54 protein-coding genes and 1 pseudogene (1 of these 55 cut by a window edge) are annotated in these 56,962 nt (G+C 61.3%); 30 read left to right on the plus strand and 25 right to left on the minus strand.

Annotation, left to right across the window (positions count from 1 at the left end):
- From LFT47_RS08840 to LFT47_RS08850, 3 genes are all read left to right on the plus strand, one after another.
- Nucleotides 1–922, plus strand: the 3' portion of a protein-coding gene (locus LFT47_RS08840; protein WP_236817268.1) for an amidohydrolase family protein. It extends 110 nt beyond the left edge of the window; the window shows 922 of its 1,032 coding nt (coding positions 111–1,032); its start codon lies beyond the left edge, outside the window; its stop codon occupies nt 920–922.
- Nucleotides 923–969: 47 nt separating this feature from the next.
- Nucleotides 970–1,593, plus strand: coding sequence for a nuclear transport factor 2 family protein (locus LFT47_RS08845; protein WP_236817275.1), 624 nt, complete (start codon nt 970–972; stop codon nt 1,591–1,593).
- 117 nt (nt 1,594–1,710) lie between these two features.
- Nucleotides 1,711–2,478 carry an SDR family NAD(P)-dependent oxidoreductase gene (locus tag LFT47_RS08850; protein ID WP_236817277.1) on the plus strand — a complete coding sequence of 256 codons (768 nt, stop codon included), beginning with the start codon at nt 1,711–1,713 and terminating at the stop codon, nt 2,476–2,478.
- A gap of 241 nt (nt 2,479–2,719) precedes the next feature.
- Here LFT47_RS08850 and LFT47_RS21475 read toward each other — a convergent pair whose 3' ends face one another.
- The 4 genes from LFT47_RS21475 to LFT47_RS08860 all read right to left on the minus strand — a co-directional run bounded on the left by LFT47_RS21475 (nt 2,720) and on the right by LFT47_RS08860 (nt 5,285).
- Complete coding sequence (locus tag LFT47_RS21475) at nt 2,720–2,971, minus strand: DUF4192 family protein (protein WP_442863462.1); 252 nt, start codon at nt 2,969–2,971, stop codon at nt 2,720–2,722.
- Nucleotides 2,899–3,702 carry a DUF4192 family protein gene (locus LFT47_RS08855; protein ID WP_272909625.1) on the minus strand — a complete coding sequence of 268 codons (804 nt, stop codon included), beginning with the start codon at nt 3,700–3,702 and terminating at the stop codon, nt 2,899–2,901. The genes LFT47_RS21475 and LFT47_RS08855 overlap by 73 nt, the downstream gene beginning before the upstream one ends.
- On the minus strand, nt 3,627–4,478 hold the full coding sequence (locus tag LFT47_RS21360) for a DUF6545 domain-containing protein (protein ID WP_272909620.1): 852 nt from the start codon (nt 4,476–4,478) through the stop codon (nt 3,627–3,629). The genes LFT47_RS08855 and LFT47_RS21360 overlap by 76 nt, the downstream gene beginning before the upstream one ends.
- 321 nt (nt 4,479–4,799) lie before the next feature.
- Complete coding sequence (locus LFT47_RS08860) at nt 4,800–5,285, minus strand: hypothetical protein (RefSeq protein WP_236817281.1); 486 nt, start codon at nt 5,283–5,285, stop codon at nt 4,800–4,802.
- A gap of 410 nt (nt 5,286–5,695) precedes the next feature.
- Here LFT47_RS08860 and LFT47_RS08865 point away from each other — a divergent pair, with 410 nt between their 5' ends.
- Nucleotides 5,696–7,183 (plus strand): APC family permease, encoded by a 1,488-nt coding sequence (locus tag LFT47_RS08865; protein WP_236817283.1) that lies wholly within the window; start codon nt 5,696–5,698, stop codon nt 7,181–7,183.
- Nucleotides 7,184–7,469: 286 nt separating this feature from the next.
- Nucleotides 7,470–7,817, plus strand: coding sequence for a DUF4286 family protein (locus tag LFT47_RS08870; RefSeq protein WP_236817286.1), 348 nt, complete (start codon nt 7,470–7,472; stop codon nt 7,815–7,817).
- Nucleotides 7,818–8,084: 267 nt separating this feature from the next.
- On the opposite strand, the gene LFT47_RS08875 is transcribed toward LFT47_RS08870, so the two are convergent.
- From LFT47_RS08875 to LFT47_RS08885, 3 genes are all read right to left on the minus strand, one after another.
- The gene (locus tag LFT47_RS08875) at nt 8,085–8,888 is read right to left on the minus strand and encodes a FadR/GntR family transcriptional regulator (protein WP_236817288.1); all 804 of its coding nucleotides are present in this window, start codon (nt 8,886–8,888) and stop codon (nt 8,085–8,087) included.
- Nucleotides 8,885–9,700: a FadR/GntR family transcriptional regulator gene (locus LFT47_RS08880; protein WP_236817290.1), complete on the minus strand. Its 816-nt coding sequence runs from the start codon at nt 9,698–9,700 to the stop codon at nt 8,885–8,887. Before LFT47_RS08880 ends, LFT47_RS08875 begins: the two co-directional genes overlap by 4 nt.
- 346 nt (nt 9,701–10,046) lie before the next feature.
- Entirely contained in the window at nt 10,047–10,814 is a 768-nt protein-coding gene (locus LFT47_RS08885; RefSeq protein ID WP_236817291.1) for an IclR family transcriptional regulator, read from the minus strand.
- Between the two features lie 148 nt (nt 10,815–10,962).
- On the opposite strand from LFT47_RS08885, the gene LFT47_RS08890 reads away from it, so the two are divergent.
- Genes LFT47_RS08890 through LFT47_RS08900 form a run of 3 tightly spaced genes read left to right on the plus strand, consistent with a single transcriptional unit; the run spans nt 10,963 to nt 13,556 of the window.
- Nucleotides 10,963–11,670 carry a CoA transferase subunit A gene (locus LFT47_RS08890; protein ID WP_236817293.1) on the plus strand — a complete coding sequence of 236 codons (708 nt, stop codon included), beginning with the start codon at nt 10,963–10,965 and terminating at the stop codon, nt 11,668–11,670.
- Nucleotides 11,671–12,390, plus strand: a complete 720-nt coding sequence (locus LFT47_RS08895; protein WP_272909626.1) for a CoA transferase subunit B — start codon at nt 11,671–11,673, stop codon at nt 12,388–12,390.
- Nucleotides 12,387–13,556 (plus strand): acetyl-CoA C-acyltransferase, encoded by a 1,170-nt coding sequence (locus LFT47_RS08900; protein ID WP_236817297.1) that lies wholly within the window; start codon nt 12,387–12,389, stop codon nt 13,554–13,556. Before LFT47_RS08895 ends, LFT47_RS08900 begins: the two co-directional genes overlap by 4 nt.
- A 337-nt stretch (nt 13,557–13,893) precedes the next feature.
- Here the strand turns inward: LFT47_RS08900 and LFT47_RS08905 are convergent, their stop codons facing one another.
- From LFT47_RS08905 to LFT47_RS08950, 10 genes are all read right to left on the minus strand, one after another.
- On the minus strand, nt 13,894–14,292 hold the full coding sequence (locus LFT47_RS08905; RefSeq protein ID WP_236817305.1) for a (R)-mandelonitrile lyase: 399 nt from the start codon (nt 14,290–14,292) through the stop codon (nt 13,894–13,896).
- Nucleotides 14,293–14,402: 110 nt separating this feature from the next.
- Nucleotides 14,403–15,281, minus strand: a complete 879-nt coding sequence (locus tag LFT47_RS08910) for an aldo/keto reductase (protein WP_236817312.1) — start codon at nt 15,279–15,281, stop codon at nt 14,403–14,405.
- Nucleotides 15,282–15,307: 26 nt separating this feature from the next.
- Nucleotides 15,308–15,634: a carboxymuconolactone decarboxylase family protein gene (locus tag LFT47_RS08915; RefSeq protein WP_236817314.1), complete on the minus strand. Its 327-nt coding sequence runs from the start codon at nt 15,632–15,634 to the stop codon at nt 15,308–15,310.
- A gap of 57 nt (nt 15,635–15,691) precedes the next feature.
- Nucleotides 15,692–16,534: an SDR family oxidoreductase gene (locus LFT47_RS08920; protein WP_236817316.1), complete on the minus strand. Its 843-nt coding sequence runs from the start codon at nt 16,532–16,534 to the stop codon at nt 15,692–15,694.
- A gap of 442 nt (nt 16,535–16,976) precedes the next feature.
- Nucleotides 16,977–18,563: a Na+/H+ antiporter gene (locus LFT47_RS08925; RefSeq protein ID WP_236817318.1), complete on the minus strand. Its 1,587-nt coding sequence runs from the start codon at nt 18,561–18,563 to the stop codon at nt 16,977–16,979.
- 162 nt (nt 18,564–18,725) lie between these two features.
- Nucleotides 18,726–19,928, minus strand: a complete 1,203-nt coding sequence (locus LFT47_RS08930) for an MFS transporter (RefSeq protein WP_236817320.1) — start codon at nt 19,926–19,928, stop codon at nt 18,726–18,728.
- Between the two features lie 63 nt (nt 19,929–19,991).
- Nucleotides 19,992–21,143 (minus strand): FAD-dependent monooxygenase, encoded by a 1,152-nt coding sequence (locus LFT47_RS08935; protein ID WP_236817328.1) that lies wholly within the window; start codon nt 21,141–21,143, stop codon nt 19,992–19,994.
- 52 nt (nt 21,144–21,195) lie between these two features.
- Nucleotides 21,196–21,975, minus strand: a complete 780-nt coding sequence (locus LFT47_RS08940) for an SDR family NAD(P)-dependent oxidoreductase (RefSeq protein WP_236817334.1) — start codon at nt 21,973–21,975, stop codon at nt 21,196–21,198.
- Nucleotides 21,976–21,994: 19 nt separating this feature from the next.
- On the minus strand, nt 21,995–22,762 hold the full coding sequence (locus LFT47_RS08945; protein ID WP_236817343.1) for an SDR family NAD(P)-dependent oxidoreductase: 768 nt from the start codon (nt 22,760–22,762) through the stop codon (nt 21,995–21,997).
- A gap of 112 nt (nt 22,763–22,874) precedes the next feature.
- Nucleotides 22,875–24,113, minus strand: a complete 1,239-nt coding sequence (locus tag LFT47_RS08950; RefSeq protein ID WP_236817349.1) for an MFS transporter — start codon at nt 24,111–24,113, stop codon at nt 22,875–22,877.
- A gap of 154 nt (nt 24,114–24,267) precedes the next feature.
- Here LFT47_RS08950 and LFT47_RS08955 point away from each other — a divergent pair, with 154 nt between their 5' ends.
- Nucleotides 24,268–25,149 (plus strand): helix-turn-helix transcriptional regulator, encoded by an 882-nt coding sequence (locus tag LFT47_RS08955; RefSeq protein WP_236817351.1) that lies wholly within the window; start codon nt 24,268–24,270, stop codon nt 25,147–25,149.
- A 100-nt stretch (nt 25,150–25,249) separates the two neighbouring features.
- Entirely contained in the window at nt 25,250–26,278 is a 1,029-nt protein-coding gene (locus tag LFT47_RS08960; RefSeq protein WP_236817353.1) for an aldo/keto reductase, read from the plus strand.
- A 61-nt stretch (nt 26,279–26,339) separates the two neighbouring features.
- Here LFT47_RS08960 and panB read toward each other — a convergent pair whose 3' ends face one another.
- The 4 genes from panB to LFT47_RS08980 all read right to left on the minus strand — a co-directional run bounded on the left by panB (nt 26,340) and on the right by LFT47_RS08980 (nt 30,817).
- Nucleotides 26,340–27,251, minus strand: coding sequence for a 3-methyl-2-oxobutanoate hydroxymethyltransferase (gene panB, locus LFT47_RS08965; protein WP_236817355.1), 912 nt, complete (start codon nt 27,249–27,251; stop codon nt 26,340–26,342).
- A gap of 2 nt (nt 27,252–27,253) precedes the next feature.
- Nucleotides 27,254–27,682: an aspartate 1-decarboxylase gene (panD, locus tag LFT47_RS08970; protein WP_236817357.1), complete on the minus strand. Its 429-nt coding sequence runs from the start codon at nt 27,680–27,682 to the stop codon at nt 27,254–27,256.
- Between the two features lie 140 nt (nt 27,683–27,822).
- Nucleotides 27,823–29,190: an MFS transporter gene (locus LFT47_RS08975; protein ID WP_236817364.1), complete on the minus strand. Its 1,368-nt coding sequence runs from the start codon at nt 29,188–29,190 to the stop codon at nt 27,823–27,825.
- Between the two features lie 871 nt (nt 29,191–30,061).
- Nucleotides 30,062–30,817: a FadR/GntR family transcriptional regulator gene (locus tag LFT47_RS08980; RefSeq protein WP_236817366.1), complete on the minus strand. Its 756-nt coding sequence runs from the start codon at nt 30,815–30,817 to the stop codon at nt 30,062–30,064.
- 388 nt (nt 30,818–31,205) lie between these two features.
- On the opposite strand from LFT47_RS08980, the gene LFT47_RS08985 reads away from it, so the two are divergent.
- From LFT47_RS08985 to LFT47_RS09040, 12 genes are all read left to right on the plus strand, one after another.
- Entirely contained in the window at nt 31,206–32,351 is a 1,146-nt protein-coding gene (locus tag LFT47_RS08985; protein ID WP_236817368.1) for an acyl-CoA dehydrogenase family protein, read from the plus strand.
- The gene (locus tag LFT47_RS08990; protein WP_236817369.1) at nt 32,348–33,115 is read left to right on the plus strand and encodes an SDR family NAD(P)-dependent oxidoreductase; all 768 of its coding nucleotides are present in this window, start codon (nt 32,348–32,350) and stop codon (nt 33,113–33,115) included. Before LFT47_RS08985 ends, LFT47_RS08990 begins: the two co-directional genes overlap by 4 nt.
- Nucleotides 33,112–33,945: an SDR family NAD(P)-dependent oxidoreductase gene (locus LFT47_RS08995; RefSeq protein ID WP_236817371.1), complete on the plus strand. Its 834-nt coding sequence runs from the start codon at nt 33,112–33,114 to the stop codon at nt 33,943–33,945. The genes LFT47_RS08990 and LFT47_RS08995 overlap by 4 nt, the downstream gene beginning before the upstream one ends.
- Nucleotides 33,942–34,844: a CoA transferase subunit A gene (locus LFT47_RS09000; protein ID WP_236817373.1), complete on the plus strand. Its 903-nt coding sequence runs from the start codon at nt 33,942–33,944 to the stop codon at nt 34,842–34,844. Before LFT47_RS08995 ends, LFT47_RS09000 begins: the two co-directional genes overlap by 4 nt.
- A 7-nt stretch (nt 34,845–34,851) precedes the next feature.
- The gene (locus LFT47_RS09005; RefSeq protein ID WP_236817374.1) at nt 34,852–35,640 is read left to right on the plus strand and encodes a CoA-transferase; all 789 of its coding nucleotides are present in this window, start codon (nt 34,852–34,854) and stop codon (nt 35,638–35,640) included.
- A gap of 38 nt (nt 35,641–35,678) precedes the next feature.
- Nucleotides 35,679–37,208 (plus strand): AMP-binding protein, encoded by a 1,530-nt coding sequence (locus LFT47_RS09010; protein ID WP_236817376.1) that lies wholly within the window; start codon nt 35,679–35,681, stop codon nt 37,206–37,208.
- A gap of 1 nt (nt 37,209) precedes the next feature.
- A complete protein-coding gene (locus LFT47_RS09015; protein WP_236817378.1) occupies nt 37,210–37,998 on the plus strand; it encodes a citryl-CoA lyase in 789 nt (262 codons plus the stop codon).
- Nucleotide 37,999: 1 nt separating this feature from the next.
- Nucleotides 38,000–39,037, plus strand: a complete 1,038-nt coding sequence (locus tag LFT47_RS09020; RefSeq protein ID WP_236817380.1) for a 3-keto-5-aminohexanoate cleavage protein — start codon at nt 38,000–38,002, stop codon at nt 39,035–39,037.
- Nucleotides 39,038–39,094: 57 nt separating this feature from the next.
- A complete protein-coding gene (locus tag LFT47_RS09025; RefSeq protein WP_236817381.1) occupies nt 39,095–39,613 on the plus strand; it encodes a thioesterase family protein in 519 nt (172 codons plus the stop codon).
- Nucleotides 39,610–40,386, plus strand: coding sequence for an electron transfer flavoprotein subunit beta/FixA family protein (locus tag LFT47_RS09030; protein ID WP_236817383.1), 777 nt, complete (start codon nt 39,610–39,612; stop codon nt 40,384–40,386). Before LFT47_RS09025 ends, LFT47_RS09030 begins: the two co-directional genes overlap by 4 nt.
- Before the next feature lie 13 nt (nt 40,387–40,399).
- Entirely contained in the window at nt 40,400–41,368 is a 969-nt protein-coding gene (locus tag LFT47_RS09035; RefSeq protein ID WP_236817385.1) for an electron transfer flavoprotein subunit alpha/FixB family protein, read from the plus strand.
- A 141-nt stretch (nt 41,369–41,509) separates the two neighbouring features.
- Nucleotides 41,510–42,724, plus strand: a complete 1,215-nt coding sequence (locus LFT47_RS09040) for a cytochrome b/b6 domain-containing protein (RefSeq protein WP_236817387.1) — start codon at nt 41,510–41,512, stop codon at nt 42,722–42,724.
- Nucleotides 42,725–42,847: 123 nt separating this feature from the next.
- Here the strand turns inward: LFT47_RS09040 and LFT47_RS09045 are convergent, their stop codons facing one another.
- Nucleotides 42,848–43,636: a FadR/GntR family transcriptional regulator gene (locus LFT47_RS09045; RefSeq protein WP_236817389.1), complete on the minus strand. Its 789-nt coding sequence runs from the start codon at nt 43,634–43,636 to the stop codon at nt 42,848–42,850.
- A gap of 413 nt (nt 43,637–44,049) precedes the next feature.
- Here LFT47_RS09045 and LFT47_RS09050 point away from each other — a divergent pair, with 413 nt between their 5' ends.
- On the plus strand, nt 44,050–44,979 hold the full coding sequence (locus tag LFT47_RS09050) for an MBL fold metallo-hydrolase (protein ID WP_236817396.1): 930 nt from the start codon (nt 44,050–44,052) through the stop codon (nt 44,977–44,979).
- A 587-nt stretch (nt 44,980–45,566) separates the two neighbouring features.
- On the opposite strand, the pseudogene LFT47_RS09055 reads toward LFT47_RS09050, so the two are convergent.
- The 3 genes and pseudogenes from LFT47_RS09055 to LFT47_RS09065 form a co-directional block, all read right to left on the minus strand.
- Nucleotides 45,567–46,414, minus strand: a pseudogene (locus tag LFT47_RS09055) (aldo/keto reductase); the annotation flags it as partial.
- 756 nt (nt 46,415–47,170) lie between these two features.
- The gene (locus LFT47_RS09060; RefSeq protein ID WP_236817399.1) at nt 47,171–48,379 is read right to left on the minus strand and encodes a flavin reductase; all 1,209 of its coding nucleotides are present in this window, start codon (nt 48,377–48,379) and stop codon (nt 47,171–47,173) included.
- A 241-nt stretch (nt 48,380–48,620) separates the two neighbouring features.
- Nucleotides 48,621–48,881 carry a carboxymuconolactone decarboxylase family protein gene (locus LFT47_RS09065; protein ID WP_236817401.1) on the minus strand — a complete coding sequence of 87 codons (261 nt, stop codon included), beginning with the start codon at nt 48,879–48,881 and terminating at the stop codon, nt 48,621–48,623.
- A 173-nt stretch (nt 48,882–49,054) separates the two neighbouring features.
- Between LFT47_RS09065 and LFT47_RS09070 the strand changes: the two genes are divergently transcribed.
- The 7 genes from LFT47_RS09070 (at nt 49,055) to LFT47_RS09100 (ending at nt 56,653) form a co-directional block, all read left to right on the plus strand.
- Nucleotides 49,055–50,350 (plus strand): LLM class flavin-dependent oxidoreductase, encoded by a 1,296-nt coding sequence (locus tag LFT47_RS09070; RefSeq protein ID WP_236817403.1) that lies wholly within the window; start codon nt 49,055–49,057, stop codon nt 50,348–50,350.
- 2 nt (nt 50,351–50,352) lie between these two features.
- Nucleotides 50,353–51,435, plus strand: a complete 1,083-nt coding sequence (locus LFT47_RS09075) for an LLM class flavin-dependent oxidoreductase (RefSeq protein ID WP_236817405.1) — start codon at nt 50,353–50,355, stop codon at nt 51,433–51,435.
- Between the two features lie 621 nt (nt 51,436–52,056).
- Nucleotides 52,057–53,043: an ABC transporter permease gene (locus LFT47_RS09080; RefSeq protein WP_236817407.1), complete on the plus strand. Its 987-nt coding sequence runs from the start codon at nt 52,057–52,059 to the stop codon at nt 53,041–53,043.
- A 69-nt stretch (nt 53,044–53,112) separates the two neighbouring features.
- Complete coding sequence (locus tag LFT47_RS09085) at nt 53,113–54,012, plus strand: ABC transporter permease (protein WP_236817409.1); 900 nt, start codon at nt 53,113–53,115, stop codon at nt 54,010–54,012.
- 8 nt (nt 54,013–54,020) lie between these two features.
- Nucleotides 54,021–54,905, plus strand: coding sequence for an ABC transporter ATP-binding protein (locus LFT47_RS09090; protein ID WP_236817411.1), 885 nt, complete (start codon nt 54,021–54,023; stop codon nt 54,903–54,905).
- Nucleotides 54,906–54,919: 14 nt separating this feature from the next.
- On the plus strand, nt 54,920–55,750 hold the full coding sequence (locus LFT47_RS09095) for an ABC transporter ATP-binding protein (protein ID WP_236818485.1): 831 nt from the start codon (nt 54,920–54,922) through the stop codon (nt 55,748–55,750).
- A gap of 120 nt (nt 55,751–55,870) precedes the next feature.
- Nucleotides 55,871–56,653, plus strand: coding sequence for an SDR family NAD(P)-dependent oxidoreductase (locus tag LFT47_RS09100; RefSeq protein ID WP_236817413.1), 783 nt, complete (start codon nt 55,871–55,873; stop codon nt 56,651–56,653).
- The last annotated feature ends 309 nt before the right edge of the window (nt 56,654–56,962 follow it).

Below are 56,962 nucleotides of genomic sequence, written 5' to 3' on the forward strand. Positions count from 1 at the left end.
GGACTATCTGACCGACGTCTCAACGGGGCACAACATTGTGGCGAGTGTGTACGTGGAGACGCAGGCTATGGCCCGGGCCTTCGGCCCCGAGGACATGCGCCCACTCGGCGAGGTCGAGTTTGCCAACGGGGTGGCGGCGATGAGTGCAAGCGGCATCTACGGCCACACCCGCGTCGCCGCCGGGATCGTAGGCTTCGCCGACTTGACCATGGGGGACCAGATTGGCGAGCTCCTGGATCGTTCTATGGAAGTGGCAAGGGACCGTTTTCGCGGCATCCGGCAAATCACGATCGAACACTCGACGGAAACCCCTTACAAGTACATGACTCACAGGCCGCCGCGAGGCCTGATGGACCACCCTGGATTTCGTCGCGGCTTTCAGCAACTGGAGCTCCGGGGGCTGACTTTCGACGCAGCCGTTCTGCACCACCAGCTGCCGAAAATCGGTGAACTCGCGGACCAGTTTCCAGAGACGACAATTGTCTTGAACCACTTGGGGATGGCAGTCGCCATGCCCGAAGATGGTGTGAAGCCGGAAGACTCCTTCGATGCCTGGCTCGCCAATCTCACGGACCTTGCCGCGCGCCCGAACGTTGTTTGCAAGGTCGGCGGTCTGGGAATGCCTTTTTGGGGCTTCGGGTTTGATGAGAGGCCCGCTCGCCCCTCTTACCTGGACCTCGCAGCCGCTTGGGGTCCCTATATTGAGGCTGGAATCGAGCTTTTCAGTCCAGATCGATGCATGATGCAGAGCAATTTTCCGGTCGACAGCCGCACCTGCGACTACCCCGTGCTTTGGAACACCATGAAGCACATCGTCAGGAACTACTCGCCAGCCGAGAAGGCCAAGCTTTTCCACGGCACCGCCAAAAGAGTCTACCGGCTGGATCTTCCCGACGAGAACGACTCCGCCAGCGGTGCATAGCTGCCACCACCCGCGCCCCGTCCTCACTTCCTCGAAGGAGTAACCGAATGATCAGCTCGAGCAGTCAAACCAGCGTTTCCGACATCGAACGCCTGCTAATTGAGAATCAAATCCGCACGGTACTTACCGCCTATTGCCATGGACTCGACCGGAAAGACTGGGACCTCGTTCGGCGCTGTTATCACGAGAATGCCCACGACTCGCACGGTACTTTCAGCGGCTCGGTGGATGAGATGCTCACCTGGATGCACGGCAACCACGAGCACGTCACGTCCTCGCTTCACGTGCTGACCAATGTCTCCGTCTGGCTCGCGGACGACGGCAAATCTGCCCGGTCAGAGAGCTACTGCTTAAGCATGAAACGGGTCGAATCCGCCAAACGAGATGCCTTCATGGGGAGCGCCGCCAGCGACGAGCCAGTCCACCGAACCGTTGCCTGCCGCTACATCGATGACTTCGATAACCTCGACGGCAACGGGTGGCGGATCAGAAACCGTGTTGTCGCCATCGAATGGACCCGCAGGGACGATTCTCAGTCTTTCCTGCCCCTGGATGAATCGTGGGTTGTCTCAAGACGCGATCGGAAAGACGTCGTCTATGCCACGCTGGCATCTAGCGCAGCAGATTCTGCTCTTTCCCCCATAGGGGAGAGCGACATCCAGTTTTCTTGACTTTGCCACGCTTCCGCCAATCGCGTGGAGATCTCACCGCAGCGGTTCGCATAGACGCGGAAAGGTCAGGAGAGGAGACGCAAACATCAACACAAACATCAGACGAGGGATACACACATGGGACGACTAATCGGGAAGACTGCGATCATTTCGGGTGCCGCTACGGGCATCGGAGCAGAGACAGCGCGGCGTTTCGTCGCTGAGGGTGCGAGCGTCGCAATCCTGGACGTGAATGTCGACCAAGGACAGGCGCTCGCCGAAGAACTCGCCGGAGACAACGGCGCGGCCCGTTTCTTCGCCTGCGATGTGTCGGACCCGGCCGCGGTCCGAACGGCGGTGGACGCGGCGGCAGAAGCTTTCGGCGGGCTCAATATTGTCTTCGCCAACGCCGGGATCGGCACTCTTCACATCGGGGGTACCGTCGAATCGATCGAGACCGAGCGCTGGGACCTCGCCTTCGACGTGAATACGCGTGGCGTCTATGCACTGGCCGGCGCCGCAGTGCCGCACCTGCGCGAGCAGGGCGGTGGCTCCATCATCCTGACCGCCTCGATCTACGCGTTCGTCGGAACGAGCGGTCGTCCAACCCACGCTTACGCGGCGACTAAAGGCGCAGTGGTAGCGTTGGCGCGCGCGATGGCGGCAACGTACGGCCCGGAAGGGATCAGGGTCAACGCGATAGCCCCCGGAGCGATTCGCACCCATCTCAACGACGACGTAGCGTCAAACCCAGAACTATTGGCTCAGTGGGTCGAAGGTATTCCGCTACGTCGGTTGGGTACGACCAAAGAACTCGCTTCCAGCGCGCTCTTCCTCGCCAGTGACGACTCGAGCTTCGTCACTGGCTCGGTTCTCGTGGTCGACGGGGGCCAGATCGCGGTGTGACGTGAGCCCGCCAGCTTCGGCCGCGAAGGCATTAGCCGAAGAGGGCGGGCACTGGATTTGGGCAAGGCGTCACATTTCGGCCGCGAGGCCGCAGTGAAGCTACCGTCATCTGGCGGCTATTTTCGATTTCTACGACTTCCATGCCCGCGCCGATGTCCGGCTGGCTGGGACCGGTATGCTGAGCTACGGAAATCCGGGCATCAACGACATCCAGCGGATACCGACGAAAGAAGCGCCGCTACTAATCTGACGTTCCAAGCCCCCGCGGCCGGTACGCGGTGTCCTTGTCCATGTTCCAGCCGGCGAGCATTCCGTAGCCGAGGAGTTGGTCGCTGAGTTTGGCGAGTCGGTAGCCGGGGTCCGCTTCGAGAGCGAGCTGGAGGAACTGGTGGGCTTTGCTGCCCCGCCCTTCCCACGAGTTTATATATGCGATGGCCGTGAGGAGTGGCGCCGAGTGGTCGGTGCTGCTGTGCGTGTAGGCGTGGAGCAGTATTTGCTGGGCCCATTCGAGGCGGGTCCACTCCGGCTTGCCTGGGGTTTGGGCCAGCAAGATCTGTTCCATCGGCCTTCGACGACTGGGATGTCTGCCTTCAGCTGGTCACGGATGGCTGGGAACTGGAAGTTCGCAATCAGCGCGGTGACTTGGTCATCGGTGGGGTAGGTTTTGGCTTTGAGGATGCCTGCCCATAGAGTGCGTGCCTGTTCGAGGACCCGGTGGTCGTTGGATCGTTGGATCGATGCGATGTGGGCCTCAACGGCATCAAACGTTGTTTCTTTAGTTGAGGCGGGAAGCACTATTCGCCCCGTTGGCGCGATAGCGCTACCGCGATAAACAAGTTCGGCGTTGATTTCGCCGGAGTCGACCGTCGATAGTGGGAGGGCGCAACTGAGGCTCTGGTCGCCGTCATAGTCATAGGGAGAAACGGTGTCGTCGCCGACCAGGAGGCCGTCCCTGATGGTGATGTGTCGTTCGGCGAGTGCCCCGGTCAGTGCGGCAATGACTGCTGCGTATGGCCGGTCATGTCCCGCTGTTGGGGTAACCGACGTGTAGACGGGAATCAGGGCGCTCGTGGCCTTGGGGTCGTTGGCGAGGTAGCCGGCGACTGTTCGGGCATAGGCGAGTTCGGCGCCGTCGTGGTTGGGAAGGCCTACTCGGAGTGTCGCGCCGATTCGGTTGGTGTCGATGCTGATACAGACAAGGCTTTCGTGGGGCCAGAATCCCAAGGTGTGGCCGATGAAGCTAAGGACATCGGCAGGTGTTTTGATGGTAAGCGTTTCCACGGTCTTTCTCCTCGTGTGGCGGCCGTGTTTGTCAGTTGTAGCGTCGTTCGGGCGACGGAGCGCTTTTCGAGGGCTAGTTCTGCGCGTTCGACGACGGCTTTGTCGTGGGGGTCGAGGCGCCCTGTTATCGAGGGGCTGGCCATCTCGCAGTCGCGTATTTCGACGAGCCGTCGGTGCAGCTGTGTTTCGGCGTGCCCGCTGAGGACCATGAATCGGCTAGTGCGTCGCTTCTCGAGGATGAGCTGGTGATGGCTGGAGACGACGCGGTTCCAGATGGGCTCGATTTCTAGGAGCAGCAGCCTTGCACGGAGTCCGAAGGCTCCCTGTTCGAGGTGCCCCGCCACCCGGGGGAGAAGCAGTCCGAGGCTGACCAATAGGACTGCGAAGGTTTCGCCGGCCCAATAGAAGACGGTTAGGGCAGTGGCTGTCGCGTTGGCAACACCCGCATTCCTGATCACGGCGCCGTAGAGGAGCCGGTCGATCAGCACCAAGGAGAACAGGATGCATCCGATGGCGATGAGCATGAAGGCTGAGCGGAAGGCCGGGGCGTGCATGTGCGGAACGTTGTTGTGGCACACGCGTGCGATATCGAGGCAGATCCACATGATGAACACGGAGCCGGTCCAGAGGAATACTGCCATTCCGGGCTGATCACCGTACGTGAGGGGCAGATCCGGATGAGTGACGTCAACGCGGCTGGTGAGAAATCCGGTCGTCACTGCTGTGCAGGCTATGCCCGCAGCCCAGCGTCCAAAGGCCAGGTGCCGGCGTCGTACTTCAGCGTCGGCCACGGCGGCCAGCAGTATGGCGGTTCGGAATTGCCAGAATCCGAGGAGCAGAGACAAGAGGGTTGCTAGACCGACACGGTTTCGAACCACCGAGTACGGGATCCGCGGCGAAGTAGACAGCCGGCACGTAGAGAGTGCATGCGATTGCGGCAAGGATGGTTGCGCGGAAGACGCTTCCGCGGTGCGGATCCAGAGCGGCAGGGAACCGGAAGATGGTCAGTACCCAGAGGGTGGCCGCTGGGACATATTCCATCAGCCGAAGACCTTACGAAAAGAGAGTGGTTCGGGGACGGTGCCCGCCGCGCTGTTGAGGATCCGTGTAGCGAGCTGGTCGGCAAGAGTTTCGGCGGTGAGTTCTGCGTCGTCGGTGTAGCCGCCGCGGGCGAGCGCTCGGAGTACCTGTTCGCCGTCCAAGTCAGGCGGGAGGCTGTTGACCGCCTGGCCGCTCTGGGTTTCTCGGTCGTGGCCGAGGATCAGGTGGCTGAATTCGTGGAGGATGATCTGTTGCCGGTGCCAGAGCGATTTTGCCGGAGCATGGAGAACGACGTCCCGGTCGGCGCAGATGAGCCAGAGGCCATACAGTTCCGTTCCTGACAGGCCTGGAATTTCAGCGACAGTGATGGTCCTGCCTCGTTGAGCTTCCAGTTTTGCGTGTATGACATCAAGTGTGGCGTCATGGGGCAGGCCGAAGGCATGCTCGGCTTTCCGGGCTATTTGCAGGGCTTCACGGTAGTTCATTGCGGGTCGAGGCAGGGGAAGCGGTACGTTGACTGGGCCGATCTGGTCCAGAGAAAACCCGGTTGGGTAGAGGGCAGAGCGTGCGTGACCTGGCATGAAATGTGGTTTGTTGCCCTCCTCGCAGGTGTCGATCCCCTCGATCGAAGCTCGAACACCCCGTGCCAAGGGAACCCTTCGAGAATGGCGAGACGAATGATTGACAATCAATCATCTTTAATCTATTTATAGTTGTCATAGAATAAGCGATTATCGCTTTCAGGCAAGCGCCTAGGAGGGATCCATGCGGCGCTCGCCACAGCTCCGACTTGGAACCACGCAGTTTTGCTCGCCAACGACGGCAGCGCTTTACCAACCGCAGGTCCCGACTTCCCATTTCGACAGCAATGGGCCAAACCGCAAGGACATGAGAAATGACCGATATGAAAAAGTCGACGTCGTCCCAAGGCATTGAACCTCTACACGAGGTCAAAGGCCTTGACCGGGGTCACCTTAGTAGACCGAAGCTGGTGGCCCTGGCGCTCACGGCAATGACCCCGGGAATGGGGATGGTATTGGTGCCGGTTCTGGTCTTCACCTATTCCGGCATGGCGAGTTGGACGTCACTCCTCATCGCGATGGTCGCTGCGATGTGTATCGGAGCGGCTGTCACGACCTTCGCGCGACGATACGTCGTGACGGGATCCTTGTATTCGTATGTAAGCCATGCCCTCGGCGGGTGGGCACGTTGCATCACGGGCGCATCGCTGTTTCTTGGATTCATCCTGATGCTCGCGTCGATAGTCGCGGCCTGCGGTCTGTTCATCGGCAGCTTCCTCACGTCCATCGGAATTGCTAATGCGAACGAGGTCGGAATCCAGGCCGTAATCTATCTGATTGTTCTGGCTATTTCTGCCGCCATTGTCATTCGCGGATTAGACGCGTCCGTGCGTACGTCGGTCATCCTGAGTGCCATTGCGATTCCTCCGATTGTGATCATCACGATCGCGAGCGCCATCCACACCGGACTCCATCTGTCGTCCCAGTTCGACTTGGGCAAGCTAACCTTCAACCAAACGTTCCAGGGTGTCGTTGGGGCGCTGGCTTTCATGATTGGCTTTGAAAGCTGCGCCGCTCTCGCTACAGAGACCCGCGACCCGAAACGAACATTGCCGTGGGCACTCATAGGCGTTCCCGCGGTCCTCGCCGTTCTTTGGATCGTCCCTACGATTGCTCAAGTACCCGGGCTTGCCGAGGCCTCCGATCAAATCGCAGCCGGCGCCTCGCCGTCGGCGGTTCTATCGATACAAGCTGGCCTTGGAGAAACATTCGCGAAGGCGACTGATTTGATCTTCGCGATCGAAGCGTTTGTCGCACTCGTTGGCTTTCTCAACTACGGTTCGCGGGTGTTCGCGACGTTGGGGATAGACCGACTATTGCCGCCGAGGCTTGCTGCTGTGCATCCCCGGCTCCGCACTCCCGTCGTCGCGATCGTGGTGTCGTCCGTACTCGGTTTGCTCGCCATGATTTCCATGGTGTTTGCCGTCGGCGACATCACCAAGGGATTCACCGCGATAGCCACCCTGCTTGCCTACGCTTGGGCTCCGTCTTACCTGCTGATCGCCGTTGGAGCGATCGTCGTAACGCTGCGGGAGAGGGGCGTCCGACTCGGTGTTATCGTCGCAAGCATCTTTGTGATCGTCACGATGGTCGGCATTTACGTCAACGGCTTCGTCAACCCGCCGTCAGCACCTTACGACGCTATGGTCTGGATCGCCTTCGTTGCCTTGGCCGTAATTGTATTTGCATTTCTCATCCTTCAGCGGGTGGGTGCCCGCCAAGAATCCAGGGCGCGCGAGTCCGACCGGACGCCGGACATGATGGCCGACCGGCCGGTTTCCGCGCAGAGCGTGCCGGATTAGTTGTCCTGACTGATCTTTACCCAGCAGTCCACGGCGGTTCCGGTCAGAGTGGGGGCGCGGTGAACGGCCACGTCCGCTTGGATGAGGCCGGGTGCGTGCTTGTGTTGATCCGGGGTCTGGCGGACCGCGACCGGGTTTCGCAAAGGACCCGGCCTGGAGGTGGTCCGGCCGCTGGGCCCATATGAGAGTGCCGTATCCATTGTTGGGCAGAAATAGACATATAAAAATAGATACTAAATCAATTGAAGTAGTGGGTTGTCCGCTACTCCCTGCGTTAGGAGATGTTATGCCGCAAGCGCTTCTCGCTGTCTTCAGCAACCCGACATCGGCTGAAAGCGAGGTCGAGTACAACGATTGGTATGACCATGTCCACCTGAAGGACGTCGTGGCGGTGCCGGGAATCATTGCGGCACAACGTTTTCGCCTTGTAGACGTAGAAGTAGAAGGCGGCATTCCCTGGCCGGCACATCGTTACCTCGCGATTTATGAGGTCGACACCGACGATCTCGACGCGCTTTCCGAAGAAATCAGCAGACGAGACGGGACAGAAGCGATGCCCATTTCGCCGGCAATCGACATGTCGTATAGCGCTTTCTACTGGAAGCCGATCGGCTCGCGCGTCGTGCAGTCATAAACCTGATTCCTCCCGGGACCTTGTCGGCGGCGTTGCAAAGAACGTACGTCGTGCCGTTCGGCCGGGACGGCGCCGACAGGCCGGGTAATGACCTCAAAAGAACGCTTCAGGGCGGCGTGATCAACCCATTGCTGCTTGTTTGTGCGTGTGGAAATGGCGCAGCGCGCGTTTGGTGATCGCACGCGGGACCGGATGGGTCTGGGGTGCCGTCCGGGCCGGGTTGTTGCAAAGCGCCAGACAGGCTGCGGACGCGGGGGCGCCGCTGTGTCATGCCTCCGCCCGCGGCAACCTGCCTGCGACCGCGATCAGGAGGTCCCGGACGCCGCGCACGTGGCTGCACGCGGCGGCGCGGGCGGCTTCCGGGTTGCGCTCGCCCAGGGCTTTGCTGATCTCCCCGTGCTCGGTGTCCGAGGTGCGCGTCACGGCAGTCAACTGCATCTCGGGGAGCAACTCGATCAGGGCGTTGAACGCGGCTCCGAGCTCGACCTGGATCTTCGCCTCGGCCTCGGCCAGGCGCGTGGACCCCGACGCGGAGGCGATTGCCATGTGGAACGCGGCATCTAGTTCCCGATACCGGTGGAACTCGACGGTATCGCGCATCTCCGATGCCAGCGCTGCGATGTACTCCAGTTCGCGCGCACCGGCGCGGGCCGCTGCAAGAGCGCTCGCCTCGGACTCGATTGCGGTGCGGAATTCCGTGAAATCAGTGACGATCTCCGGGGCGAAGACGGAGATCGCACGACGGGCCTCGTCCTTGGATGGCGGTGTGGGAGCACGGTCCACGAAAGTCCCTCCGCCCTTGCCCCGCACGGTCTTCACATGACCGGTCTCGCGGAGAATCGACAGGGCCTCTCGCACCACGACCAGAGACACACCCAGCGACTGGGCAAGCTGGCTCTCCGTGGGCAACCGGTCGCCCGGGCGCATGACTCCGAGGCCGATCCCTTCGGCGAGGCTGCGGACAACGTGCTGTGCGAGCGGATCACCGCCGAGCGGGGCGAAGACGACCTGCCGCACGGCGAGTCCCCGCGAGTCCATCTTGACATCCGGCACGGTTCTCTCGCCGCTCATGCGTCCGCTCCTCCACTCGTTTTTCCATCGTTCTCCGACGGATCCGTAGTATGGCCGTGGCCCAGGCAAAGTTCGATCAAGGCCTCGCAGCCGCGGTTGATGTGTGCCGCAGTAACCGCTCGGGCACGGACCGGGTCGCGATCGCGGATGGCCTGCACGAGGGCATCATGGTCCATCATCAGATCCGGGTGAAAGCGGCTCGGTTGCGCGGCCGCGGCCAGCGTGATCCCGCCGGTCTCCATCTCGACCCTGATCTGCTCCCGCCACAATCGGGTCGCTCCCGAGGACGCTGCGATGGCGATGTGGAATTGCGCATCGAGCTGCAGGTACTCGACGAAGGTCTCGGCCGCCCGGATCCGCACCACCTGACGCTCGAGCCCGAGGATTTCGGTCTCCGTGGCGCGTTCTGACGCGAGTGCAGCCGCCTGCACGCTGATCGCCCGACGATAGTCCGAGAGATCACGAAGGAAGCCGGCGTCGATGCTCTCCAGACGCTGCCTCGCAGCTTCCTTCGAGGGTGTCGATATCTGCGCGATGAACGTCCCGCCCGTCCGCCCGCGAACCGTCTCGAGATAACCGGCCCGGCGCATAACGGCCAGCGCCTCTCGAAGCGTCATGGGAGCAATGTCAAGCAGCTCGGCCAGCTCCGGTTCGGCCGGCAACCGCTCACGGCCCTGAAGTAGCCCGATCCCGATCGCCTCGGTCAGCCGGCGGATCGTCTGTTGCACCAGGGATCCGTCCACCACCGGCGTCAGGAACAGCGCACGCAGGTCAAAGGGGGTGTCCGTCGCGAGAATCTTATCCTTTGTCATTAGAACATTGATTTTACTAGACAGCGACGACGTTCAACAGCAACCAGTAAGCAACCGACGGAACGAGTCGGTCGACCGGCAGAGTGAGGTCCAGCGATGGAGTCCAGCGCGAGACACGCTCGGCTTTCCTGCGCGGACGACCGTTGGCGGGCGAATCTGATCGGTACTCGTCTTGCCATCTCACTGAGAAGCCAAGGAACCTAAGGAAGTTTATGAGATAGAGGAAACGACGACGGTGCTCTGCGCCCTGGCTGCACATGACTCCAGGTCCGGAATATGTTCATGCTTCATGAGCTCCAACTCTGGTGGACCATCGCCGAGCATCGCATCCAGCTCGACGGGTGAGTCACCGCTTGAGCTTTTCGGATAAGGCGTGGGCGTGACGCAGCAGCAAGCGTCCAAGAATGGGGCGCCGTTCAGGCGAGAATCGGGACTCTATGCCGGTGATGCTAAGAGCCCAGGCCGGTTGCCCGGCAGCGTCGAAAACGGCGGAGCCCATGCCCCAACTGCCTTGGACCAAGAGCCCGGGATTGGTTGCGTATCCCGCTGAGCGGGTGGCTTCGATCCGCTCTCGGATCCGGTCGGGGGCATGCTCTGGGCCGTAGTGTTCCTTAAGGTCTGCGTGGGCAAGGTAACGTTCGGCGGCGTCCCGCGGCAGGAAGGAGAGGATGACCAAGCCCGCTGATGCGACGCCGAGCGGGAACCGCTTGCCCTCGTAAAGGACGAAGGACCGGATTGGGAAGCTGCCGTCTTGGCGCAGTACGCAGACCGTTTCATCGCCGCGTCGGGCCGATAGGAAGGCGCTCTCTCCGGTCTCCTCGGCGAGGGCGCGGACGTGGTCTCGGGCTATTTCAGTAATGTCGTAGCGCTCGGCGGCCACGGAACCCATGAGGTACAGCTCAGGCCCTAGGTGCCAGCGGGCGGCCTTGGAGTCATGGTCCAGGAATCCCTCGGCCGCCAAGGATGAGAGCAGGCGGTGGGCGGTTGGGCGCGCCAGTCCTGTGGCGCGAGCGACTTCTGTTGTGCCGATACCGCGCGGCATGGCGCCGCTGACAGCTCGAAGAACTTGGCCGATGCGGCCCACGACTTGGGCGCCGGGGAGAGATTCGCTCATGTCTATATTATGGACGCTAATCCTCGCCGTGACCATCATGCGATCAATATTGAGCCCCAGTCTCCATTCCGTTGACCATCCAACTCATAGAAGGCTACGGTTCAGATGGAGGCTCACATAGGCCACATAGTGGACGGACGGAATCAAAATGGCATCAAAACTTTGGGGCAGCGCCGCAGAGGCACTGGCCGGGACCATTCGGGACGGAATGATCCTCGCCGTCGGCGGCTTCGGCCTTAGCGGCATCCCACGGGACCTCATCGAAGGGGTACGCGACAGCGGCGCGCGGAACCTGACAGTCGTGTCCAACAACATGGGCGTCGACGGCAAGGGCCTCGGCCTCTTGCTGGAAAACCAGCAGGTTAGCAAAGTTCTGGCTTCTTACGTCGGGGAGAACAAGCTCTTTGCAGAGCAGTACCTGGCAGGCACGCTCGACGTTGAGTTCGTTCCCCAGGGCACTCTGGCGGAGCGCCTGCGTGCCGGCGGTGCCGGAATCCCCGCGTTCTACACTGCCACCGGCGTTGGTACGCCAATCGCAGAGGGCAAGCCTGAGGCCGAGTTCGATGGTAGGCGCTGCATTCTGGAACGCGGCATCGTCGCCGATGTCGCGTTGGTGCGCGCCCACCAGGCGGACAGCGATGGCAATCTCCGTTACAGGATGACGGCCCGCAACTTTAACCCGCTCGTCGCTACAGCCGGTCGGATGACTATCGCGGAAGCGGAAGAGGTGATCGACGGCTATCTGGACCCCGAAGACGTCGTGACACCGGGCGTCTTCGTCCAGCGAGTGGTGCGCGTAGCCAACCAAACCAAAGACATCGAGCAGCGGACCGTGCGCGTCCGCGCGGAGGTATGAATCATGTGGACTCGTGATGAGATGGCGGCCATCGCCGCCAGTGAACTCGAAGACGGCCAGTATGTGAACCTGGGCATAGGAATACCGACCCTGGTCGCCAACCATTTGCCCGAAGGCGTCCGGGTGACGCTGCAGAGCGAGAACGGACTGCTTGGCATGGGTCCCTTCCCGTACGAAGGTGAAGAGGACGCGGATCTGATCAACGCTGGCAAGCAGACCGTGACGGTGCTGCCGGGTGGTAGCTTCTTCGACTCCGCCGTCTCCTTCGGCATGATCCGTGGCGGACATGTGCAGACCGCCATTCTGGGCGCCCTGCAGGTCTCCGGTGCGGGAGACTTGGCCAACTGGACTATTCCCGGCAAGCTCGTCAAGGGCATGGGCGGTGCTATGGACCTGGTTGCCGGCACACCGCGCGTGATCGTAGTCACCGACCACGTGGCGAAGGACGGTACCCCGAAGATCGTGCCCGAGTGCGACCTTCCGCTCACCGGCGTGGGTGTCGTGGACCGTATTATCAGCGATCGAGCAGTATTCGATGTATTGAACGGGGGCCTGGTCTTGCGCCAGATCGCCCCAGGGCACAGTATCGCGGAACTTCGCGCGCTGACCGGGGCGCCATTCACGGTTGGTCCAGAGCTAGACGCCATAGGGGATCCGGAAATATATCGGCAGTCCAGCCGCCCGCAGACCGCATCACAGGCCGTAGGGGCAGGCGCATGAGCGCGCTGATTGCCGGCTATGCTCGCAGCCCTTTCTGTCGGTTCAACGGACTCTTCGCCTCTATCCCCGCCACAACCCTCGGCTCTCACGCGATCACCGCTGCACTTCGCCGTGCTGGCGTAAATCCGCAAGATGTCCAAAGAGTGATCGCCGGGCACGTCCTGCAGGGCGGAGCCGGCCAAAACCCAGCTCGGCAGTCCGCCGTGGCCGCGGGCATTCCCCTGAGCGCCCCGGCGCTGACGCTGAACGCAGTCTGTCTTTCCGGCATAGAAGCCGTGGTTGCTGCTGCACGCCTGATCGACAGCGGTGAGGCAGACATCGTCGTAGCAGTGGGCCAAGAGTCCATGTCTTTGGCCCCTCACGTCTTCAATGCGAGAGCTGGACAAAAGTACGGAGTCCTTCAAGCAGTAGACACACTGGAGATCGACGGCCTTACTGACGCCTTCGAACGCCGATCGATGGGCATCTCGACCGAAGGCGGCAATACCGACTACGGTCTGGACCGGGCCAGCCAAGATGCATGGGCGGCCTCTTCCCACCAGCGCGCTGAGGCGCACGCCGCCTTCCATGCCCAAGAGATTGCCCCCTACACTATTGCTTCTCGCAGCGGGGACACTGTGGTTACCGGTGACGACGGTGTGCGGAACGGGACGACCATCGAATCACTAGCCGGCCTGCGCCCGGCCTTCAGCAAGGATGGCACCATTACCGCCGGCAACTCCTCGCAGATCACCGACGGGGCCGCGGCATTGGTCCTGGTGAGCCACTCAGCTGCCGAGCGGCTGGGCCTTTCTCCCTTCGCTGTGGTGGAATCCTACGCACTTGTGGCAGGTCCGGACGTGCGGCTGCACGACCAGCCTGCCAACGCGATCCTCGCCGCACTCAAAAACATTAACGCCGGAGTGGAGGAACTGGCCGCCGTCGAGATCAACGAAGCATTCGCCGCAGTCGCTGTTCAATCGGTACGCACGCTTGGGGTTAGCCCGGATATCGTCAATACGCGCGGCGGCGCGATCGCCCTTGGACACCCCATCGGAGCCTCAGGCGCGCGCATTGTCGGAACGTTGGCACGGCAACTCGCCGAGGGGGGACCGGGTCGGCTGGGTGCCGCGGGAATTTGCGGTGGAGGCGGACAAGGCTCCTCGGTCGTTCTCAGGTCGCTCTGAGAGATGAATCCGATGCCCAGTCGGGCTTACGGAGAAAGTCGTAGTGAACTGGTGCGAGCTCACACCAAATGATACTGCCCTGCTTGTCGGCCCCGCGGCTGAGCCGACGGGGCAGAGGTCACCGTCAAGCTCGCCCTGGCGAATGGTTTCCGGCACATTGCCGTCCAAGTGACGGGCCCCTGGTGCTCCGGTGAGGTGATCTACGCCATCGACGGAGTCGGGTACCTTGAAGCCGTAGGTCTCTAGGATCAGCGAGGGGGCGATTTGCTGGGGAACTTGAAGACCGAAGGTCCCGAAGCAATTGTGCTTCGGGACCTTCGTCTTGGCGGTCAGGGGGTTAACGTGCGTTGTATTCCACATCGGTGACGTGGTCCAGCCAGACGGTTTCGGTGTTGTCTTCGACCCCTTCGACAAGGGCGAGGTGGGTCATGAAGTTATCCGGTGTGGCGCCGTGCCAGTGTTCTTCGTTCGGCGGGCAGTAGACAATCTCGCCGGGGTGGATCTCGTAGATTTTTCCGCCGCGCGACTGGACCAGGCCGATTCCATCCTCAACGAGGAGGGTCTGTCCGACTTTGTGGGAGTGCCAGGCAGTGCGGGCTCCCGGTGTGAAACGGACACGCGAGCCGTAGAACCGGGACGGTTCTGGCTTCCGGGAGATGATGGCGTCAATGTATACGTCGCCGGTGAATTTTTCAGACGGCCCCTTGGCGGTGGGTTTTCTGAGTTCGATTTCCAATTGTCTGTCCTTCTAGATTGGCGGGTCGGAATCGATCGGTCGGCGCGCAATTTGTGACTGGGCGAGGGGTGTGATTGTGTGGCGCGGCACCCCTCGCCCCGGTGGCGCTGTTATTCGGGGATCACGAAGCCGTGCGAGGCGAGGTTGAGCGAGTCGGGGTCGGGGCCGCCGCGCACACCGGTGTCGAGGGCGTCGATTTCCGCAATCTCCCCGGTGGTCAGGGCGAAGTCGAACACGTCGAAGTTCTCTGCGATGCGGTGGGCCTTGACGGACTTCGGGATCGCGGAGAATCCGTGCTCGAGGTGCCAGCGCAGGATGACCTGTGCCGGGGTCTTGGAGTACTTGTCTGCGATAGCGGTGATCACGGAATCCTCGAGGGGGTTCTTTTTGAAATCGCGATAAACGTACGCCCCGCCGATCGGCGACCAGCACTGGGTCAGGATGCCGTGACGGTCGTTGGCTGCCCTCCACTGCGGCTGCGTGTAGTAGGGGTGGACCTGGATCTGGTTCACGGCAGGCACCACGCCGGTGCGGGAGATCAGCTCGTCCAACTCCGCGGGTGTCTGGTTGGAGACGCCGATCGCGCGCACCCGTCCGTCGGTCAGGAGCGTCTCGATCGCCTGGTACGCGGCAATGGTCTTCCCGAAGTCGGATGCAAGAGGCTGGTGCAGCAGCAGCAGGTCGACCTGGTCGACGCCGAGCTTGCGCACGCTCTTCTCGAAGCCGTGAAGCGCCTCGTCATAGCCGTAGTCGCTCATCCATAGCTTGGTTTCGACGAAGATCTCGGAGCGGTCGATGCCGGACCGGCGGATGCCCTCGCCGACCTCGCGTTCATTGAAGTACGCCGCGGCGGTATCGATCAGCCGGTAGCCGGTCTGCAGCGCGGTCACGACCGCGCCGGTGGTCTCTTCGGGCGCGGACTGGAAGACGCCCAGGCCCAGGGCGGGCATCTTCACGCCGTTGTTCAGGGTGACGTGTGTTTGAGTCATGATGTGGTTCCTTTGGTTCGTGGCTGCTATTCGCCGAAAACCCGCTTGGCGACGTTCATCGCGGACACGGCTTTGGGCCAACCGGCGTAGAACGCCATGTGGATGATGACCTCTTTGAGTTCCGTCTCGCTCAGCCCGTTCGTGATGCCGTAGGGCAGGTGCCATCCGAGCTGCTCGCTGTTGCCGCCGGCGATCAACCCGGCCACGGTGATCAGGCTGCGGTCCCGGGGGCTCAGTTCGGGACGCTCCCAGATGTCTGCGAAGAGGAGGTCGTCGGTGAGCGAAACGAGCTTCGGGGCGAATTCACCGAACAGTTTCTGCATGTCGGTCTGGTCGTTCGTGCTGTCAGTCATTGAAATGTCCTTTGTGTCAGATTTTTAAGTGTTCTATCGCCAGGCGGGCAGAGGCTGTCAGTCGTCGTAGGCGAGTGAGGTGGAGAGGTCCCGATGGGCATCGATCTGCTCGAGTAGGTCGTGGGCTTTCTGCTCGATCGCAGCGACGGCATCGGCTCCGGCGACCCAGCGCAGCGGCGGCCGGTCCTGGCCGGCAATTGTCACGAGACCAGAGGCGAGCTTGGCCGGGTCTCCGGCCTGCTGGCCATTCATGCGCCGCCATTCCGGCAAGGCCGCAGCCGTGCGGTGGGCATAATCATCAATCGACAGTTCGGGCCACACGGTAGAGGCCTCTTCGACCAGCAGCTCTGTTCGGAAGAAGCCCGGCTCGACGATGGTGGTGCGGATTCCGTAAGGCTCCACGTCGTAGCGCAGCGACTCCATCCAGCCTTCGAGGCCGAATTTGCTCGTGGCATATGCCGCGATGAACTCCAAGCCGACCACCCCAGCGAGGGAGGAGATCGTGATGACGTGCCCGGAGCGCTGTTTCCGCATAGCGGGCAGGACCGCCCGTGTGACGTTCATTGGACCGAAAAGGTTCGTCTCGAGCTGGGCTCGGATCTGGGCTGGGCTGGTCTCTTCGAAGAATCCGGCATAGAAGTTGGCCGCATTGTTGACCAGCACGTCAATCCGCCCGAACCGGTCGATCGCTGCGGCAGTGGCGTCTTGGGCGTCTTGGGGTTTCGTCAGGTCCAGGGGAAGGATCAACAGGTCCTCGGACTCCCCGAGTGCCTTGGTAACAGTTTCGGTGCGTCGGCCGGTTGCGACGACCTGATGACCGGCGGCGAGGGCTGCCTTCGCGATGTTGATGCCCATGCCGCGGCCGGCTCCCGTGACGAACCATACTTTTTTCTTAGTCATAGTGTTCCTTTGTTGAGGGTGAATTTGTTGGCTCCTCGCTCTGGTGGGCTGCGCCGTCCAGCCAACGCAACGCCTGCCAACCAGAGCGCGACCCGAAGCACGACGAACTGCAGCGCGGGCTTCTCAGTTCGGGAGGACATATGGGTAAAAACCTTCACCTGAGGCCGGGAGTGAGATGGGCGGTTGGATTGTCGTCCTTATCTACAAGACCACGGATCGAACTACGCGAAACAGACACAGCGAAGCCGTGTACTGGCAGGGCATGGCTACCGGCCACTGCCCGTCGTATGACGTTGACGTCGTGAATGCTTGAAACGATCCCCGGAATTCCTGATCTCCTGTGGGCCACTCGACCTAAGTCCGACTGGGTCGGCTATTAGTCGTGTGGCCGGCGCCTGGGCGTCCGGCCTCGCGCAGGCCCGACGAGAAAGCGCTTCGGTTCCTATTCGAAAGATGTGGGACCCGTGAGGTGGACTTCCTCTAGATCGAGTGCTTGTTGGATGGCTCTGAGAACGATGTCGTCGATTTCTCCGGTGTCGCGGAGCTGCAGTATTGTCGCGCGTTTTGAATTGAGAAGGGCGAGCCGGAGCGCGGTTGCCTGCTCATGCTTTTCCAAGGTGATTCCGCCGTCGGGTTCGGTTGCATCGGCTTTGGCGATCCGGAGGCGGGTTTCATATTCGAGTCGGACGCGGTCTGTTACGTAGGCGTCTGCGCCTAGCCCTGCGGCGAGAACGGGCAGCACCTCAAGTGCGGTCTCTAGCGAGCGTGTTTCGGCAAGGCTACGTTCCTGCTCGACGGATTCGTCGGGGGGAAGATTGGCCCAGCGCACGACGGCAGGAAGGAGCAGCCCGGGTAGTACCAGCGTGATGACAATAACCCCGGCGGTGACAAAGATGATCATGTCTCTGTCGGCCAAGGGGTCTCCGGATGCGACGGTTTCAGGGACAGCGAGGGCGGCAGCAAGTGAGACCGCTCCCCGAAATCCTGAGAGCCCGCTGATGACCCTTTCACGGTGGCTGACACGGCGAAGTTTTTGCTCGGGTCTTCGGTCGAATAGTCGGATTGCATATGTCACGATGAACAGGAATGCAAAGCGCACTCCGCTGACGATCACGGAGACGATGCCCACGGCGGCGAGTCCAATCCACAAATCGGGCCCGGCAAGCCCGCGAACCGCCGACGGCAATTCTAGGCCGACCAAAACGAACAGCGAGGCGTTCAAAAGGAATGTCGATAAAGTCCAGAACGCCTCCGTTTGTTGTCGTCCCTCTGCCCGCCCGACGCGAGGCCCAAGACGGCTGACTACGAGTCCGGCCACTACGACAGCTAAGACACCGGAAGCATGGATGAGTTCCGCCACTAGAAAAGCAGCCAAAGGGGTCAGGATTTGTGCGATGTTTTGCAGTAGCGCGTCGTTCAAATGCCTTATGACGAAGACGGCGAAGCAGGCGATGAGCGCGCCGGTGGCGGCCCCGCCCACGTAAGACAGTAGGAAGGACCACGTGATGTACGCAGCGTCCACTTTGACCTCACCGACGGTAACTGCAACAGCGATCGAATAAAGAACCAGGGCAGTTCCATCGTTAATCAGGCTCTCGGCCCGCAGAAGGGTTACGTTGCGCCGCGGCAGGGATCGCGTGAGCGTTCCAACTGCGGTCGCGTCGGTAGGCGCGACCGCAGCTCCCAGAATCCAAGCCGGCCCCCAGGGGAGCCCAAGTAGATGCGCTGCGGCCGCCACGGCTCCCGCGGTAGCGGCGACGAGCAAGGTGCTCATGAGGAGGATGCCACGCAGATTTGACCGAATTTCGCGGAGCGACGTTGTGAGGCTCTCCCAATACAGCAACGCGGGAAGGAACAGGAGCAGTACGGTTTCCGGAGGGAGGTGAACGTCGCGAAGCGCTGGGAAGAGGGCCAGCAGAGCGCCGCCGACAAGGAAAAGCACAGGAGGTGCGACCCCGAGACGACGTGCCACGACCGTACAGAGGAGGACGGCTGCCGTGAGGATCACCATGACTTCGAGCGCCAACATATCAATCCCTCTCAAAGAGTTTGCGGCCTCTAGGCGAGTCAACCATGTGCAGCCGCCCGGGAAAAGACATGCACCGGCGCCAGCGTACTTTGTGCCTTCAAGGCGTGCCGAGTGCACGCTTTGCGCTAGCACGCGGCCGGGGCGTAAAGACGATCCTGAAGACTATGCCTGCATAAAGCCACTCCGGCGATTTACAAGCCAAATCGTGAGTGCAATCAGGATCAGGGCAATTCCTCCAAGCGTCAGTGCGGTCCATCCGCCGAGTCCCCATAGAAGGCCGGCAAGGGCCGATCCGACAGCGCCGCCGATGAAGTTGCTCGTCACGAATGCCGTATTCAGTCGGCTCCGGGCGGCTGGATCAATGGAGAGTAGGCGCGTTTGGTTGAGCACGTTGACCGCCTGGATCGCCACGTCCAGCAGCAGGACGCCCAGAAGCACTGTGATTATGTTCGTCGAGCCCATCGAGGCGATTGCCAGTGAAACGAGTGCGAGGCCGAGGGCTGCTCCGGTCGCCGCAACGGAATGTCCACGGTCATGCAGCCGTCCTGCCCGTTGCGCGGCGAGTGCGCCGGCGAGGCCCACTAGGCCGACGAGACCGATCTGAGTGACGGAATATGAGAAGGCCGGAGAACTCAGCAGGAAAGTGAGACCGGTCCAGAACATGGTGAATACCGAGAATGCCGTGGCGCCGATTAGCAGAGTTACCCTTACGGGTCGATGGGCGAGGACTGTAGAGAAGACGGAAGACAGCAACCGGCTGTAAGGTACAGCTGCGCGGCGCGGTGTCGCCGGGAGGACGACCGCGAGGACGAAGGCGAGGACAAGGATCAGCGCGGCTGCGGCAAAGTAGATCGCGCGCCATCCGAAGGCGTTCGCTACAAGTCCGCTGATGGTACGGGATAGAAGAATGCCCGTAAGCAGTCCGGAGGCGATTGTCCCGACGACTCGGCCGCGTTCGTCATCGCGGGCGAGGTCGCTGGCGAGAGGTGTGAGCAGCTGAGCTCCGACGGTCGTCAGGCCCACGAGAGAAAGTGCTATGAGTAGGCCGGCGAAATTCGATGCGAGGGCGCTTCCGGCCAGGGCAAGAGCGGATCCGACCATGATCGAGGGAATCAGGCGGCGCCGGTTGAGCGTGTCGCCAAGCGGGACGATGAGGAAGATTCCGACGGCGTACCCGACCTGTGTCAGTGTGACGAGCAATCCGGCTGAGGTCGCTGGGACATCGAGTGAGTCGGCAATTTCTTTTAGAAGAGGCTGGGCCCAGTAGAGGTTGCCGACGGCGGCGCCTCCGGCAACCGCGAAGAGGAGTGTGAGCTTGCGGGTCATGCGCGTGGACTGGACGTTCGTTACTGAAGAGTTCGCCAAAGTGGCTCCTTTCGTACTGCTATTGGGTTGGCACGCAGCCCGGCGTCATGGTCCGGGCAATTTTTATGCGTCGCGACCGGAGAAGGAACGGCTGAAATCCTGCCCGGACAGGACTAGGTTTCGGGCGCTGAGGAGCCGGTCATGCTCGTAGGTGAGGAGAGCCTCGACGGCGACGGATCCGTCTGGGTCGGCGCCAACAGCTGCGGCGAGTGCTTCGGCGTCGTGCAGCGACGCACTGAATCCGCTCCCGGTCATAGGGGTGGGGACATGAGCCGCGTCGCCTACAAGTGCAACGCGTCCTTTGACGAGCCTGTCCGGGACGTATTCGGCGATCGGGGTGCCGATAACGGCCCGCCGGTCGATGCAATCGATGATGGCGTCGCGCCATGGCGCAGGGAATTTCTGACGTGCTTCGCGAGCCAGCTCCTGGAACGTTGCTTCGGGAATGTCGGCCGGCATGAGTGAATGACGAACGACGGAGTCAACCACGCTTCCCGTTTTTCGGAGGAGGCCGTTTCTGCTTGCGTCGTACCAAGCCCATCCGAGTCGGCGCGATCCCTGCGCCTTGGAACCGTCGGTCCCTGGAAGGGGATAGCCCAGGAGGTGGTCGTCGCGGCCGCCTAGGAATTCTACGTCTCGCGGCCAGCGGTGATGGGCCTCTATTGCGTACTCGTCAGCGATGCCGATCCATATGACGTAGCCCGCGAAAGCAGCGTTCGGCCTTTCTGGAGCGACGTGGCGCCGAACGACACTGCGGTGACCGTCTGCGCCGATCACGATATCACCGCGTACGATCCCACGGTCGGCGGTGACTGCCCAAGCTGAGCTGGCATCCTGGTCGACACTGCGTACCGTGGTGTGCGGGTGCAGCTGGATGCCGGGGTCGGCCTCGACAGCCATACGCAGAGCGCCATGAACGGCGAACCAGGTCTGCACCCCCGGAGCGAGCGGACGCGGTGCCTGCAGGTCCCCCTGTCCAGTGATGCGCTCTAGCAGACCTTCGCCGACATGTATGGCGGCTCCGGTCCTGCCGGTGTCGTTAGAGCGCTCGAGCATGGTGACGTCGACGCCGGCACGGGAGAGAGTCAGAGCCGCCATCAGTCCCGATAGGGACGCCCCGACAATGACGGCCGACCGTTGCGGTGCGGACCGGTCAGTGAAATGGTTGTCGTGGCGCGCTTGGGTGGGCACGGTGCTCTCCAATCTTGTTTTCATGCGGTCGTTTGTGACGGCGCCAGTCTGGCCGCGCGTTGCTGCTGGTGTTTTCCTAGGCGGTTCCGGCGTAGACCTGTGTCATGCCGCCGTCGACGGCGAGGTCGATTCCGGTGATGTAGCTACTGGAGTCGGAGGCAAGGAAGACGACCGCGTCGCCGATGTCTTCGGCGGTCCCAACGCGGCCGGCCGGGACCTCAGGAGTAACCCGGTCGATGTACTCCTGTACCTGGGTTTCGGTCATGCCCAGCTCGGTCGTGTAGGCCTCGGTGGGCACAACCCCCGGGCTGACGCCGTTGACGCGGATACGGCGGTTCTTTAGATCCGTTGTCCAGCTCTTGGCGAAGGACCGTACGGCGGCCTTCGTCGCGGCGTAGATGCTGAAGTCTGCGAGCCCCATGTCGGCGGTGATTGAGGTGTTGATGATGATGGAGCTTCCGTCGTGCAGTACCGGCAGCATGGTCTGAACGGTGAACAGGACGCCCTTGACGTTGACTCCGAATTGGCGGTCGAAGTCTTCCGCGGTGATCTGTTCAAGGGGGATCGGGTGGCCCCCTCCGGCGTTGGCGAAGATGATGTCGAGCCCGCCGTGCTCTCGGCGGATTAGGTCCGCGAGTTGCTCCATGTCTGCCTTGATCGTGACGTCTGCCCGGACCGCTCGGGCACGATCGCCAATGTCGCCGGCAACTTTCTCGAGAGGTTCGAGGTTCCGGCCCGTGACGTACACGAACGCGCCTTCCTCGGCGAGACGGCGCGCCGTTCCGCGGCCGATTCCCGTGCCTGCACCCGTGACGAGTGCGATTTTGCCTTCCAGCTGCATGGTGTGTCCCTTCATGGTCTGTTCGTTGTGTAATTCAGAAAAGCGTGGTGCCGGTCAGTTCGGCGAGTTTGTCGGTGAGTCTGTCTTGGAAGCCGATGTCGGTGACTTCCGGGGCTGGTTTCTGTTGCCGGCGGTGGTGCCAGTACTGACCGGAGACCAGGGCGGCGGGTTCGTCGCTGACAGCGAGCCAGGCCTGGGTATCCTGGCCCATGGCAAGGTCGTCTGGGGCACCGGTGCCGCCCATCTTGGTTGGCACCCAGCCAGGGTCCACTGAGTTGCTGAAAACGTCTGGCCAGCGGCGGGCGACTGACGCAGAGAGCGCGGAAACATGGAGCTTACTCTCGGAGTAGGCACCGCTGGCATTCCAGTGCCGTTGGGTCCAGTCGATGTCCTGGAGATCAGCGCTGGCTCCGAGGTGCATTCCGCTGCTGATGTAGATCAGGCGGCTCGGCCGTTCGATCAGCGCGGTGAGCAGGTAGGGGGCGAGCACGTTGACGGCAAGGGTGCGGGAGTGTCCTTCCGGCGTCGGGATGCGCCCCGAGGAAAGGTAGACGCCAGCATTGTGGATAATGGCGTCCATTCGTCCGTGGGCGTTGACTTGCTCGGCCAAGTCCCGGGTTTCGACGGCGTTGCTGAGGTCGCCGACAACGATGCCGGCCGCTTGCGGTGCGAGTACAGCGAGGGCGGCCGCGCGTTCTGTGGAGCGGGCGTGCAGAAGGACGTCGTGGCCTTCGCTCAAAAGCGTTCGGGCGCTGGCGAGGCCGAGTCCGTCGGTCGAGCCGGTAATGAAAATGCGGGCCATACGGATGGTCCTTCTCTTGATTCGGGGGGTGGTGCCAGGGCGGGGCGGTCAAACGGCCCCGCCCTGGCCGTCAATCAGGACCTGGGAGGCCTCGGGGTCTGACAGGTCGTGTTCAGACGAGAAGGTCGCGCTCAAGCGTCGTCATGTCGGCTGTGTGCTCGACCGCGCCGGATACGGGGTTCCGGGTGGCGCGAATGAGGGCGAGGACGATCAGGGGGATAAGTCCCAGGATTGCCATCGCTGCACCGACCACTGACGGGCCGGTGGTGCCGAGTGCCGAGTCGAGTGCCACGCCGGCGAGCCAGGTAGCGGCGGCGATGCCCACGTTGAACGCCGAGACGGTGAGCGCTGCGGCGAGCGAGGGGCCGGCGTGTCCGAAGCGGACGGCCAGCGGGGTCGCGATCGCGGTGACGCCCATGCCTGTGAAGCCGAGGAGGACGACAAGCACGATGGTCGGCACGACGAAGGTGGAGAGCGGAATCAGCAGGAGGATCACCAGTGCCGAGCCGGCCGCGATGGCGAAGTAGGTGGCCAGTGGCTTGCGGTCGCCGGTGCGTCCGGCGACGACGGTGCCGAGGAGGGAGCCGATCCCGAAGCCGACTAGCAGCAGCGGCACAGCTGCTTCGGAGATGCCGGTGCGTTCGGTGAGGAGCGGGGAGATATAACTGTACGCGGCGAGGAACCCGCCCGAGACCAGTGCGGTGGCCGCGAGTACCAGCCACAGCTTGCCCTGGCGCAGCACGCCGAGCTGGGACCGGATGGAGACGGCTTCCTGGTGCTTTTCGGCGGGGGCGAGCCGGCCGATGACTACTGCTGCAATGACCGCCAGTAGCGCGAGTGCCCAGAAGATGCCGCGCCAGCCGATGGCCTGACCGATGAAGGAGCCCAGCGGCACGCCGGCCACGATGGCCAGGCCCATGCCACTCATCATTGCCCCCATGGCGCGGGAGGCGTTTTCGGGCCCGGCGGCCGACGTAGCGACGACGGCGGCGACTGACAGGTAGGCCCCGGTCGCCACGGCCGTGATTACTCGGGCAATAAGCACGATCTCGAAGGCCGGGCTCACTGCGGCAATGATGTGGCCGAACGCGAAAAGAATCAGGGAGAGCACGAGAGTCAGGCGTTTGGGTAGCCGCATGGTGGCCACCGAAATGGTGGGGGCACCGACGATCATTCCGATCGCGAATGCAGTGATCAATAGGCCTGCCTGGGAGACGCCGACACCGAGATCCGATGCCATATCGGGTAGGAGGCCTGCTATGACGAACTCCGTGGTGCTCATCAGGAAGGTACCGATCGCCAGAAGCAGCACAATGAGCGGCAACTTGGCTTTCTTTGGGGTGGAAGGCATGTGGGTGAACCTTTGGTTGATTGAAGGTGGGGCCGGCGGTTGATCGCCGTCTATATCTACGAGACCACGGAACAAACCGCCCCAAACAGACCCGCCTAAGGCATGTACTGAGAGGGCATGGCTACGGCCAGGCGTGCGGCATACCGTTGAAGGCATGAGCACCCGTGATGACATTCAGCAGTTCCTGACCTCCAGGCGGGCCAGGCTGACTCCCGAGCAGGTCGGTCTTCAGTCGTACGGACGCCGCCGTGTGCCCGGGCTGCGCCGGGAAGAAGTCGCGATGCTTGCCCAGGTCAGTGTCGAGTACTACAGCCGGCTTGAGCGCGGAAACCTCGGCGGCGTTTCCGAGAGCATCCTCGAGTCACTGGTTCTGGCCCTGCGCCTTAACGACGTTGAAGAGCGGCACTTGCGTGACCTGATCCGCGCCTCGGAAAACACCGTCCGCCCCCGTCGCCAGCGGCCTCCGCAGCAGCTCGTCAGGCCAACGGTGCAGCGGATGCTGGATGCCATGACGGAGCTCCCCGCGATTGTGCAGAACGGCAGGCTCGACATTATCGCGGCCAACCGGATGGGCCGGGCTCTCTACGCCGCTCAATTCGACACGACGATTCTGCCGCCGAACCAGGCGCGGTTCATCTTCCTTGACCCCCGCGGACGTGACTTCGCCCCTGACTGGGACCGCGCCGCGAATGAATGTGTGGCCATGCTGCGAGCCGCGGCGGGCCGCGATCCCCACGACCGCCAGGTATCAGATCTCATCGGTGAGCTCTCCACCCGAAGCGATGAGTTCCGCATCCGCTGGGCCGCGCACAACGTCCACCAGCACAAGAGCGGAACAAAACGCATCCACCTACCGTCCGTGGGTGATCTCACTCTGGACTTCGAGGTCATGGAGCTCATTGCCGACCCCGGACTGACCTTCATAACCTTCAGCGCCGAACCAGGGTCCCCGTCCCACGACGCTCTGCAGCTGCTTTCCAGCTGGGCGGCGACGACTGACGCCACCAATGCCGTGGATGCCAGGGGAACGACCTAACACCTGCCGCAACCTTCGCGGCAGTTCTCGACGGCAGGCCCCCTGCCCTGAAGACCCACGTAGCCACCCCAGGATCAAAGCAATTCCCAAGGAGAAACGAATGGAATATCGTCTACTCGGGCGCACAGGCGTGTCCGTCAGCAAACTCTGCCTCGGCTCAATGATGTTCGGCGCATGGGGCAACCCGCAGCATGATGAGTCGATTCGCATCATCAACGCCGCTCTCGATGCCGGCATCAACTTCATTGACACTGCGGACGTCTACTCAGCGGGCGAGTCGGAGGAAATCGTCGGCAAGGCCCTGACTGGCGGGCGCCGGGACAATGTCGTTCTCGCGACGAAGTTCCATAGTTCAATGGGGGAGGACCCCAACCAACAGGGTTCGTCCCGGCGATGGATCATCCGCGCGGTCGAAGACTCGTTGCGACGCCTGGGCACCGACTACATCGACTTGTACCAGGTTCACCGGCCACGTACAGATACGGATATCGAGGAGACCCTCGGTGCGCTCACCGACCTCGTGCATCAGGGCAAGATCCGCTATATAGGTGCTTCAACCTTCCCGGCAAGCCAAATCGTCGATGCACAGTGGGTGGCCCGTGACCGTCGTCTTCAGCGATTTGTCACTGAACAGCCGCCGTATTCGATATTCACTCGCGGCGTCGAGGCAGACGTGCTGCCTACGGCAGCGCGCTACGGCATGGGCGTCCTAACCTATAGCCCTCTGGCCGGCGGTTGGCTCTCCGGCCGCTGGCGCAAGGAGTCCGGCGGCTCTACACCCACGTCCGCAGCCCGGCAGCGGCTTGCTGCGCGGTTCGACATGTCGCTGGAAGAGAACCAACGGAAACTCGAGGTCGCCGAGGCACTTCATGAGCTGGCCGAAGACTCGGGGATGACCCTGATCGAGCTTGCCATCGCTTTCGTTGTCAATCACCCGGCGGTCACCTCTGCGATCATCGGGCCGCGAACCATGGAACAACTCGAATCCCAGTTGCCTGCAGCTGATGTCGTTCTCGAACAGGAGACCCTGGATCGAATCGATGAGCTAGTCACGCCCGGCACGACCATCAACCCCGCTGACGGCGGCTACGACAACCCAGCTTTGCAGCCGGCAGCACGACGACGCTGACGAAGTACGAAGAAGCCCTGCCCCAAGGTGTGTGGCGGGCGGGGCTTCTTCCGGAGATCGGTTAGAAGGAATGTTCGGGACCGGGGAACTGCCCCGAACGGACTTGCTCGCCATACGCTTTGGCGGCTTCGGACAGTGAGGTCCTCAGGTCCGCATACTTTTTGACGAATTTGGCCATCTTTCCGCCGCGCAGACCGGCCATGTCCGGCCACACCAGAACCTGCCCGGTCGGCGCATTCCCGGCGCCGATGCCGATCGTCGGAACCGGGACGGCGGCATCAACGGCCGCAGCGGTTGATGCCGGCACCATTTCCATCAGTACAGCGAAAGCGCCGGCCTCCGCCAAGGCCACGGCGTCCTCGATCAGCCGCTGAGCGTCGTCCCCCCGTCCCTGGACGCGGTAGCCGCCAAGTGCGTGTTCGCTTTGCGGGGTAAAGCCGATGTGTGCCATGACCGGTATGCCGGCCTGGACCATAGCCCGGACGGTCTCAGCGTAAAAGCTGCCGCCTTCAATTTTGACAGCGTGAGCGAGGCCCTCCTTCAGGAACCGGATACCCGTGGCGACCGCCTGTTGCACGGAGACCTCGTAGCTGCCGAACGGCAGGTCGGCGACCACGAGGGCGCGCTGTGCCGAACGCGCAACTGAGCGGCATAGCGGAAGCAACTCATCGACCGTGACGGGCAGGCTGTTCCCGTTTCCAAACACGTTGTTGGACGCCGAATCGCCAACCAGCAATACCTCAATGCCCGCCTGGTCAAAGATCTCCGCGCTGTACTGTTCGTACGCCGTGAGCATGGCGAAGCGCCTCCCATCGGCCTTTGCCTGTTGCAGATGAGGGATGCGGATCCTGCCCACCGGCTTCTTAGCCGCATCCGGCCCGGGAAGACCGGGCCCGGGAAGACCGGGCCCGGAAGGACCGGGGGCCGAAACCTCGGCGGTCGTGCTTGGACGAGAGCTGTTCCTTATGTCCATGATTAGTTCACCGAGCCGTAGTCGCTGGCGAAGGGCGGGCGAATCATCCCCTCGGTGACGGCTTCGGCGGGGTCGGTGCCAAGCTGGACGATCCCGTTGTGCTTGTCCACGTGGACCACTTTGGGCGCGTAGGCCCGGGCTTCTTCGGTTGTCATGCTGGCGTAGCTGATGAGGATGACGACGTCGTTTACGTCGACCAAGTGTGCGGCGGCCCCGTTGATGCCAATCACACCGGAGCCGCGTTGACCGGCGATGGTGTAGGTCTCCAGACGGTTGCCGTTGGTGACGTCAACGATCGCGACGAGCTCGCCGGCCAGGATATCGGCCGCTTCGAGCAGGTCCAGGTCCACCGTGACGGAGCCGACGTAGTGCAGGTCAGCGTGCGTGACCGTGGCACGGTGGATCTTGGACTTGAACATTGTTCGATTCATGAATTGCATTGGCACTAAATCTTCTTAAGGGCCTCAAAGACACCAAGGCCTACTTTGGGCGAGGGGCAACGGAGCGCGATCACGCTGAGGATCTCATGGCGAAGTGCCGTCTCCTCATCGCGGCCAAACCCCAAGGACGGCTATCGGTGGTCGACGTCTGTAGCTGTTTCGCTTTCCCTCGCGTCTAGTGGCCGTCCCGCTTGATCGTGGTCAGCGTACAGAGAGCGCTTGTAGGTCTCCGGGAGGAACTTGACCAGGACTATGGCGACGGCAATCATGAGGCCCATCAGGTAGTAGGCCGGCGCGAGCTTGTCTCCGGTTGCGGCGACTAGCGCAGCGGCTACCAGCGGCCCCATGCCGGCTACCGGACCGACGCCGAGGTTGTAACCAATCGCGCCCGCGGTAAGGCGAATTTTGGGTGGGAAGAATTCGACGATGGTCACCGAACTCATGACGGTGAGTAAGGACTGGGCAACGGCATAGATTCCAAGCCCGAGCAATGCGAGTCCAAACTGTCCGGACGACATCAATAGGAAGACGGGGATGACCAGAACCGCCAGTCCGGCGCAACCCAGGATGTAGCTGATGCGGCGGCCGAAACGGTCGGAGAAAGCTCCTGCCAGAGGGCAGAGGATTGCATACAGAACGAGGCTGAGCGTACTCAGAAGGATCGCCGCGGGACGTGGGAAATGTTGAGTGACGCTCAGGTAGTTATTGAAGTAGGTCGCAAAGTAGTAAAAGCCGGTGCCTGTGGCGGAGGAGAATGCGAAGGCGATCAGAATGTTGCGGATGCCGCCTTTGCCGATGTGTTTGAAGGGATTGACCCGTCCACCCGTCTTCTCGATCTCTCGGAAGACCGGAGTGTCCTCCAACTTCATTCGCATGAAGAGACCCACAATGCCGATCGGAAGGGCAAGGAGGAACGGAATCCGCCACCCAAAGGAATTCATGTCCTGCTGGCTGAGAGTATTGGAAAGTAGGAAGACCATCGCGCTTCCTGCAATGATGCCGAGTGCAGCTGTCGCGGCGATGAGGCTGGACCAGAGTCCGCGTTTTCGATCTGGAGCATACTCGACGAGGAACGTCGAGGCTCCGGTCCATTCGCCACCCACAGAGAGTCCTTGGATACAGCGGATAGCGACGAGCAGGGTTGGCGCGGCTACGCCGATGCTGGCGAATCCAGGTAGAACACCGATGACTGCTGTGGCCACGCTCATGATAACGATGGCGAGTGCAAGTGAGGTTCGTCGTCCGATCTTGTCACCGATGTATCCAAAGACCGCCCCGCCCATGGGACGGAAGAGAAACGCAACGCCGAAGACGGCCAGCGAGGAGAGCAACTGGCTCGTTGCGTCGCCGGAAGGAAAGAACGTTGCGCCAATGATGGTCGCCACGAAGCCGTAGACGGCGAAGTCGAACCACTCCATAAAGTTCCCGATGAGGGTGGCTCCGATTACTCGCCGCCTCGCTCGGGCGTCGACAACAAACGGTGCTGGTGATGAGCCCATGCTCATTGGTCCTTTCAAAATCAAGTCAGATGTCTATGCATTGCAACGACTCGTTGCTGTGGATTTCTTGTATTCGCGTTTACTCTGTGCCGGGCACAGCCTGCGGCCCCGTTGGACGTGTGCGGGTGAGATTCATCGGTCACAGTCGGTTCACGGGCTGGGGAGCCTCTGCGCGAGCCGAAGACGATCTTTCGAGCGGAGTTGGCGATGCAGACGATCACAAACGGCCGAGCAGTGCCCAGGCGTTGTGGTCGACTCAGGCTCTCATCACGAACAAGACGAGGCTGTTCAAGATCCAAAACATGTCGCGGTTTCGATTTCACCTGGCCGGCAGGCTGATTCGTCGTGGAAGGTCCCAGGTCTTCATAGAACAAGAGGTTGCGCCGCGTCCAACCGGCGGAACGATCTGCAATTGGCATCTTGGCATCCTCATTGATCCTCGCGCCTCATGATAAAAGGCGGCCAAAATCACTCTGACATGTTTGTCCGACAAGTGTCAATGTTTTCAAAATGCCGATTATGAATCATTCCGTACATTCCTGCTCGGGACCCACTCGCGGAAACGCGTTGGTCGAGGCACTCATGACTTAGAACGCCCGGAGCGCACAACGAAACCGCCCAACTGCACTTCCAGCTCGGCTGGAGGGCCCGAACTTGACCGGGAGGTCGGATTTCTGAGCCAGGCTGTTGCAGATCGAACGCGAGTCTGCAGCTTGGACGTCGCTAAGGATGGGCGGCTACGCACGCCGAGGCGAGGCGGGGTCATGAACTACGCAATATTTTGTCTTACAAGAGAAAAATTGGCCGAAGTCCTGCAAAAGCTGCTTCACCCGCGGCGAGCAGGTGCGGGTTGGGCAGCCGAGCCAAGAGCTTAGACGGGCGTCATCCCTGCCGCTCCGCTCGCGGCAGCGTGCAAGCGCAACATCTCAAGGTGTTTGCGCATTGCAGTCTCTGCAGCGGTTGTGTCCTTGTCTGCGATGGCGCGATAAAGCTGTATGTGATGAGTCACCGCGACCCGCCCGAGCTTCTCGTCGGTGCGGATGAACGCTAATGGCTGGGCAGCGCGGTGAAGGGCAGATACGAAGGCTGCAAGTACTCGATTGCCCGACGCGTTCGCGACTTCGATATGAAAACGCGCGTTCAGTTCGGGCACCAGGGGGTGGTCGTGAGTTGTCGCGGCCTCTTGGTCGATGATTGCGTGTAGCGCCTTAAGGTGCTCCTTCAGGCGGTACTCCGCGGCCAGCCTGGCGCTTGGAACTTCGAGGAGATCTCGGAAGGTCGAAACTTCATCGGCCGTGACTGAGCCTAGGCCGAGGATATTTGACAGCCGCTCGGAGATGATGCGGGAGAGCGCGTTGTGGTCGACGCTCTGTACGTAGAGCCCACTTGTCATGCCTTGGCCCTTCCCAAGGAATCCGCCTTCCACAAGTGAGCGCAGCGCTTCCCGCACGGTTGCTCGACTGACGTTGAACGCGCTGGCAAGGGCGTGCTCGCTCGGCAGTCGACCACCCTCCGTCAGTGAGCCATCCAGGATGGCTTTGCGGAGTTGGTTTTCGACCTGTTCCCGTGGAAGTAGGACGCGCACAGCGGAGAACTCGAGGGTCGCCTCTGTTGTATTGCTCGTCATCAACATTCCTTGCGGGATTGGCTTCGTCTTAACGCAATGCTGTTTGTCAGACTACGCGATGTTCGTTCATTTGTCGCCAACTTCGAGCTGAGCCTCGACCTTGGAAGAACATGCAGCGCTTAGCCTGATTCGCTCCGAATGTAAGTTTTCAAAGGGCAGGGGCCGCGCTAGATAGGCCTTCGATCCGGTAATAGTTGGTAGGGCGACCGACTCCTGGACGACGTCCTGAAAATCTGGCAGACCATGAACCTGTTTCCTCTGACGCTGGTCCCGGGTCCGCAACACCCAGTTCATAATTTGTAGATCAAAGACGGAGTTGACACTTGTCAGACAAGAGTGGCAGACTCAGAGGACAATAATCTCGAACACGAGAGGAAGGCGGGCGACGATGGCGCTGCTCACCGAAGATCAGCAGATGATGGTCGAGGCGATCGATCAGATTTGCTCAAAGCTTGTGACAGATGACTATTCTGCGGAACTAGACCGGGAAGCTCGTTATCCGCATGAGGTGATGGACGCACTTGCAGAGGCCGGCTGGGCTGCGCTTCCCGTCTCTGAGGAGGCGGGCGGTGGGGGTGCGACTGCCAGGGACCTTGTGGTTGTGCACGAGGCACTCGCCCGGCATAACCTCGTTGTCGGACAAGCATATTTTTCCCTATGGGTGCTTGGTGTAGAGGCAATCGAGCGGCTTGGTAATGAAAAGCAGAAGGCCGAGTGGCTTGAGCGGGTCCAGCAGGGTGCCCGGATCGCTTTCGCGCTCACAGAGCCGGGGTCCGGTTCGGACGCCGCCGCCCTGCGCACGTCGGCAGTGCGCGAGGGTGACGACTTCATTGTCACCGGTTCCAAGGTCTTCATCACTGGCGCGGCCGTGGCAGATGTCATCATCACAGCCGTGCGCACCTCGAAGGAGGGGCGCAAACACGATGGAATTACCCTCTTGATGATCGACCCGTCGATCCCTGGAGTCGGGGTCCGGAAGATCGCGAAGATGGGTCTAAAGGGAATCGACCTCTGCGAAGTCTTCTTCACAGACGCCCGCATCCCGGCTTCGGCCGTGTTGGGCGAGGTCGACGGCGGTTGGCAAGGCGTTATTCCAGGCCTCGCCAAGGAACGCATGCTGCTTGCCGCGCTGAGTGTCGGGGCCTTGCGCGATCTCCTGGAGCGGTGCCTCGAGTACGCGCAGGCGCGGACCACCTTCGGCAAGCCGATCGCAGGTCACCAACTCATCGCCGACAAGCTTGTTGAAATGCGTGTGGCCATCGAGGCCGCCAGGGCGCTCACTTTGCGGGCTGCCGACCTGGTCGACGAGGACGATCCGACCGCGGCGGATGTGGCTGCTATGGCGAAGTTGTTTGCTACACGGGCTTACGTGGCTGCAACGAGCGAGGCGGTGCAGATCTTCGGTGGTTACGGCTTCAGCGACGAATATCCTGTTTCACGCCACTATCGGGACTGCAAGTACCTTGAGATCGGGGGCGGTACCAGTGAGATTCAGAAGATTGTGATCGCGCGGTCAATGGGGATCCGGCTGTGAACGCGCTTGATAGCTTTCGTCTCGACGGGCGGGTGGCCGTTGTCACCGGCGCTTCGGGTGGGCTCGGTGCCGCGGCAGCACGGGCGCTTGCCGATGCAGGTGCAACGGTGGTTGTCACTGGCCGGCGCGAGAGTCACCTCGCCGCCGTGGTCGAAAGCGTCCGCGCTGCTGGTGGTACCGCCCACGCACGGGTTCTCGATATCGCTTATCCCGCTGCGGTCCGTGAGGTTTTCGCCGAAGTGGCCCAGAGCCATGGGCCCTTGGACGTCCTTGTGAACAACGCTGCGCAGGCGCACCAGGCCGATGTACTCGACGTTGGTGAAGAGGATTGGGACCGGATAGTTGACGTCAACTTGAAGGGAAGCTTTTTCGCGAGCCAGTCGTTCATCCGCCACCGCAACACAGGCCGATCAGTCTCAATCATCAACATCGCCTCGCTCGCGGCTTTCGTCGGCGTGCGCGGCCAGTCAGCCTACTCGGCGAGTAAAGCCGGCGTGGTCGGACTGACGCGCGCGCTGGCCGTGGAATTAGCTCGAAGCGATGTCCGCGTCAACGCACTGGCGCCGGGCTATTTCGCTACCGACATGCCGGGCGAAGTGCTGGCAGATGAGGCCGCCACGGCGGCGCTGCTCCGAAAGATCCCGCAGCGTCGCGTCGCCAAGGCCGATGAGATTGGGCCACCGATCTTGTTTCTAGCATCGGACGCGTCGCGGTTCATGACCGGGGCCGTCCTCAATTTTGATGGAGGGTACACAGCACAATGAATGAGCAGAAACGACCCGTAGCCCTGGTCACAGGGGCCGCGGGAGACATTGGACAGGCGACGGCCATCGGGTTTGCCCGCCGGGGATACAACGTCGCCGTCTTCGACCGCCGCGTCGATCTCCTCGACGAGACCGTTGAGTTGTGCGAACGCGAGGGCGCGAGCGTGCATGCTGCTGGCGTCGACCAAACCGACTACGACGCCGTGCAGGCCGGCGTAGCAGAAGTCGTGAGGACACTTGGCCCGATCACTGCTCTTTTCGCTAACGCGGGCTACGGGAAGTTCGGTGAGCTCGTCGAGCAGCCTCTCAAGGAATGGCGCCGACACGTCGATGTCAACCTCAACGGCACATATTTCATCACGCGTGAAGTAGCGAATTCCATGATAGAGGCCGCCCAGGGCGGCTCGATTGTCATCAATGCATCGTCGGGGGCGACGCAGTACTCTGACCTGCTGGGCGCGTATTGCGTGACCAAGTCCGCTGTGAAGATGCTTGCGATTGGTCTCGCCTCGGAACTCGGAAACCACCGAATCCGTGTGAACGCCATCGAGCCCGGGGTCATCGAGACCGGAATGACGGGCCCGATGCTCGGCGGAGAGCACGGACAGGCCCATCGGGACATTCTCCTCAGCGACACGCCAGTCGGGCGCCTCGGCGGACCCCAGGACGTTGCCGAGCTCGTGCTGTTCCTTTCGTCGAATGAGAGCGCCGGCTTTATTACCGGCATTGGGGTGCCGATCGACGGCGGGCAGACGCTGCATGGGCATCCGCGCTGGTATCGCACCGATTACCGCGAAGCAAACAAGGTGAACTGGGAGGTGTCACGATGACGGCAACGACGCGGAATTCGCGAATCGTCGGGGTCGAGGAGGCCTCGGCAAACGTCAAGGACGGGATGACCATCTCGATCGGCGGCTTCATCAATTCCGGCCATCCCATGGCCATAGTTCGCCAGCTCATCAAGGATGGTCGCAGGAACCTCACCGTTGTCGGTGCGGCGTCTGCTGGTCTGGAGACTGACCTGCTCATCGCGGCCGGTGTCGCAAGCAAGGTCGTAACCCCCTACGTGGGCGCCGAGGGTTTTGCGGGCATCGGTCCCGCTTTCCGCAAGGCTGCGCAGGACGGCGCGATTGATGTTTTTGAGCTCGACGAGGCGCATTTCTACGCCGGGCTGCGGGCCTCGGCTCAGCGGGTGCCGTTCAACCCTTGGCGGGCGGGCATCGGTACCGACTATCCGAAGATCAATCCTGAACTGAAAGAGTTCCGTGATCCGATCAGCAACGAGTTGTTGCTGGCGATTCCGGCGATCAACATTGATGTTTGCTTCCTGCACGCGGCCGTGAGTGACATCTACGGCAACGTGCAGCACAACGGCACCAGGTACGGAGACATCTCGATGTACGCCGCAGCAGACAAGACGTTTGTCACTGTGGAGAAGGTCGTCTCACCCGAGCACATCAGGGCCGATCCGCTGCGCACCAGCATTCCGGGCGCGACGGGAATTATCCGCGCACAGTTCGGGTCTCATCCTTATTCGGCGGACGGATACTACGTGCCCGATGCTGAGCACATTAATCTCTACCTGGTTGCCGCCAATAGCTGGCTGAAGACCGGCGACCGGTCGCAGCTCGACGCGTATCTTAAGGAGTTCGTCTTCGGACCGGCTGACCATGCGGCCTATCTGGAGCGCGTCGGTATTCGCAAGCTTCTTTCCCTGAATGAGTTCTGAGGACGTCATGAATGAGACTGCATATCCCAAGGAAGTAATGGCGGCCGTCATCGCGCACGGGCTGCACGACGGGCAGTGGGTAGAGGTCGGTGCGAACCTTCCAGTACCCCGCGCGGGCGCCCTGCTGGCCCATCTTTCGCACGGGCCAAATATGAATGTGATGATCGCGATGACGAAGGCATATGTCCGCGACACTCCCGTGATCGAGGAATTCGAGTTCATCACCGACGTCGGTGCGATGCGCTGGGCCGAGGCGTACTACCAGCACGACCAGCTGTTGAATAACCAGCGGCACCGCGCCAACGGTGTGTTCTTCTGTGGTGGCATCCAAATCGACCGTTTCGGTAACTCGAACCTGATCGGAATCGGGCGGGATTATAAGAACCTGAAATTCCGCGGGCCAGGAGCAATAGGCACCTGCAACGCCACAGTGCAGAACGGCACCTGGCACCTGGTGACCACATCGCATGACCCGCGCGTACTCGTTGACCGCGTCGACTTCGTTTCAGCTCTTGGTTACGGACGTGGCGAGCCGAATCTCCGTGAGGAGCTCGGGTTGCCGAATGGCGGACCGACATCGATCATCACGCCGCTGTGCGTATTCGACTTCGATGAGGAAACCCGGAGCGCACGGCTGAAGTCCATCCACCCGGGGGTGACGAAAGACGAAGTTGTCGAAAAGACCGGCTTCGAGATCATCGTCCCTGAGACGGTGCCGACCACCGCCGGACCGACACCGGAGGAGCTCGCAATGCTCCGCATCCGCATTGATGCCAGGGGGGCGCTGCGGGAATGAAAATGGTAGATCCCTCCCTGCGCACCCTCCCGGCCCTGTTGGCAAAGAATGCTCTGGAAGACGGGTCTCGTCCGTTTCTATCGGACGCCCACGGAAGTCGGACGAGGGCGCAGATCTGGGAACGCACCCAGCGCGTAGCGAGCGGTTTCCGTAGCCTCGGCCTTGAGAGTGGTGACCGTGTGGCGTTAATGCTCGATAACTCTGTCGAGTTTGTCGAGACCTGGTTTGGGCTGGCGACGGCGTCGCTTGTGCAGGTGCCGCTAAATCCCGCGATCTTGGGGGAGCGTCTCATCCACGCGATGGCACACTCGGGGGCGACCGCGCTTGTGGCCGATGTCGGTTACGTCTCCCAGTTCGAGCAGATCGCCAGCGAGCTGCCGAAGCTGCGCACGATCGTCGTCGTTGGCGGCAAGGCGAAGACGTCATTTGAGCAGGTGCCTTTTGAGCAGATTAGGTCGGCCGACATCGGCGAACTGCCGGTTGTCACCTGCGCCGACACGACTGCAATTATGTACACCTCAGGGTCGACTGGACCGGCGAAAGGTGTGGTCGTGCCGCACGGCCAGCATTACATGAACGGCTGGCAGGCAACCCGCCAAGCAGAGATTGGCCACGACGACCGTATCTTCGTCACCCTTCCGCTGCACCACAACATGGCACAGGGGTACGGCGTGATGGCGGGAGTTGTCTCGGGAGCCGAGGTCTATCTCTCCACCGGTTTCAAGAGGGCCACGTTCTGGAACGAGGTAATCTCGTCCGGTTCAACAGTCTTCCCATTCGTCGGGTCAATCCTGGCGCTCTTGGCTGCACAGAAGGGCCCCAGCGAGAACCCGCTCCGCGTCGCTTACGGTGTCCCTGTGCCACCGTCCCTGCATGAGGAGTTCGAGAAGCGGTTCGGCCTCCGGCTCATCGACGGTTACGGCTCAACGGAGGGCACCATCCCGGCCTGGGGAAGTGTTCGCGGTGACCGCGCCATTGGATCCTCAGGACGGGTTGTCCCCGAGTTTGAGGTCGAGATCCTTGATGAGCGGGATGTACCAGTGCGAACTGGGGAGATCGGTCAGATCTGTATTCGTTCCCGCGAGCCGTTCTCGATGTTCCAAGGCTACTTCAACGACTACAAGCGAACAGTCGATGCGCTCCGGAACTTTTGGTTCCACTCGGGCGACAGGGGCCGGTTTGACGAGCAAGGAAACCTTTGGTTCGAAGGGCGAATCGATGATGTCATGCGCCGCTTCGGGGAGTTCATTTCGGCCAAGGAAGTTGAGGCGGCGATTGTCAAGCACGACGCCGTTGAGCTGGTCGCTGCCTACGGTGTCGCATCAGAGGTGGCCGGCCAAGAAGTAATGGTCGCAGTAATTCTGAAGGAGGGACGCACGCTGAGCGCTGAAGAACTGCGGGCGCATTGCGAAAACTACCTTCCAGCCTTCGCCATCCCGCGATTTGTGGAGTTCTTCGATGAGCTGCCCATGACGCCCACCGGGAAGATCGAAAAGCACAAGCTGCGCGCACGGGGCGTGTCGCAAGCCAGCTTCGATGCCCGCCGTGACAAAGACAGGAGTAAATGACATGTATTTCAGCACAACAATAAGCGAAGTCAAGGAAGGCGAGGTCAACCTTCGTGGTTACTCCCTCGCCGAAATCATGCGAGAGACGACCTACGCCGACGGAGCCTTCCTGTCGATTACGGGACGCCTGCCAAGCCCAGCCGAGCGGCGACTTGTCGACGCGATCCTGAACAGCCTGCTGGACCACGGTTTCGTCGCCTCGACGATTACTGCAGCGCGCTACATTGCTTCGGGAAATCCGCAGTTCATACCCGCCGTGGCTGGCGGCATCTTGGCAGCGGGAAGCAACACGCTTTCGCCTGAGCACTCTTATCACCTGCTTGAACACACGAAAGAGCTGCGGGGCGGAGGAACGTTCGATGACGGTGCGGAACGGATCGTCGATGAATATGTGTCAAGCAAGCGGCGCCTGCCCGGGTTCGGCCACCCAACTCACAAGACAAGTGACTTCCGCGCCGACATCCTGTTTGAGTTGGCGGCCGAGCTGGGCCTCGCGGGCGACTCGGTCCAGCAGTTCCAGGCGATCCATGCTGCTTTCGTGCGCAGGACAGGGAAGACGAACATCCCGATCAACATCGACGGCGCACTTGCTGCAATCGGCTGCGACCTTGGCTGGTCGGCGAACCAGACCGTCGCTTTCGCAGTACTTTCAGTACTGCCCGGCCTGATGGCGCATGTCATCGAGGAGATCGAGACCGGCCGGCCATTGCGCTACATCCAAGACGGCGATTACATCGGCAAACCGATGACCGAACGAGTCATCGCAGAAGCAACAATCAAGGGAGAATGATATGGGACTCAACGACAATACAGTCAACTGGGACGTTGTCCAGGAAGGCTTCGAGCGAACGGGCGGGCGCATGATCTGGAAGCCGTACGGTTTCCCCGAGATCATCGATCCTGAGCACTCCCGCTTTTTCGAGGGCACTATCCAACCCAAGTGGGATGTGCCGGAGAAGATCGTCGTACAGTCAGCGATCACGGGGGCTTTCTACACGAAGACCGCCAACCCGAACCAGCCTATCGCCGTCGAGGACATCCTCTCTTCAGCGCAGGAGTGCGCTCGCGCCGGCGCGAGCGCTATCCACCTGCACGTTCGAGGTGACAACGGCTACAACTCGCTTGACCCGGAACGTTTCAAGGCCGTCGTGAACCCCCTTCGAGACGAGTTCCCCGGCATCGCAGTGGACGGCTGTTATGTGACAGCGCTCGAAGGTGAGTGGGACGAGATGAAGCGCGCGCTGAACGAGCAGATCCTTGACGGGGTTCCGATCAACACCACGGCGGTCTTCAACGGCGACGCACTCTTCGCCAAACCGGTCCCGATGATGTTCGAAAAGACTCGGTTGATCCTCGAATCAGGTGCCGCACCCATCGTCGCTGTCTACACTGACGCAGACGTCAACAACGCAGAGCGTTTCCTCTTCCGCAGCGGCCTCCTTGGCCCCGGCCAGGTCTGGTGTGTGCTGCCGTCGATCCCGGGCTCGAGCCCGATGGAAAACCCGCGCCAAATGATCGAGGGCCTTACCCGCTTCGTCGGTCTCATCAAGGATGTGGACCCGGAGGCGAAGATCCTCGTGTGTGCGGCTGGCCGTGCCTCCGTTTTCCTTGCTACCGCAGCGGCCCTTCTGGGCCTGCATGTCCGCGTGGGCATGGAAGACACCGTCTGGAAGTACCCGCACAAGGACGAGAAACTCGCTTCGAACCTCGAGGCGTTCCTTCAGATCAAGACGATCGTCGAAGCGCTCGGCCGCCAGGTCGCCACACCGTTGGAGTACCGGGAAATCATGGGCGTCAAGCCACTGGTCCGGCCGGCCACGAGCCGATGAGTCCCCGGCCGCTGCCGTACGACGACGGCAGCGGCCGTCCTAACTAACAGGAAGAAAATGAACACGCCCCTGCCCTCTGTCGAAGAGATCACGGCACTACCCGCCATCGATCGCGGGGCCGTCCAGAAGGACCATATAGACGTCAATGGCCACATGACCGTGATGCGGTACCTGGACATTCTTACCGCGGGCACAATCACCGCATGTGGCGAGTACGGGCTCGACCTCTCCTACCCGAAGGCACATTGTATGGGGCTCTTCGCCGTCGACCACCACGCGCGCTACCTACGGGAGCTCCGTCTGGGCACACATTACACCGCTCATGTGCGTCTGCTGGATGCATCGGAGCAGGCGGTCCACACCATGGCATATCTCGTCGACCTTGACGGCGGGAGCGTCTCCAGCACGTTGGAGACCCTCCTGCTCAACGTCAATCTGACGACCCGTCGCGTGGCCAGGTTTACCGAAAATACGATCGCCGCACTGGCCACCGGCCTTGCCCGCAGCAAGGCGCTGCCATGGGAAGTACGAGGCTGCGGCACGATGCGCATGCCGGAAAGGAAAGGAACTCGATGAAGATCGTCGTACTTGTCAAAGAGGTGCCGGACACCAACAACGATCGTGTACTCAACCTGGAAACGGGCCTCGCCGACCGGGAGGCGAGCGAGCGGGTGCTTGACGAGATCGTCGAACGCGCAATGGAAGTCGCGCTCTCTTACGCCGATCATCAGGATGGCACCGAAATCATCGGGCTTTCGATGGCCTCGGACGCAGCGACCGCCACACTGCGGAAGGCCCTCGCGCTCGGAGCCGACCGGGCTGTGCTGGTTGCCGACGACTCACTCTTGGGCGCAGATCTGACGCTGACGGCAGAGGTGCTCGCCGCAGCGCTTCGCCGAGTTGGCTTTGATTTGGTCATCGCAGGCAACCAATCCACGGATGGATCCGGCGGGGTGCTGCCCGCGATGCTTTCTGAGCTGCTCGACGTCCCCCAAGCGACCGGACTGGAAACGGTTGAACTCACGGAGACCACAGTCGGCGGCGAGCGGTCCTCGGACTGGGGCAGGGCTCGTGTGCGCGCTACCTTGCCCGCAATCGTGTCAGTGACGGAGAACCTGCCGAACGCGCGATTCCCGAACTTCAAAGGGATCATGGCTTCGAAGAAGAGACCCCTTGAGGTGCTTTCGCTCGCCCAACTCGGCCTGGAGATGGACATAACTGCGATGCCGCGCTCGATCCTCACTGCGATCGAATCACGCCCGCCGCGGGCCGCTGGCGTGAAGATTCTTGACGAGGGCAACGCAGGCGACCGACTTGCCGAGTTCCTGATCGAAAACCGACTGGCCTGAGGGAGGAGGGGACATGACAGATAACATCCTGGTACTACTGGAAACAACCGCGACGGGAGAGCTGGCGAAGAGCACGGCGGGGCTGCTCGGCGTAGCCTCCACGCTCGGCACGGCCGTTGCGCTGCTGATCGCCGACACCGAACGCGGTGCCGAGCTTGCCGAGGCGGCGGCCGCCCTTGGTGCGGCGCGGGTATTCCTTACAGCGGTGGATGCGACCCAGCTCACCGTACCGGTGGTCGACGCACTCGCCGCCATGTCCGAAGCTGTCCGCCCGGCTGCCGTTCTTGTGTCACATTCGACCGAGGGGCGCGAAGTCGCCGCCAGATACGCCGTGCGTGCTCACTTGGCGCTGGCCGTCGATGCGATTGGCGTCTCTCGCGACGAGGAGGGAATAGTGGTGTTCCACTCGGTGTACGGCGGCGCATATGAGGTGACTTCCGCAGCGACGTTCGGTGCTCCGGTCATCACCGTTCGACAGGGAGCTGTCGAGACCCGTGCCAAGGCGCAACCTCTTGTGGTCGAATCCTTGATTGTCCCTCCCTCGGGCCGCCGCGCTGCGGTGATTGAAGCGTTTGCCGCGGTGCCAATCACATCGAACAGGCCCGAACTCCGAGGTGCGGCCAAAGTCGTCTCGGGCGGTAGAGGACTCGGTTCGGCCGAGCAGTTCGCGCTGGTTGGACAGCTTGCCGATGTGCTCGGCGCTGCGGTCGGCGCTTCCCGTGCCGCCGTTGACGCCGGCTACATCGCGCAGTCTTCGCAGGTCGGCCAGACCGGTGTGTCGATCTCGCCGCAGCTATACGTTGCCATCGGCATTTCGGGTGCGATCCAGCACAAAGCCGGCATGCAGACGGCCAAGACGATCGTGGCAATCAACAAAGACGAAAGCGCCCCGATCTTTGAGATTGCGGATTTCGGTGTCGTCGGTGATCTCTTCACTGTGGTGCCACAGCTGATTGCTACGCTCGAGAAACGGAAGGCCTGAACCATGGTGGCTGAGAGCGTCCGGCGCGGACTGCCGAGAGTCCATGGAGGAAAACCTTGGCCGCCGGTGAACGCGGCGCCTACCCTAAAAGTGGAACGAGCACCAAATGGCAACGCAGACGATGCACGAGGTGGGCCGTCCATGGAGCCGCTTGCTGCTGCGGCTGCACCTCCACCAACCTCCGGTCCGTTGACCAGCGTTACCGCTGCAACGCCGACCGCCGGAAGCACCACTCTCCGGCGGGGCCTTCCGCGTCTCGTTGGGGGAGAGCCTTGGCCAGAAGCAGGTGAGGCACCAATTTCCCTGGCCGCGACCCTTCCAGCCTCTGAATGCCCATCCACGCCGGACGCCTCCGAGATTACGGGGACCGAGTCGCTTCCGGATCCGGCGACCGCCGTATCGGAAGCCTCAGAGACCCGGCCGTTGAGCCCTGCCGCGGGGGTGATGCCGCGTCCGCGCCGTCGCTTCGCCGAGCTCCCAAAGTTGGGCCGGGCCGTCATTGCCGTAGCTGGGTCACTGGTCTTGGCGGCGCTCATCGTCTTGGTCGCCCGATGGCTGCTTAGCACCCCGGCGATGCAGGATTTCGTCGCCCAATACCCAGGGGAGACCGCACTTCCTGACGCGGCACCGCTTGGCTTGCCTGCCTGGCTCGGTTGGCAGCATTTCTTTAACGTATTCCTCATGGTTCTAATAGTCCGTTCCGGGCTCGGCGTTCGTCATGAGAAGCGACCGGCCGCATACTGGGCATCGAGGCGTACGCCCCAGCGCAAGATCAGCCTCACGCTTTGGTTCCACCAGTCGCTCGACATCCTCTGGCTCATCAACGGTGCAGTCTTTGTCGTGCTGCTCTTCGTCACTGGGCAGTGGATGCGAATCGTCCCGACGAGTTGGGAGGTGCTTCCCAACGCCCTGTCGGCCCTCCTGCAGTACGCCTCGTTCGCCTGGCCCACTGAGAATGGCTGGGCGAACTACAACAGCCTGCAAGTGCTCGCCTACTTCGTCACCGTGTTCGTCGCAGCGCCGCTCGCCGCGCTCACCGGAATTAGAATGTCCGGTCTTTGGCCTCAGCGCCCAAAGCGATTGAGTGCCGTCTTCCCCGTCGAATGGGCACGGGCAGTCCACTTTCCGACAATGTTGTATTTTTGCGGGTTCATCGTCGTACACGTAGTACTCGTTTTCGCCACCGGTTTTCTCCGCAACCTTAATCACATGTACGGAGGACAAGACACCATGGATTGGACAGGGTTCTGGATCTTCGGTGGGTCGATGGCCGTCATCGCCACAGCCTGGGTCTTGGCGCGCCCTCTGTTGCTCGCAGGGATTGCGCGCCTCTTTGGCTCGGTAACTGCGCGATGACGGACCAAAGCAAGCCTTCGACATCCGTTTGAGTATCACTTGGACGCCTCAGAGCGGTGGAGACGGCTGCCTAGCTGCCCGGCAAGGGTCCAACTTCCTGCAGATGCAGGCGAAGGGGATTACCTAATGGTCTGAGGAGAGTGCAGGTTCCGTGCCCGGCTGTTGACCAACACCGTGCGCCAACTCGTTCCTGCCATTTGCGATGGCGTGTTCGCGCAGATAGTTCAGATGTCCTTGCATGGCGTCAGCGGCACCTGCCGGATCCTGGGCCTTGATGGCCCGGTACAGCTGGATGTGGTGGGCAACAGATTCCTTTCCGAGTTGTTCATCCGTGTGAACAAACGCGAGAGGGTGTGCAGTACGGTGCAAGGCGGACACGAATGCCGCGAGGACGCGGTTGCTCGAGGCGTTGGCGATCTCGGAGTGGAACTGCGCGTTAAGTTCGGGGATGGCCGGATCGTCGAAAGTTGTGGATCGCTCCTGATCAATGATCTCGTGGAGCTTAGCGAGATTCTCGTCTGTCCGGTGTTCGGCCGCGAGCCGTGCACTGGGTACTTCTAGCAGGTCGCGGAAGTTTGACACCTCAGCCGGGGTCACTGATCCAATGTCCAGAACACTGGACAGTCGCTCAGAGACTGCGCGCGATAAAGAGTTATGATCCACAGATTGGACGTATAGGCCGCTCGTCGTTCCGGGTCCTTTCACCAGCAGACCGCTTTCGATCAGTGACCTGAGAGCCTCCCTGATCGTCGCCCGGCTGACGTTGAAGGACTGTGCCAAGCTAGTTTCGGCGGGCAGTCTGTCTCCGTCGCGAAGTGAACCCTCGAGGATGGCATGCTTGATCTGGTTCTGGACCTGCTGGCGCGGGCGCTGGATCGGCATCGCCGAAAACGGCATCGTGGTGTCCGCCACTTGTGTTCCTCCATTCACAAACACCCCACGGGCGCTTCTAGCTTCATTGTATGACTAGTTCATCTTAGACCGGCCAGGACTGGACTAGATTTAGTCTGACAGGAGTGTCCGGGCCGATTTCTTCGAACTGGCTTGCGGCGTCCACCGCGGGGCCACGCCCCTAGAATCTAGGTTTTGTGATTCCTTGCGCAATTGGGTGCCGACTTGCGGCGCGAAAGGCCGAAGACTTGCGCTTCATTGGTTTTGATTAGTGGACCATCGCAGGTCCGAACCGGAAGGACACCATGGGTAGTGCGTCGATCATCGTCACTGGGCGCAGACAAAAGGCGGCTTGGCGGGACAAGGTTCTCCCGCCCGTCGAGGTTGTCCGAAAGGGCGTGTGGTCTATCCCCGTGCCGTTCCCGAATAACCCAATGCGTTACACCCTGAGCTATTTGCTTGTCGGAGGCAGCGATGTAGTGATCGTCGATCCAGGGTGGGACAGCGATGAAGGTTGGTGGCACCTGCAAGACGGACTGCGGGAGGCTGGCTTTCTTGTGAGCGACGTAAACGGCATAGTCGCCACTCATTACCATTCTGATCACCTAGGTATGGCGACCCGTCTCCGAAACGCCTCCGGCGCCTGGGTCGCCATGGGCGAAAACGAAGTGTGCCGGCCCTTTACCGAAGGAGACAAGGCCTCTCAATTGATGGCTGATCGCGCCCAGTTCGCGCTCTGGGGTGTTCCGACAGACGATCTCGATGAGATAGCCATGAACAAAGAACGGCTATCTTTCATGTCAAAATTGGCAAACCCGGATGTCCGACTCGTTGACGGAGGGTTCGTACCTGCTGCAGGCCTGAGTCTGCGCGTCGTTGCCACCCCCGGACATTCGCCCGGACACATCTGTCTAATAGATGAAATCCGTGGACTGATATTCAGTGGGGACCATGTGCTGCCCCGTATCTCCCCACATATTCCCTATGAAGTACCGGGACCGGTCAATCCCTTGGGTGACTACTACGATTCCCTGAATTTGATCGGGTTTGAGGACGAAATGGAAGTATGTCCTGCACACGAATACCGGTTTATCGGTATGCAAACGCGCGTGAACCAACTTGTGGCCCACAATAATGATCGCTCCAGGGAAGTTCTTCAGGTGCTCGCCGAGCACAACCCGCAGACTATATGGAGCATTGCGCAGAGCCTCACATGGTCCCGAGGCTGGAGCTCATTGCGCGGTATATCCCTCCGTCTCGCTATCTCCGAAACGGCAAGCCATTTGGCCCACCTGCAAGCGCAAGGTCGTGACATAAAAGTGTCTGTTCGGGAAATAGTGGAAACCCCCGGATTCGCTTCCTGAGCATCGGAAACAAGTCTAAATTGAGGTTGATACTCCCGGTATGTCGGTCGGCGCTCATAACTCCTTCCATCAAGAGTGGCGGCGCCAGTTGACTCAGGGCCGCCAGCGTCTGGGATGTCTGCCATCAGTTGGTTCCGGATGGCCGCAAACTGGAAGTTCGAGATCAAAGCGATAGCCTGGTCGTCGGGTAGGTTTCGGCCTCGAGGATCTAGGGCCGGACGGGTTGCTGGTCAGTGTTTCCCTCCGTGGTCGGCGTCACGGGCGTAGCGGCGCGCTGGGTGCAACTGGACGGTGGCGAAGGTCATCGCGGTTGTTCGTGGGGGACGTTGATGAGTAGTCCCATACGCCAGGAACCACTCGGCCAGAAGTCCGCGCCCGCTCTGATCCCGGCGGTTGCCCCATAGTACGACACCACGCCGACGCGTCCGCCGCCCTCTGAGAAGTTGAAAATGACCAGCGCTGTTGATGAGGGCACGGCGGCGTAGGCGGCGATGCGACTGGCGACTGCGGGAACCATGACAGACCGGCATGAACGCCGGTCCGTGGACCCAAAGTCTGCAAAGGAATGTCAGCCCGCTTAGGCCTCCGGGGGTGGTGATCCCGAACGCTTCCGGCGTGATGAGGTCCGGTTCCGGTCCGCGCCTCACACCCTTGTCCAGGCCGTCGATCTCGTGCAACGGCTCGGGAGTCAGTTCGAAAGTCGGTGACGTCGAAATTTTCCGGCATGCGCTCGGCTCGAGTCGACTTAGGGATCGCCGAGCGTTCTTCCTGCACGTGCCAGCGCAACATGACCTGGGCCGGGGTCTTACCGTGCTCCGCAGCGATCGCTCCGATCACGGGATCCCTGAGTGCGCTCGGGCCGCCCGACCGATAGAACGTGATCCCCCCGATCGGCGACCAAGCCTGCGTCAAAATCGCGTGCTCTTCGTTGGTGGCCTGCACCGCCGGCTGGGTGAAGTACGGATGAAGGTCAACCTGGTTGACCGCTGGCACGACGGATGTTCGCTCCGGAAGCGTCTCAAGGTGGTGCTCACCCCGATGGCCCGGACATTCCCGTATGCGAGAAGCGTCTCCAGCGCCCGATATGCGTCCAGGGGGGTCGCATCGAAATGTGACGGCACCTCCTGGTGAAGGATGAGCAAGTCGATCTGGTCGAGGCCAAGCTTCGTCGCACTCTTCTCAAACGCGTGCAGGGTCTTCTCGTACCCGGAGTCGGAGACCCACACCTTGGTCTCGACGAACACATCGTTGCGGTCAAGGCCAGAGTTGCGGATCGCCTCGCCGACCTGCTGCTCGTTGCCGTTCGCGGCCGCGGTGTCGATGTGCCGGTAGCCGATTTGGAGGGCTTGCTCGACGGCGGCAGTGGTCTCTCGGGGCTTGCCTGAAAGACACCGATGCCCAGAGACGGGAGGCGGATGTCATTGTTCAATGTCAGGTTGGGATCGTCTTGGTTCTACCCTAGATTGAGCCTGTTCCGTTCTGGCAGGACCTGCCATAACACCCCACAGCGGGCGTTGGCATACAAGCCGGGCAAACGGAATCCTGACAGGTCCTCCGTGTTTCGGTATCGACGAGATATCGTCGATACCATGGACAACCGGGCAGAAATCCGGGACTTTTGCCCCAGCTGCCGAGTCCGCCTCACTCGGGAGCAAGCGGAGGCGTGCTGCAGAGGCTCGCAAGGAATTTGTCAAGTTCACTTCTCGGAGGGATCTCGGGCTTGACTTCCTCCAGGTAGAGTCCTTCCCAAGGAGCCGAAGAGATCTTCCCTGATACTCCGTACGGGCTTGAATCTGCACGAGCGCGGGGAGATGCGACCGTGTTCGCCTGGCCGGGTAATAGATGCTCAAACATCACTGAATCGCTCCTCGCAGAATCCGATGTGAGGGCGATCATCGCCCACCCTTGGAGAGTACTTCATCGAATATATTATATCTGAATTACTATATGGTCATCGAGTGATTGCGTCAAGACGCTAACCTTTGGTGCAACCCTTCTACTTCAACGCCAACAGCTGTCCGGCTGCCCGCTCAGGAGCCCACGGCACCGGAGGGTCAGTTTGCCACTACCCGTTATGCCGCTGATCCACCCAGCCGTTGGAGCGTTGAGCCCTTTGAGCTTTGTGGTCTTTGAGTGGGTAGTGCGGGGCGCCCGTTGCGGCATCGAAGGGCGGGGGTGTCTGGTGTTGTGGTTAGTGGGTGTGTTGTGGGGTGGCTCGGTGGTGGTTTGTGATGGATGTTGATATGGCAGAAGAGACGTTCTTGGCACGGTCGACGTAGGTGTGGATGGTGTCCAGGGTCATGTCGGCGGGGAGGTCGGAAAGGGAGAGCACGAGTGCGACGTCGCCGTCGGCGGTGAACACGGGGACTCGGATGCGCTGGACCTGGGCCGCTGTTCCTTCGTTGAGTTGGGCCAGGGCGGTGAAGTTCTCGACGCTCTTGGCGGAGGCTATCAGCTGGCGTTCGAGGGCGGGGGTGGGGCCATGGTTTTCGATTTCATCCAGCACGGCCTCGTGGGAGGGTTCCTGGGCGGAGCGCAGTGTGATGGCGAAGCCCTTGTCTCGGATGAGTGCCATTTCGGTTTCGAGCATTTCAAAGCGTTCGTCTCCGGCTTTGATGCCTTCCTTGGCGTACCAGCTCTCGCGCTGCTGCTGCTCTGCCCAGGCGAGGAAAATCGTTCCCCATGGTGGCTGGAACGGCAGTCGGCGCCCGACGCGGCGCGGGAGTCGGCCGGAATCCTGCGGTTGGGCGGAAGCGACGATGTACTGGTGATCGCCGGCAACAGCGAGTGCGGTCGTCCCGACGCCGAGGTCATCGGCCAGTCCGTCCAGATGCGCCCTTGCGCGGTCCGCGAGCTGGAGCTGTTCCATGAGCTGGGGGTTGGCTCCCATGACGAGTGCTTCGGGTGCGAACCCGCCGTAGCCTCCCTGGAAGAACAGCAGGGGCAGCGAGGGGTTTTCAACGGCGAGGTTTTTCACGGCGCCAACCACGATGAAGTGGTCGCCGGCTTCATGGATTGATTCGATGGAACACTCGATCCATGCCACAACGCCGTTCAGTATCGGGGCGCCGGATTCTGATGGCCGCCATCCTACGGCGGTGAAACGGTCTGCGTTCTTGGCCGCGAAGGCTCTGCAGACTGATTCCTGGGAGGTCGCCAGGACATTGACGCAAAAGCTTCCGGCCTGCTGGATTTTCGGGAAGGTGGAGGAGGACTTGTCCGGGAGGAAGGCCACCAGGGGCGGGTCCAGCGAGACGGAGGTGAATGAGCCCACGGCCATGCCGACGGGTTCGTTGTCTTCGGAGATGGCTGTAATGACCACCACTCCGGTTGGGAAATGTCCCAGGACATTCCGGAAGGCGCGGGGATCGAACCCGGCTTGGACTTCTGCGCCGCTCATAATCATTTCCTCCAATTGGGTTTTGGTCCGGTGCGTGTGGCCGGCGGGTCAAGAACAGGGGACGAAAGTCCCTCGCCCCTGGCCTGACAGGCCCACGCAATCGCGGGGGAGAGCCCAAATCCGGGCAAACACCACGCAACCGGCCCACAAACAGCCCACTCCGGGCCTAGTTTTCTGTTTAGTTCTTTTGGTTGGTGTCCAGCAGTTGCTGGAGGATGCCAATTGCTGTGACGGCGCTGGGCTATCCGGCGTAGAAGGCGAGGTGGGTGATGAGTTCCACGAGTTCTGTTTCCTTGACGCCGTTTTGCAGGGCGCGTTGCATGTGGAAGCCGGTTTGCTCGGGCCGGCAGGTCGCGACGAGGGCGGCGACCGTGATGAGGCTGCGGTCGCGTTTGCTCAGGTCGGTTCGTTCCCAGACGTCGCCGTAGAGCACGTCGGAGGACAGCTGGGCCATTTTGGGTGCGAGGTGTGCGTAGGGCGCGACGTGTTTTTCGGGTTCCATCAGGGGCCTCCGCGGGGTGGTCGTGTCTGGGTGTTGGTGCCGTGTTCCTGTCATCCACCAACAGATTACTGCATAATATATGAAAGGTGAACGCGGGGTTGTGATAAAGTCAACTTTGCTACATTATATATTTTACATTCCGTCTGCAGGTTAGTGGAAGGCACCTCACGAGCATGGCGAATCCGTTTCGACTGATCTTTTTTACTTCGTATACGCCTCGGTTCTGGGACCGGCTGGATGCGGAGAACGGCTATGACTGGACGCGTCCGGAGCGGTACCGCGAGATGACGCGGCTGCTGGAGCGGGGAGGGTTTGAGGCTGTGATGTTCGCTGACACGCTCTCTGTCAGTAACGTCTTCCAGGGCAAGCCTGATGTGTATGTCAAGAACGGGATCGGGGAGTCCATCCATGATGACCCTCTTCCCCTGATCGCGGCGATGTCTCAGGCGACCCAGCGGATCGGGCTGGTTGCCACAATGTCCACGACGCTGTTCCCGCCGAAACTTCTCGCGCAGGTTGCCAGTTCGCTGGATCACGTGATGAAGGGCCGGCTGGGCTGGAATATCGTGACGTCCATGGGCAAGGAGGTCGCGAAGAACTTTGGCGTGGACGACCTGCTCAGCAAGGACGAACGCTACGATATGGCGGACGAGTTCGTGGACCTTGCCGACAGGATCTGGGCCGAGGCCAAAGAGGCGTGGGCCGGCGGGGAGGGGTTGCCCGGGTCTGCGGACCGGCTCCATCTTCCCCCGATGCCGCAGGGGCGTCCGGTGATCATGCAGGCGGGCGGATCCGAGCGGGGCCGTGAGTTCGCGGCCAAGCACGCCGACATGATCATCTCGCACCGGAATTCGCCGGCGGCGATGAAGGACTTCCGGGACGACATGCGGGCGCGTATGTCCTCTATCGGCCGGGATCCTGACTCGTGCAAGATCTTCTTCACCATTCGTCCCTATATTGCGGGCTCGGTCGAGGAGGCCGAGGCAATGCGGGCCGAGGAACTGGCCCTGCCGACGAGCAACCTGGAGACGGGCCTGGCGAACTTTTCCTCAAGGATCGGCTACGACGTTTCGCGTCTTCCGATCGACGAACCCCTGCCCGCGGACCTGAAGATCGCCGGTTCTGATGGTGTGCTCCAGCAGCACACCGAGAAGGGTGCCCCCACACTCCGGGAGATCGCGATGTCCGAAATCATGAAGGACACCCACCTTGTGCAGGGGACCCCGGAGCAGATCGCCGACGAGCTGGAGGCTGTGATGGAGGAGGTCGGCGGTGACGGCTTCGCGATCCGCGGCACGATGGTTCCCTCGGTCGTGGTGCCGCTCGTAGACCAGTTGGTTCCCGTCCTGCAGTCGCGGGGGCTAACCCGCAAGGGCTACCGGTATCCGACATTCCGGGAGAACATGGCAGACCCCTATTTCAGTGAAGACATTTCCCGCGGCATCGAGACCGCCGGATCGAGGCGATAACAGTGACGGATAAGCAGATGCACATTGGATGGTTGGCAGAAATCGGAGAGCCCGTAGGAAGTGCCGGCGCGAGGGCAGCAGGGCAGGCACCGCCGTGGTGCGATCCCGACGAGTACATCAGCCGCGCACAAATGATCGAGCGGGCAGGTGTGGAGTTCCTGGTACTGGCAGAGACCGTGCGGCCCACCCTGAACCCCAGTGTCCTGGTGCCCCTGATCGCAGCGGAGACATCCTCGCTCGGCATTGTCCCGGCACTGGCAATGACCGACTACCCGCCGTTCATGATGGCCAGGCTACTGACGACCCTGGACCACATGACACAAGGCCGCGTCGGATGGGCCGTCGCGACCGACATCGACGGCTCCTACGGCAGCAGTCCAAGCCGCGATGGCAGCAAGGCAACAGCCCAGCCGCTCTCAGTCGCAAACGAATACGCCCAGGTCTGCAAGGAACTATGGGGCTCCTGGGAACCGGACGCGCTCGTCCAAGACCGCACCCGGGGCACCTTTGCAGACCCCGCGAAAGTCAGGACAATCGACCACGTCGGGGAGCACTTCCGGGTCCGTGGCCCGCTGAACACCGTGCCCTCCCGGCAGGGAACACCCCCGCTCGTCAGCGCCATGTCCTCCACGGATGAGACCGACTTCGTCAGCCGGCACGCCGAAGTCGTGCTGGTCACCGCCGACGGGCCCGAAGAATTCCGCCGCGTGCGCAACGAGATCAAAAACACCGCATCCGAGGCCGGACGCGACCCGGACGACGTCAAGGTCTACCTCGCGGTCAGTATCCAAGTCGCCGAAACACCCGATCTGCTCCCGGCCCTCCAGAACCGCGGACCGCAGCGCTCATGGCCGCCGGTAGGCACCCCCTCGGTCCACCTCACCGGCCCTACCAACACCATCGCCACCGACCTCGAAGAACTCCACGACACCTCAGGCGCCGACGGCATCGTCATTCTCGGCACCTGGCCACTCTCCGAAGTCAGCGTCATCTGCAACCGCGTCCTGGCCACCCTCCGCCGCCGCGGCCGCATACACACCACACCACACACCAACCGCTCACTCAGAGAAACACTCCGCGCCTGACGAGGCCACAGCGCCGACAACAACCCCGCCGAAACAGCCCGGCGGTGCCTCTCAGTTCGTCGAAGTACAGAGTGAGGCTCCAGGTTCGACAAGCTGAGTTGACGGGGAATGCAGAGGTTTCGCCCTGCGCCCTCCGTAAAGCTCGCGAGTCTCCGAATTCGCCGAGCAGTGTCCGGAATGGACATTGCTCGGCGAATACAGATCGGGACTTTGCTCTCGTATGTCTGTACTGGCAACTTCGGCTTGCAACCGAATTCAAGCCTGAATCAAGGAACATATGCTGGACTTGGCGGCCCGGAGCGTCCCGACGTGGAGGGCGCGTCATAAGTTGGCGCGAATCCATGGATCAGGCGGAACGCGAGGCCGGCGTCGCGCTGCGCAAGACCCTGCGGCGCACGGCAATCGTTGGTCTGAACGGATTGCGCGGTTCGAGGCCGTCGCCCGCAGTCACAAATCAAGAAGGACATCGCTGAGACTCTGTCGCACGCTTGGTAGCTTCTAACCTACCCGTCATGTGGCCGGCGTCGACTGGACCTGAGGATTCACAATGATGTGAAACACAAAGGAAACAATCGACATATAATATATAAATTACCGATGAAGGTCGCCTCTAGTGTTGGGATGACACTGTTGAAACATTTGATTCTCCATTATCTTCGTTTGTTGGGTTCGTCGTTGTTGCTCATTTTTGCTGTGGTTGTGGCGATGTTTGTTTTGCTGCAGTTGGCGCCTGGGGATCCTATTCAGGGTCTGGTGGGTGATATGCCGGTGACGGATGAGTATCGTGCTGTTCTGACGAGCACTTTTGGTCTGGACCAGCCTGTTTATGTGCGGTTCTTCACGTATGTGCAGAATGTGTTGTCGGGGAACCTGGGTTTCTCTTATGCGAATAATGAGCCGGTTCTGTCGATTATTTGGGGGCGGTTGGGTAATACCTTGCTGTTGACGATTCCCTCGTTGGTTCTTTCGGCTGTGGGCGGGATTGTGCTTGGTGCTTTGGCTGCCCGGACGAGGTCGAGGCGGTTGGACGCGGCGTTGTCGTATAGCGCTATTGCGTTGTTTTCATTGCCGGTCTTTTGGTTGGCTTTGATGCTGGTTCTCTTGTTTTCGGTGCAGCTTGGGTGGTTGCCGGCGCAGGGGATGTCGGATTTCGGTTCGGACGGGGTTTCCTTGAGCCATATGGTCCTTCCGGTTCTCACTCTGGCGTTCGGTGAGCTGGCGTTCTTCCTGCGGATCATGCGGTCGAGCATGATCGATGTGCTGGGGCAGGAATATATCGATACGGCCAGGTCGAAGGGCCTGACGCCGAATCAGGTTCTGCGCCGGCATGGTCTGTTGAATTCGATGTTGCCGATGGTCAGTGTCATTGGTTACAACCTTGGCCATGCGTTGGCGGGCGCGGTGCTGGTTGAGAGTGTTTTCGGCTGGCCGGGGATGGGGCTTTTGATGTACGAGTCCATCAAGCGCAGCGAGAACATGGTGGTGCTTGGGATTCTTCTCGTGGTGGCGATAACGGTGGTTGTCGTGAACATTTTGACTGATGTTGTTTACGGTCTTGTGGATCCGCGGGTCCGGGCACGGATGCGTCGACAGATGAGTGGTGCGTGATGCAGGGTGCAGTGCGGTCTTCTTCTGCGTGGGACGCGGCGCGTTCGGGCGGCTGGTATCGGGGTCGGCATGAGTAAGGAATTGATCGGCGTGAATGGTTCTTCTATGGTTGCGGCCGACGGCGCGACTCGGGTTTCGGGAAGGCGTTCCCTCGCGGGGCGGTTTTTCTCCAGACCTGCGGCTGTCGGCTTCTGCGGACTTCTTGTTGTTATCGCTTTGGCTTCGTTCATTGGCCCGTATTTCGCTTTGTCGCCCAGTGAGCCCAAGTTCGGTGTGTTGCTGGCGCCGAATGCGTCTCATTTGATGGGCACTGACTCGCTGGGGCGCGACGTTTTTGCCCGGGTCCTGGTCGGTGGGCAGATCAGTCTCGTGGTCGGGGTCGCTGTAGGGTTGTTGTGCCTGACGTTGGGGATTGCGTTCGGTGGTCTTGCCGGCTTCTTTGGCGGTGCCCTGGACTCGGCACTGATGAGGGTTTCGGAGTTCTTCCAGGTGGTTCCTGGCCTGGTGCTGGCTCTTGTGGCGACGGCGTTGCTGGGAAGCAGCATGCCGGTTGTGATCGTGATCCTGAGCATCACGATGTGGCCCGGAGTTGCCCGTCTGGTCCGGGTCGAAACCATGAAGCTCAGTGAACTGGGATATGTCGAATCTGCCAGGGCTGCCGGGTTCAGTCCGCTGCGGATCCTGGTCTCTGATGTGTTGCCCAACGCCTTCGCGCCGGTGCTCGTGGCGACCACGATGACAGTTGGGCGGGCGATCCTTTACGAGTCGGGTCTTTCGTTCCTGGGTCTGGGGAACGCGAACACGCCCAGCTGGGGGACGCTGTTGAACGAAGCCCAGTCCTTCATGCAGACGGCATGGTGGCTGACCGTGTTCCCGGGCCTGGCGATTTTCTTGGTTGTCTTGGCTGCCAACGTCCTGGGCGATCTGCTGAACGACACTCTCAACCCCACCCTCAGCCGAGTGAAATGAGTACGAGGATGATGAACTCTGAGATTGCGCCGGGGAAGGCCCCGGTGGTCCGCGGTGACGGCCACGGTTCGCAGTCGCTGCTGGAGGTCCGTGGTCTTGGCGTGCGGTTGCCGTCTGGTCCGAAAGCAGAAGTGCGGGCAGTCCATTCCGTGGACTTGTCCGTGGGCCGCGGTGAACGTGTGGGTATTGTCGGGGAGTCCGGTTCCGGTAAATCGGTGACAGGCCGGGCCATCGCCGGCTTGTTGCCGCAGTCCGGGCGAGTGGTGGTCGAGGGTTCCATCCGGTTCTGTGATGAAGAGTATGTCGGCGCTTCACCCAAAATGTGGAGAAATGTCCGTCGCGAGCTGGTCTCGATGATTTTCCAGGATCCATTGAGCTCGCTGAACCCGACCATGCGGATCGGCCGTCAGGTCGCCGAGTGCGGGCGGCCGTTGCTGTCGAACGAGAGAGTCTTCGAGTACCTTGAAATGGCAGGCCTGTCCGATCCGGCGGGCGTCGCACGGAAGTTTCCGTTCGAGCTCAGCGGCGGCATGAGGCAGCGGGTGTCGATAGCGATTGCCCTGGCCAAAGGCCCGGAGCTCGTGATCGCGGACGAGCCGACCACTGCCTTGGACGTCACGGTCCAGGCCAAGGTGTTGGCCACGCTGAAGCGCTCCGTGGATGAACTTGGTACTTCGTTGCTGATGATTTCGCATGATCTGGCCGTCATCGCCAAGATGTGCGACCGCGTCTATGTCATGTATAACGGTCGCGTGGTGGAGTCCGGTGATACCTATTCCGTGTTCACGCGTCCTCAGGAGAACTACACCCAGAGCCTGCTGAAAAGCGTGCGGAGTCTGTCCAGCGCGGACGATGCACTCTTCTCGTTCGAGAAAGACGAGACAAGGAAATGACCGAAGTGGAAACGATGCGTCTGAGGGCCGAATCCCTGACGAAGACATTCGGCCGGAAGCAACGGCCCGGGAAGCCGGGTCTGCAAGTGCGTGCCGTGGACTCCGTAAACGTGTCAGTGAACGCGGGGGACTTCGTCACGATCGTCGGAGAGAGCGGAAGCGGCAAGAGCACCCTGGCAAGAATGATGCTCGGACTGATCACCCCCGACGAAGGCCGTGTCAGCATCGGCGGTGTCAGCATCGCCGGCACATCACGAAAGGAGCAGTTCAAGTTCCGCTCCGCGGTCCAGGCCGTTCTCCAGGATCCTTCCGGATCCTTGAACCCGCGCAAGACAGTACGCACGGCACTGGCGGAAGTGGCCAGGCTCCACGGCGTGGCCACGAACCGCTCCGACATCGACGCCAAGGTCCGCGAAACGCTCAGCCTGGTCGGACTGACACCCGCAGGAACCTACCTCGACCGGTACCCACACGAACTCAGCGGCGGCCAACGCCAGCGCGTCCTCATCGCACGCGCGCTCATCCCCGGTCCGAAGATCATCGTCGCGGACGAAGCCGTCTCCGCCCTCGACGTGTCAGTGAAGTCCGGAATCCTGTCCCTCATGTGCGACCTCCAGAAACGCCTCGGGATCGGCTACCTCTTCATCACCCACGACCTGACCGTCGTGAAGAAAGTCGCCGACTACGTCTACGTCATGCAAAACGGCCGCGTCGTGGAAGAAGCCACACCCGCCGAACTCTTCACCAACCCCCAACACGACTGCACACGATCACTCCTCAACGCCCGACTCGAACTCGACGACGTCCTCCAAGAACGCTACACCAACCACGAACAAGTCGCCTGAGGATTCAAGTATGCCGGAGGCGACGAGGCAGGACTCCGCGGCCAATCGGGTTTGTGACCAGATTAGCCGGTGCTAGAACTATCGCGCTGCGGCGCGCAAACCCAATAGGAGATGAATCAGATGGACATGTTTGGACTATCAGGCAAGGGAGCTCTCATTATCGGCGGGGGCTGGGGAATCGGTGGCCAAACCGCCTTGGCGCTGGCCAAGGTCGGCTGCAATGTCGCCGTCGTCGACATCAACGCGGAAAAGGCCGAGGAGGTCTGCGAAAAGGCGCGGGAGTTGGGCGTAGAAGCCACAGCCCTCGTTGGCGACGTGCTCGATGATGTTCAGGCGGAGCGAATCATCGCGGAGGCAGAAGCTGCACTGGGCGGCGTGGATGTGTTGATAACGGTTGTTGGTGGCGGTTCGTGGTCCACGCTCCTGGAAACCAGCGCGGAGGGCTTCGACGCTGACCTCAATATGAATCTTCGCTATGTGTTCGTGCTCGGCAAGGCGTTTGCCGCTGCGTGCGTACGGGCTGGCCGACCAGGCGCCGCGACATTTGTGTCTTCCGTGGGTAGCATCATCGCCACGCCCGGTTTGGGACCTTACAGTGCGGCGAAAGCGGGGCTTAACCAGTTGGTCAAGTCCATGGCGATTGAATGGGCAGAACACGGTATCCGAGTCAACGCGATCGCGCCCGGCTCGACGATGACGCCCCGGCGACCGGACTCGAGTCCAGCCGAGGAGCGCGTCCGCCGTAGCACGCTTCCGATGCAGCGTCTCGGCAGGCCCGAGGAGATGGCAGGGCCTATCTTGTTCCTTTCGTCCGATCTCGCGAGCTACGTGACTGGGCAAACGCTTCCCGTCGACGGTGGTATGACGTCGGCGAACCCTATTGACTTTTCGACCCCGCTGTAGGGCGTCCAGTCAGTAGGCCAGTCACGAGCGTGACCACAAGGGTGGTTGTCGCCCAACATGGAGAACGAATGCCAGCACGGTTAGTGAGCAGTAGGCGGAAACCTTGAGGGACTGACCTCGCTTTGGCCCACTTGCCGGGGCACTCCATTCCAATTGCGCACGGGTTTGGCACCGGCTTGTTGCATCTGGTGCTACAGGACTCTTGCCGGTTCAGCCCCGAAATAGATAAAGTATATTATGTCTGTGATTGCATCCCCGTGCTGACGGTGAATGCGATCTCGCCTGATTAGACAGGCGAGAGTCCATCCG

Source organism: Arthrobacter sp. FW306-2-2C-D06B (assembly GCF_021789175.1).
GTDB lineage: Bacteria > Actinomycetota > Actinomycetes > Actinomycetales > Micrococcaceae > Arthrobacter.

Excerpts from the sequence above, each read along its gene's own strand:
- LFT47_RS08845 (WP_236817275.1), top strand. The coding sequence starts at position 970 with ATGATCAGCTCGAGCAGTCAAACCAGCGTTTCCGACATCGAACGCCTG.
- LFT47_RS08850 (WP_236817277.1), top strand. The coding sequence starts at position 1,711 with ATGGGACGACTAATCGGGAAGACTGCGATCATTTCGGGTGCCGCTACG.
- LFT47_RS08860 (WP_236817281.1), bottom strand. The coding sequence starts at position 5,285 with ATGAACTACCGTGAAGCCCTGCAAATAGCCCGGAAAGCCGAGCATGCC.
- LFT47_RS08865 (WP_236817283.1), top strand. The coding sequence starts at position 5,696 with ATGACCGATATGAAAAAGTCGACGTCGTCCCAAGGCATTGAACCTCTA.
- LFT47_RS08870 (WP_236817286.1), top strand. The coding sequence starts at position 7,470 with ATGCCGCAAGCGCTTCTCGCTGTCTTCAGCAACCCGACATCGGCTGAA.
- LFT47_RS08875 (WP_236817288.1), bottom strand. The coding sequence starts at position 8,888 with ATGAGCGGCGAGAGAACCGTGCCGGATGTCAAGATGGACTCGCGGGGA.
- LFT47_RS08880 (WP_236817290.1), bottom strand. The coding sequence starts at position 9,700 with ATGACAAAGGATAAGATTCTCGCGACGGACACCCCCTTTGACCTGCGT.
- LFT47_RS08885 (WP_236817291.1), bottom strand. The coding sequence starts at position 10,814 with ATGAGCGAATCTCTCCCCGGCGCCCAAGTCGTGGGCCGCATCGGCCAA.
- LFT47_RS08890 (WP_236817293.1), top strand. The coding sequence starts at position 10,963 with ATGGCATCAAAACTTTGGGGCAGCGCCGCAGAGGCACTGGCCGGGACC.
- LFT47_RS08900 (WP_236817297.1), top strand. The coding sequence starts at position 12,387 with ATGAGCGCGCTGATTGCCGGCTATGCTCGCAGCCCTTTCTGTCGGTTC.
- LFT47_RS08910 (WP_236817312.1), bottom strand. The coding sequence starts at position 15,281 with ATGACTCAAACACACGTCACCCTGAACAACGGCGTGAAGATGCCCGCC.
- LFT47_RS08915 (WP_236817314.1), bottom strand. The coding sequence starts at position 15,634 with ATGACTGACAGCACGAACGACCAGACCGACATGCAGAAACTGTTCGGT.
- LFT47_RS08920 (WP_236817316.1), bottom strand. The coding sequence starts at position 16,534 with ATGACTAAGAAAAAAGTATGGTTCGTCACGGGAGCCGGCCGCGGCATG.
- LFT47_RS08925 (WP_236817318.1), bottom strand. The coding sequence starts at position 18,563 with ATGTTGGCGCTCGAAGTCATGGTGATCCTCACGGCAGCCGTCCTCCTC.
- LFT47_RS08935 (WP_236817328.1), bottom strand. The coding sequence starts at position 21,143 with ATGAAAACAAGATTGGAGAGCACCGTGCCCACCCAAGCGCGCCACGAC.
- LFT47_RS08940 (WP_236817334.1), bottom strand. The coding sequence starts at position 21,975 with ATGAAGGGACACACCATGCAGCTGGAAGGCAAAATCGCACTCGTCACG.
- LFT47_RS08945 (WP_236817343.1), bottom strand. The coding sequence starts at position 22,762 with ATGGCCCGCATTTTCATTACCGGCTCGACCGACGGACTCGGCCTCGCC.
- LFT47_RS08950 (WP_236817349.1), bottom strand. The coding sequence starts at position 24,113 with ATGCCTTCCACCCCAAAGAAAGCCAAGTTGCCGCTCATTGTGCTGCTT.
- LFT47_RS08955 (WP_236817351.1), top strand. The coding sequence starts at position 24,268 with ATGAGCACCCGTGATGACATTCAGCAGTTCCTGACCTCCAGGCGGGCC.
- LFT47_RS08960 (WP_236817353.1), top strand. The coding sequence starts at position 25,250 with ATGGAATATCGTCTACTCGGGCGCACAGGCGTGTCCGTCAGCAAACTC.
- panB (WP_236817355.1), bottom strand. The coding sequence starts at position 27,251 with ATGGACATAAGGAACAGCTCTCGTCCAAGCACGACCGCCGAGGTTTCG.
- panD (WP_236817357.1), bottom strand. The coding sequence starts at position 27,682 with ATGAATCGAACAATGTTCAAGTCCAAGATCCACCGTGCCACGGTCACG.
- LFT47_RS08975 (WP_236817364.1), bottom strand. The coding sequence starts at position 29,190 with ATGGGCTCATCACCAGCACCGTTTGTTGTCGACGCCCGAGCGAGGCGG.
- LFT47_RS08980 (WP_236817366.1), bottom strand. The coding sequence starts at position 30,817 with ATGACGAGCAATACAACAGAGGCGACCCTCGAGTTCTCCGCTGTGCGC.
- LFT47_RS08985 (WP_236817368.1), top strand. The coding sequence starts at position 31,206 with ATGGCGCTGCTCACCGAAGATCAGCAGATGATGGTCGAGGCGATCGAT.
- LFT47_RS08995 (WP_236817371.1), top strand. The coding sequence starts at position 33,112 with ATGAATGAGCAGAAACGACCCGTAGCCCTGGTCACAGGGGCCGCGGGA.
- LFT47_RS09000 (WP_236817373.1), top strand. The coding sequence starts at position 33,942 with ATGACGGCAACGACGCGGAATTCGCGAATCGTCGGGGTCGAGGAGGCC.
- LFT47_RS09005 (WP_236817374.1), top strand. The coding sequence starts at position 34,852 with ATGAATGAGACTGCATATCCCAAGGAAGTAATGGCGGCCGTCATCGCG.
- LFT47_RS09015 (WP_236817378.1), top strand. The coding sequence starts at position 37,210 with ATGTATTTCAGCACAACAATAAGCGAAGTCAAGGAAGGCGAGGTCAAC.
- LFT47_RS09020 (WP_236817380.1), top strand. The coding sequence starts at position 38,000 with ATGGGACTCAACGACAATACAGTCAACTGGGACGTTGTCCAGGAAGGC.
- LFT47_RS09025 (WP_236817381.1), top strand. The coding sequence starts at position 39,095 with ATGAACACGCCCCTGCCCTCTGTCGAAGAGATCACGGCACTACCCGCC.
- LFT47_RS09030 (WP_236817383.1), top strand. The coding sequence starts at position 39,610 with ATGAAGATCGTCGTACTTGTCAAAGAGGTGCCGGACACCAACAACGAT.
- LFT47_RS09035 (WP_236817385.1), top strand. The coding sequence starts at position 40,400 with ATGACAGATAACATCCTGGTACTACTGGAAACAACCGCGACGGGAGAG.
- LFT47_RS09040 (WP_236817387.1), top strand. The coding sequence starts at position 41,510 with ATGGAGCCGCTTGCTGCTGCGGCTGCACCTCCACCAACCTCCGGTCCG.
- LFT47_RS09050 (WP_236817396.1), top strand. The coding sequence starts at position 44,050 with ATGCGTTACACCCTGAGCTATTTGCTTGTCGGAGGCAGCGATGTAGTG.
- LFT47_RS09060 (WP_236817399.1), bottom strand. The coding sequence starts at position 48,379 with ATGAGCGGCGCAGAAGTCCAAGCCGGGTTCGATCCCCGCGCCTTCCGG.
- LFT47_RS09065 (WP_236817401.1), bottom strand. The coding sequence starts at position 48,881 with ATGGAACCCGAAAAACACGTCGCGCCCTACGCACACCTCGCACCCAAA.
- LFT47_RS09070 (WP_236817403.1), top strand. The coding sequence starts at position 49,055 with ATGGCGAATCCGTTTCGACTGATCTTTTTTACTTCGTATACGCCTCGG.
- LFT47_RS09080 (WP_236817407.1), top strand. The coding sequence starts at position 52,057 with ATGACACTGTTGAAACATTTGATTCTCCATTATCTTCGTTTGTTGGGT.
- LFT47_RS09085 (WP_236817409.1), top strand. The coding sequence starts at position 53,113 with ATGAGTAAGGAATTGATCGGCGTGAATGGTTCTTCTATGGTTGCGGCC.
- LFT47_RS09090 (WP_236817411.1), top strand. The coding sequence starts at position 54,021 with ATGATGAACTCTGAGATTGCGCCGGGGAAGGCCCCGGTGGTCCGCGGT.
- LFT47_RS09095 (WP_236818485.1), top strand. The coding sequence starts at position 54,920 with ATGCGTCTGAGGGCCGAATCCCTGACGAAGACATTCGGCCGGAAGCAA.
- LFT47_RS09100 (WP_236817413.1), top strand. The coding sequence starts at position 55,871 with ATGGACATGTTTGGACTATCAGGCAAGGGAGCTCTCATTATCGGCGGG.